Genomic DNA, 57,671 nt, shown 5'->3' with positions numbered 1-57,671 from the left:
TGCGCCGGGACAACTGGGAGGTGATGGGCGAGCGGCTGAATCAAGAGGAGTCGCTGCTGGTACGGCTGGATTTCGAGCAAGCGAGCCCGTCGCGTTGGGAATTGCCCAACCTGTCCCAGTCAAGTTCGGTGGCGGAAAAGGCGTCAGTGATTGGGTGCCAGTGGGGCAGGGGACGCTGGCCCGGAAAGCAAGCCATCGAGTTTCAAAACGTGAACGATCGGGTGCGGCTGGACGTGCCGGGCGAATACGATTCTCTGACCCTTTCGGCTTGGGTGCGGGTGCAGGGATTGGATCGCGAATTGAATTCCCTTTTCATGAGCGACGGCTTCGTGGAAGAGTCGATCCACTGGTTGCTTCGCGACGACGGTGTGCTGGGGATGACCGTGGTCGGGGACCAGCCGGGAGACTACCAGATCGTTGCCAGCCCTCCGGTGGTCGAACTAAATGACATTGGAAGATGGATACATCTCGCAGTTGTCATTGATGGTCGCTCCCGTCGTGTTTCACATTTCGTGAATGGGCAGGAGGTCGATCGCGAAGCTTTGATGATCGAGCCGCCGTACCGCGTCGGTCCCTCGGAGCTGGGCAATTGGTCGGCTCGCGGGTTTCCCGAGGACGACCCGTTTATGATTCGCAACTTCAGCGGTTCGATGGACGAATTTTGCCTTTTCAGCCGAGCGCTCGCTCCGGAGGAAATCGAGAAACTTTACCAGGAAGGCCGACCGGACTTGGACCTTTTGGCCTTTCGAAGGTGACAGCTCTTGGCCTCCCTCTCGGGCGCGTGCGAGCTTCCCTCAACCCCTAAATTTCAACTCCCGCCAACATACCCCACTACGTTTCCTAAACCTCGAAAAGTACCCCATATGATGAAGAAGAGCCTGCCTATCCTGTGCTGTGTCGTTCTTGCTTCGACGGCGTTTGGCGCCAGCGAAGCTGCGCTTAACCCTAACCAAATCAGCCTCGATTCCACGGCTGCCCGCGAACGGCAGACCTTCGACTTTGGCTGGCGGTTCTCCCTCGGCGACGAGCCGAAGGCCAGTAGCCCTGGTTTTGACGACGAAAGCTGGCGTTTTCTGGACCTGCCGCACGATTGGAGCATCGAAGGTCCGTACGACAAAGACGCGCCGAGCGGCGGTTCGGGCGGCTATCTTCCCACGGGCATCGGCTGGTATCGCAAGACCTTTACCTTGCCGGAAGAGGCTCGCGGAAAGCAGGCCCGCATCCAATTCGACGGCGTCTACCAGAACAGCACGGTTTGGATCAATGGGCACGAGCTCGGCACGCGGCCCTTCGGCTACGCGACCTTTCATTACGACCTCACGCCGCACCTCAACTACGGTTCCACGCCCAATGTCATCGCCGTCCGGGTGGACAACTCCGATCAGCCGAATAGTCGCTGGTACTCGGGGTCTGGCATCTACCGTCATACTTGGCTGACCATCACCGACCCGCTGGCGGTCGCCCCATTCGGTGTTTACGTGACTACTCCTGAGGTTTCCGCCGAGGCGGCAACCGTTCACGTGCAGGCGAGCGTACGCAACGAACGCCCTGAGGGGACGCGCTTCACGTTGCATACTTCGCTTCTGGATTCGCGTGGCGAGGCGCTCGCCCAGAACGTGGAGGAGGTATCCGCTCCTTCCGAGATCGCTGCGGGAGGGGAGCTTGAACTGGCCGCGACTTTGCACGTTCCTACGCCGCGTCTTTGGTCTCCGGATACGCCGGAGCTTTATCGGGCGAGGACTGAGCTGCGGGTCGATGACGTGGTGGTCGATTCGGTGGAAACGACCTTTGGCATCCGTGAGCTCGTCTACGACGTGGATCGCGGCCTGCTGATCAACGGCGAGCAGGCCAAGCTCCGCGGCATGTGCCTGCACGAGGATGGAGGGGCAGTTGGCACAGCGGTACCCGAAGCGGTACTCGAGCGTCGTTTGCGACTGCTGATGGAGATGGGCTGCAACGCGGTGCGGGCGAGTCACAATCCCATGGCTCCCGAGTTCTACGAACTTTGCGACCGGCTAGGGATGCTTGTGATGGACGAAGTGTTCGACGAATGGACGGTGCGGAAGCCGCAAATCAAGTTTGGCTACTCCGACATCTTCGAGGAATGGTTCGAACGCGATGTAGTTGATTTTGTCCGACGCGACCGCAACCACCCGTCCATCGTGATGTGGAGCGCCGGCAACGAGATCGGCGAGCAACGCTCCGAGGTCGGAATCGAGGTACTCGGAAAGCTCATAGAAATCTTCCATCGCGAGGATCCTACGCGTCCCGTCACGGCGGGCTTGGACAATGTCTTCAATGGTGATGGCCGGGCTCCGGAGGCATTCACCGAATTGCTCGACGTGGTTGGATACAACTACCCCGATCGTTGGGGGGACCGCCGCGAGCTTTTGCATTCCGATGACCGCCGCGATTTTCCGGAACGCAAATTCGTCCATACCGAGAGTACGACCGCTCGCGGCACTCGCGGCGAATACACCTTTGGTCCGCTGCTGGGCGGAGGGTTTTCGTTCGCGGAAAGACGGGTGCTGCCGGGCAAGGGACCGGAGGCCGCGCTCTACCTCGACGATACGGTGCAGGCCGAACGGATCTGGAGATTCGTTTCGCTCAACGACTACGTGATCGGCGACTTCGGCTGGACGGGAATCGACTACCTGGGCGAGGCACGCTGGCCACGAAAAGGGGCCAGCCCGGGACCGCTCGATACTTGCGGCTTCAAGAAGGACCAGTTCTATTTCTATCAGAGCATCTGGACCAGCGATCCCATGGTGCATCTGTTGCCGCACTGGAATTGGCCGGATCGCGTTGGCGAGATCGTACCGGTCGTGGCCTACACGAATTGCGCGGTGGTTGAACTGTTTCTCAATGGACGGAGCCTTGGCCCGAAGTCGCACGAGTTTCCCGCCCAAGGGACTGAAGGCGGCTGGGCCAGCTATGCCAAGACCGTGATTCGCCCCACCACGGGCGACATGAAGCTCGTTTGGGACGTGCCCTACGAACCCGGCGAATTGAAGGCCGTCGGCTACGACCGCGACGGAAACGTGGTTGTGACGGAATTCGTGCGGACGGCTGGCGACCCGGTCAAACTGGAGGTGACCATCGACCGCGCGTCGATAGCCGCCGACGCCCGAGACGTTGCCCACGTCACTGTACGGGCCCTCGACGCGAACGGCGTCTTCGTTCCGCTTGCCGACAATCAGCTGACCTTCGAGCTATCCGGCTCGGCGAAACTGATTGGCGTAGACAATGGCGATCTCGCGAATCACGACAACTATCAGAGCAACAAGCGACCCCTCTACTATGGAATGGCCCTTGCCTTGTTGCAATCCACGCTCGAACCCGGCGAAGCGCGACTCGTGGTGAGCAGTCCCGGCCTGCCGGATGCATCGGTCAGCCTAGCAATCGGCGACTAACCTAAACTTTTAAGTATCTAAAAACAGACTACATGCAAATGAGAACGATGATTCGCAGCTATCCAAGCGTTAGGTCCGTCATTACGGCTTCGGCTGTATTTGCCGCAACCGTGGCGAGTGCCTTTGCGGGCTCGCCCCAAGAGTTTAACCACGATCCCGATCTCGCCGCCCTCGGTGTGAGCGCTGCGGAGATCGAGCAAACGGACGCGCTGCTGCAGTCCTTTGTCGACGACCAGAAGCTCAACAGCGTAGTGGGCTTCGTGGCGAAGGATGGCGACGTGCTTTATAAGAAGGCCTTCGGCTTGAAGGATGTGGAAAACAAGGTTCCTGCTGAAGAGGACGACTACTACGTTCTCATGTCGCAGACCAAGGCGGTCACGACGGTGGCGTTTATGACCTTGGTGGAGCAAGGGCTTGTCTCGATCCACGATCCCGTGTCGAAATTCTTTCCCGAGATCCCGGACGAGGTGGTGACGGAGGTTCATGAGGATGGGACCTACGAGACGCGGCCAGTGAAAACGCCCATGACCTTCGTGCATCTGATGACGCACACCTCGGGCTTGGGCGCGGGCAAGGTGCGAGATATTCGCATGGCAGAACGCAAGGGCGACGATGCTCCGGCTGGCTTTGGTGGTAGGATGCCTGACAAGGTGCCTAGCGGCCAGCACAGCGGGGGAGGCAATCCGGAAGCGAAGTATCTCGAAGAAGAAATGATCGCCCTGGCCAAGTACCCGCTCGGGTTCGATCCGGGCTCGAAGTGGAACTACCACGTGAGTTCGAATATGCTGGGCTACCTTGTGGAACGCATATCCGGAAAATCGCTACAGGAGTACGTGAGGGAGACAATCCTCGAGCCCTTGGGCATGGACGATACGGATTGGTACTACGAGCCGGAGGCCTTGGATCGTTTTGTGAAAGCCTACCGCTCCGTGGACGGAAAGCTGGAGCCCGGCACCAATATGTACAGCGAAGGCACGGTTAGCGAACAGCAGACCTATGCGGAGGGAGCGATTGGCTTGAATGGTCCCATCGAGGACTATGCGAAATTCTGCCAGATGTTGCTCAACAAGGGGATCTTCAACGGAAACCGTATCCTGAAACCGGAGACGGTGGAGCTGATGACCATGATCGATCGTTTGCCGGAGAATAGCGGCGCGGAGGAAGGCTTTCAATTCGGACTTGGGTTCGAGATACACGAGGAGAAAAAGCCTGCTCCTGCCGTTTCGGACTCCGCATTCGCCTGGGGCGGCATGCTGGGCACGGCTTACACCATCGATCCGGAGAACGATATGGTGACGTTGTTTTATACCAACATGTTCGGTCTTGAGCCGCTGTATCCAAAATTCATTGCCCAAGCCTACGAGCTAGCGGGAGTGTCGGAATCCGGAGAAACGGTTGCAGAGGTTGTGCTGGAGGAGGGCGGACGTGGCCCGCATCCTGCGATCGTTACGGAGGACGCGTCCTTGCCGGGGATGACGATCTACCGGCCGAAGGACTTGTCGGCTTTCGGAGATTCCGAAAGGCTTCCCATCCTGCTTTGGGGAAATGGGGCCTGCGTGAACACGACGCAGGAGCATAAGCTCTTTCTTAACGAGATCGCTTCGCACGGGTACCTTGTACTGGGGATTGGCTTGCTGGACCGGCTGGATCTGCGCGACGATCTCGCCAACCAGAAGACGCAATCGAGCCAGCTCCTCGAGGCCCTTGATTGGATTCTCGAAGAAAACGAAACCCAAGGCAGTGTGTTTTACGGCAAAGTCGATCCGGAGCTGGTGGCGTCCATGGGCATGTCCTGCGGCGGCTTGCAGGCGATCGAAATTTCCGGCGATCCGCGTATCCGGACTACGGTGGTTTGCAACAGTGGCGTGCTGAAGGATCCATCTCCCATGCGCGGAATGCCTGATCTGAAGAAGGACGCCTTGGAGAGCTTTCACGGTCCGGTTCTCTACCTGATGGGCGGTCCGAGCGACATCGCCTACAACAACGCCATGGACGATTTCGCCCGTGTGCAGCACGTACCGATTGTCATGACCAACTTGGACGTCGGCCACGGCGGCACCTACGCCCAGCCCCACGGAGGCGAGTATTCACCTGTGGCGCTTGCTTGGCTCGATTGGCAGCTCAAGGGCGAGAAGGCCGCGTCTAAAATGTTTCTCGGAAAGAACAGCCAGCTGGCTCGCGACCCTGACTGGAGCGTCGAAGTGAAGAATTTCGATTAGACTCTTTTCGTATCTGAACCCCAAGTACAGGAACCACCCCATGCGCTACCTCATCATAGGACTTTTGCTTTTCGCCTCCACTATCCTGAAGGCGGGAGCCCCGCCGATCCCGGGGGATTGGACGAGCGGCTACGCTTACGCGAACGGAATTCGTATCCACTACTACCGGGCAGTGCCGGAAACGGAAAAGCCGGTCATCGTCATGGTGCACGGGGTGACGGACAATGGCGTGTGCTGGTCGACGCTCACGTGGAAGCTGCAGGAGGATTACGATATCTACATGTTGGATACGCGCGGGCACGGCCTTTCGGATCCTTTCACGCCCAGCGACGACGGCGACACCTTGATCAAGGACGTGGTGGAGTTCGTGCGGGTAATGGACATCGAAAAGCCGATTCTCATGGGGCATTCCATGGGAGCGGCCACGGTGATGCGCATTGGGGCCGAGTACCCGGATCTGGCTCGGGCAGTGGTCATGCTCGACCCGTTTGTGGGTCGTCGGGGACCGCCTCCGGGAAGCCGCGATGAAGATGGCGAGGCCCCGGCCCGTCGTCCTGGCCCGCCGGCTCGCGAGCCGAATCCGGAGACCTTGTCGTTCAGCATGCACAACTCGCCGGAGTATCTCGTTGCCCAGAACAACTACAGCTACGACGCCCTCGTGGCGAAGGCCCGCCGCGACAATCCGCGCTGGAATCTAGCGGATTGTCAGTATTGGGCGCTCTCTAAAAAGCAGTACCACGGCGCCTACAGCGATCAGGCGTGGCAGGCGATGTCCGGAAGCATGCGGACCGAAGACGCCTTGGCTGCGATCCCAGTTCCGACCCTGATCTTGAAGGCCGATGCGTCCCCTGAACAGCGCCAGGCGCACCAAGAGGCTGCTAAGGTGATGCAGAACGGGAAGCTCGTGCACATCGACGACTCGGGTCACAACCTGCATCACGACCAGCTCGCGAAAACCACGGAGGTGATGGTGGACTTTTTCTCCGAGCTGAAGGACTAATTGTAGACTATGAAACTAACCTACTTAATCGCACCCGGACTTATGCTGGCATCCCTCGCCGCAGCGGAGCCAGTCCATGAAATGACCGTCGATACCGGCGCGTCGAACGGCCACATCAGCCGCCATATCTACGGACACTTCGCCGAGCATCTCGGCCGGGGCATCTACGACGGATTTTGGAAGAAGGATGACAACGGCGACTACATTGTGCGCGACGACGTGGTGGCAGCCATGAAGGAGCTGGGCGTGCCGAACCTACGCTGGCCGGGCGGCTGCTTCGCCGACTACTACTTCTGGCAGCACGGCATCGGTCCGAAGGAGGATCGTCCCACAGTGGTCAACAACCTCTGGGGCGGCGTGACGGAGGACAACTCCGTGGGCACTCACGAGTTTCTGGCGCTCTGCGAAGAGTTGGAAGCCGATCCGATCGTGGTGGGCAACGTGGGCAGCGGCACCGTCGAGGACATGGCCAATTGGTGGCAATACATCAATCACCCCGGCGAGAGTCCCATGGCCAAGCTGCGCCGGGAGAACGGTCGCGAAGAGCCATGGAACGTCAGCTTCTGGGGCGTGGGTAACGAAAGCTGGGGCTGCGGCGGACACATGCGTCCCGAGTACTACGCGGACTTGTATCGCCGTTTCTCCACCTTCTTGCACGGCTACGGAGACGTGAAGCCGTTCCGCATCGCCACCGGACCTTCCGGAAACGACTACCACTGGACGGAGGTTGTCATGGAGCTCGCGGGCGACCGCATCGACGGTCTCGACCTGCACAACTACACGCTCGACGGCACTTGGGCCAAGAAGGGCGAAGCGATCGATTTCGACGAGAGCGGCTGGTTTCGCATGATGAAGCGGGCCATGGATATGGACGAACTTATTACCAACCATTCCGCGATCATGGACGAATACGATCCGGAAAAACGCGTTTGGTTGATCGTGGGCGAGTGGGGCACCTGGCACGAACAGGAGGAAGGCTCGACTCCCGGGTTCCTGTATCAGCAGAACTCGCTGCGCGACGCCTTGATCGCCTCGACTATCCTCGACATCTTCCACCAGCATCTGGATCGCGTGAAGATGGCCAACATCGCCCAGACCATAAACGTGCTGCAGGCCATGATCCTCACCGATGGGGAGCGAATGCTCAAGACGCCGACGTACCACGTATTCGATCTCTACAAGCCGCACCGCGAAGCGACCGCGCTGGCATTCGAGCTGGACCGCGGCGAGTACGAGCGGGACGGCGAATCCATTCCAGCGATCAGCGCCACGGTTTCCCGAAACGATGCTGACCGTATCCACGTGAGCCTGACAAACATCGATCCGAACGAAGCCCGAACGGTTGAGCTGAGTTTCAGCGAACTCGATGGCATGTCAGTCAAGTCGGCTCGCATCCTGACCGCAGAGGAAATGAATGCCCACAACACCTTCGACGCTCCCGACGCCTTGGTTCCTGTCGTGTTCGACGGCGCCAAGGTTTCCAACGGCAAGCTTGTTGTTTCACTGCCGGCGAAGTCCCTCGTGACGATCGCTATTGATTAAAAGGAAATGTATTCAACCGCTGAGGACGCGGAGATCGCTGAGATTCTATATTGGGTTCAATTCTCTGCGTTCTCCGCGAACTCTGCGGTTTATAAAAATCTCCGACCTCAACCCCTGTTGACTTATGCTCCTTAACCGAATTCCCCATTTCTGCCTGCTGCTCGCTTGCGCTTGTGGTGCTTCTCTATCTGCCCAGGGCGATCTCGTGGTGCAAACTGCGGCTGGACTGGTCGAAGGTGTGCAGGAAGATGACCTTCGCGTCTTTCGCGGCGTTCCCTTTGCCGCTCCACCGGTAGGCGAGCTTCGTTGGAAGGCCCCGCAACCCCTCGAACCGTGGGAAGGTGTGCGGCCGGCTAAGGAGTTCGCCAACGATCCGTATCAAGGCGACGGATCGGGTAATGTGGGCGAAGACTGTTTGTATTTGAATATCTGGACACCTGCCGAAACCGCAGAGGAAAAGGTTCCAGTGCTGGTTTGGATTTACGGGGGCGGTTTCTCTTTTGGCTCCACGTCCATCCCGGTGCACAACGGCGAACACCTCGCTCGCAAGGGTGTGGTGTTGGTCAGCATCAACTACCGCGTAGGACCGCTGGGCTTCCTGGCCCATCCGGAGCTAAGCGCGGAGTCGCCGCGTGACGTTTCGGGAAACTATGGCTTGCTGGACCAAATTGCCGGCTTGCAGTGGATACAGGAAAATATTTCGGCTTTCGGTGGCGATCCTGACCAAGTGACGATTTTCGGCGAGTCCGCGGGCGGCATTGCGGTGAGCATGCTCTGCGCGTCGCCGGAAGCGAAAGGACTGTTTCACGGGGCGATCTCGCAAAGCGGCGGCTCCTTCGGGCCGACCCGGCCCACAACGTATCCGGGAGAAAACATGAAGACCTTGGCCCAAGCGGAAACGGCGGGTGTTGCCTTCATGAAACGAGCGGGTGCGGAATCGTTGGCCGAGCTGCGCGAGCTCGATCCCAGTGCCATGCCTCCCGGTTTCGGAAGCGGGGCGGCCTGGCCGATCGTCGATGGCTGGGTCATTCCGGATGATCAGCATGTACTGTATGAGAATGGAGAATACAACGATGTCCCGGTGCTTGTTGGCTACAATTCCGACGAAGGGCTAAGCTTCCCGTCGGGTAGGACGGCGGAGGAGCATATCGCCAACGTGGAGAAACGCTATGGACCGTTCGCGGATCGATTGCTGGAAGCGTACCCGATCGATGGTGACAGAATCGGGCACGCGGCCCGCGGCCTGATGCGCGATGCTGCGTTCGGTTGGCAAACCTGGAGCTGGGCGAAACTGCAGGCCGAGACTGGCGAGGCTCCGGTCTATTTCTACTATTTCGACCAACATCCGCCGCGAGATGGAGAGTCGCCGGAAGCCGATCATGGAGCTCCTCACGGTCTGGATGTGCCTTACGTTTTCCAAACCTTGAACCGCGAAGACGAAAGCCTCACCGAAGACGATTGGGAGCTGTCGGATACGATGGCGACCTACTGGACGAATTTCGCCAAGCGCGGCGATCCCAATGGCTCAGCGGTGCCCCAGTGGCCGCAGTTCACTGAAGAGCAGGAGAAGGTCATGGTATTGAAAGAGTCGTTACAGGTTGGTCCGGTGCCCGATGCCGATGCCCTCGAGGTGTTGGACGACTATTTCGAATGGCGTCGCACTGAGGAAGGCAAATCGTGGGCCAAGTAGAAAGGCGGAATAGACGCGTATGATTCGAATCTTCTTTTTTTGCTTACTCGTTTCCTTCGTCGCCGTGAGCGACAACTTGCGAGCTGAGGATGATCGGGATAGAGGAGGGGACTTTGAAACGGAATTCGTCTACGAGGCGCATGTCACGATCGGCGAGATCGTGGAGGTGGGCGAGACGTCCAAAAGCATCCGTCGTTACATCCCGATAACAGGAGGCCGCTTCGAGGGACCGCGACTGAAGGGGACGGTCCTTCCCGGCGGCGCGGATTGGCAGACGGAGCGGACAGATGGGGGGATCGAACTGGATGCCTTGTATTCGATGCGTTGCGACGATGGAACGGTGATCATTGTTCGAAATCAAGGGATCATCTCGCCAGGTGGATCGTATCTGAAGACCACCCCGACGTTTACCGTCCCCGACGGACCGCACGACTGGCTCGACGACTTTTTGTATTTTGGAACCGTAAGCGGTAGCGAAGAACCGGATACAGTGGTGATTCGTGTGTATCGCGTAAAATAAACCTCGTTCAGACAAGCGAAAATCTCACATGAACTACCCCAAAGCCTTTCTCAGTCTCCTAGCAGGAACGCTCGTATGTTGCGGCATGCAGCGTTCGTTGTTTGCCGAAACGAAGATTTCCAAGCCCGGCGTTTACCAAGGCTACAGCGAGGCGATCTATGCGGACGATTTTGATCTCAGCTCGCGCTACATCGAGATGAGGGATGGCGTAAAGATAGCCATCGATATCTATCGTCCCAAAGATAAGGAGACGGGCGAGGTCGTAGAAACGCCCTTGCCGGTCGTCTGGATGCACACGCCTTACAATCGCAGATACAATGGGAGCAAGGACAAGCTGACCGTCGAAGACTACGCGGGCAGCGCTATCGAGCTAGTAAAATATGGATACGTAGTGGCTACGGCTGACTTTCGGGGGCTGCATGCTTCCTTTGGGCACAACGAAGGCTACAACCGCGGCGAGTGGGTGGGTCCCGCCCGCTACGACGCCTACGACATTACGGAATGGCTCGCTGACCAGCCATGGAGCAACGGGAACATCGGCATGTGGGGCTGCTCCGCCACAGGCGGCAGCCAGATGCAGGCTGCGACCACTGCGCCGCCGAGTTTGAAGGCCATGTTTCCCATGAGTTTCGAGTTCGATGTCTACGACTTTCGAGGCGCGGGCGGTATCGTGGCTCCGAGCCGTTGGACGCCGAAGCCGGGAGATCCTCCGCCGCATGAGGTTCGCGACAGATTGGCGGCTCCGGTGGACGAGGACGTCGACGGTTCGCTTCTCGAGGCTGCCAAGGCCGAGCACGAGGGCACGATCGAAACCGTCGGACACATTCCCTTCCGCGACGGCTATTCGCCAAACCTCACGGACGACAGCGCCAAGCAGTGGTGGATCAAGAGCAGTCCCGCAAACTACTTGGACGAGATCAACGATTCCGGGATCGCCATGTACATGGCCGTCAACTGGGACGAAGGCTACACCAAGCCGGGACCGTTTTTCGCGATCAACAATTTCAAGGTTCCCTCCAAGTTCATTGTAGGCCCTGGAGTCCATTGCGATTGGTGTCCGGCGAAAGAGATGACAGGGCTCGATATACTGACCGAGGAGCTCCGTTTCTTCGACTATTGGCTGAAGGGGATCGATAACGGCATCATGGACGAAGATCCCGTATACTATTTCACATATAACGCTCCGGAAGGGGAGGAGTGGCAATCGGCCAAGGCGTGGCCGTTGCCGAATGAAAAGCGCGTCGATTTCTATCTCGGGGAGGGCTCGCTCAGCCGCTCGCAGAAAACGGAGGGCGAAGGTAAGGACGAAACGGTAGTGATTTATGAATACAGTCGCGGAGAGATTCCGCTGGGTTCCTTGATCTACGAAACCGAGTCTTTGCAGGAAGCCGTGCAGGTGACCGGACACCCAACGGTGAATCTGTGGGTGTCATCGACGGCGACGGATGGGGATTTCGTGGCTACGCTGCGAGACGTCGCTCCGGACGGTTCCGTAACGTCCTACAACACGATGGGCCAACTGCGAGCATCGATGCGCAAGCTGGCGGAGCCGCCCTATGATCGGCTGGGATTGCCGTATCACCGTTCCTTCGAATCAGACGTTCAGCCATTGATTCCAGGCGAACCGGTTGAACTTTCGTTCGACATCTTGCCTATCTCGATAACTTTCAAAGAGGGCCACAAAATCCAGCTTGTGGTCAGCTTCGTGACCCGAGGCACCCCTGAACTCGACCCCGCGCCCGTCGTCACTCTCTATCGCGATTCAAATCACCCCTCTTATTTGACGCTGCCAATCGTCGAATAGTGTCATTGCCAAGCCGATACGGAAAACTGTCATCATGAACCACACCCTACAATCACTGCGAACGTTTTTATCCCGCATTTCTATGGCGGCCTTGCTGGCCGCGCCTTCCAGCCTTCTTGGTGCCGGCGCTTCCGACTACGCGATCGGCGCCGACGTGTCGTTTCTTGCGTCGGCGGAAGAGAGAGGAACGGTTTTCAAGGATGATGGAGTCGCCAAGCCGGGCCTTGAGATTCTGAAGGACAACGGCTACAACTGGATACGCCTGCGGCTGTTTCACACTCCGTCCAACTCCGAACGCTTCCCGTTGCCCAACGATCTTGAATACACCATCGAGCTCGCGAAAAAGGCCCACGATCTCGGGTTCAAGTTCCTGCTGGACTTCCATTACTCGGACACGTGGGCGGATCCTTCGAAGCAGTTTCTGCCAAAGGCATGGGAGAACCTCACGCACGAAGAGTTAGTCGAAGCGGTGTTCGCCTACACGCGTGATACGATCGTTGCCTTCCGCGAAGCGGGCGTAATGCCCGACATGGTGCAGAACGGAAATGAAATCACCAATGGCATGCTCTGGCCACATGGCAAGTTGCCGGAAAACGAGGACAATTTCGCGGAGCTCGTCCAGGCAGGAATAAACGGCGTTGATGCGGGCCGGGGGAACTTGCCTCGTCCGAAGATTATGGTGCAAGTCGAGTCGAGTGGCAACAAGGCGAAGACCAAGCGTTTCTTCGACGCCCTTTTCGCGCGTGGGGTTGACTGCGACGTGCTCGGCCAATCGTACTATCCTTGGTGGCACGGATCACCGCTCGACCTGCGCGAGACGCTCAACTTCATGGCTCTCGAGTACGGCAAGGAAGTCATGGTGGTCGAAGCGGCCTATTGCTGGCGTCCGACCGAATATAAGGAGCATCCCGGACCGTTTCCCGAAACGCCAGAAGGCCAACGCGAGTACCTCGAGACCGTGCACGAGATTCTGCTCGATGTGCCCAATGGACTTGGAACCGGCATTTTCTGGTGGGAGCCCATGGTCCACATCCGCCCAGGCAGTACCGGCGGCATCGGCAGCCGTGGCATGTTCGACGACGAAGGAAACGCATTGCCGGTGATGGACGTATTCATTAAGTGGTCACGTGGAAAGGTGCCGCAAGATACCGAAGGCGGTGATTGATTTATCGATTTGTTCGACAAACAAAAGTCGGCGTCGTAGGCGAAATTCGTCAACTTTTCGTCTCGCGAAGATCTGGCAGCGAGTAGGTCTGGAATGCGAAGATCATAAACGGTTTGACAGAAGGAGCCGGGAGTGGGATGGGGTCGATCGCTCGGCTCTCATTCGAGGGCTTTTCCGAATGTGATTTTGAGATACGCGTATATGGCTCGTTCCCTGAAGTCTCGTTTGCTGTATCCAGTCGATAAGACGCTGTATCGACTTTCAGCTGCGCTTGCGCTGAGCGTGGCGGCGGTCCTCTTGAGTGGATGCGGCGACGCAGGAGAGAGCTCTGGGGAGTCGGAGCGTGTTGCCGATTCCGTATTGGGACTTGGATACCTGAATTGGAGAACCATCGGCGATCCAGTGGAAGGGTTTCCGTGGGTGACGGATATTGCGATCGTTGATTTGGATAGCGACGGTCTTGTCGATGTCGTTTTCACGGAGGGGCGGTTGAACAAGGTTGCTTGGATTCGCCAGGTGACGCCGGGAGTTTTCGCGGAGTTCGTCATAGCGGAAGGAATCGCGGGAGCCGCTCACGTGGAGGCTTGCGATCTGGATCGGGACGGAGATTTGGACCTTCTGGTTGCGAGCATGGGCATCGTGACGCCCAACGACCAGAAGATCGGCTCGGTGATCGTGCTGGAAAACGACGGCAACCAAAGCTTCAGCGAGCGCGTTCTGGTCGAGGGAATCGATCGAGTCACCGATGTGCAAGCGGGGGATCTCGATGGAGATGGCGATCTCGATCTCTCGGTCGGAGCGTTTGGCTATTTCGAGGGAGAGGTCTTCTGGATGGAAAACTCGGGAAACTGGGAGTTCGAAAGCCACAATCTTTTGAGTCTGTCGGGAGCCATTCATACGCCGGTGGCGGATGTGGATGCCGATGGTGATCTAGACATCATCGCCCTGGTTTCCCAGGACTGGGAGGAGATCTACTTGTTCGAGAACCGAGGCGATGGCAGCTTTCAGGCGAGAGTGCTGCATGGGTCAACCAACAAGGATTACGGAAGTAGCGGTATTCAGTTAGTGGATATGGACCAGGATGGTGACGTGGATATCGCGTACACGAACGGGGACGGATTTGACTACGCCACTCCTGGGGCGAGGCGCTGGCATGGTGTCCAATGGCTGGAGAATGATGGCGCAGGAGACTTCACCTTTCATCGTATAGGCGATCTGTCCGGAGCCTATGCCCCGTCAGTGACGGATATCGACGGGGACGGAGATTTGGACTTCCTCGCTACGAGCGCTTTCAACGATTGGTCGGACTCCTCCGCAGTTTCGTTGGCCTGTTACGAGAACCTCGGTTCAGGTCGCTTCGAAAAGCGCATCTTGGCCCACGCTCCGACCCATTTGATCACCTTGGAAGCAGGCGACCTCGATGGAGACGGTCGCGACGAGCTGGTGAGCGGAGGATTCTATTTTTACCCTCCTATGGAGCACGTCAGCCGAGTGAGCGTTTGGGATCGGGACTAGAAAGTCCCTCTAGGCTGTCTCTCATTTGACGGCGCTTTTGGTTGTTCTTCACGGAAATCGAGAGGGGTATTGAACGTTTTCTGAATTTGCTTGATTTCGTGAAAGTAAAATAGTTTTACTAAAAATCTAACAGATCACTGATGCGCGTTCGACTTTCGCACCAGTGTCTTTCTTCTCCGAGCCGATCGAACCTAACCGCTCGCAGAGCGCCCCAGCATAAGAAAACTACCCTAATCACCCCCAAGGCGACGAACGCTGTCTGGATTTCGATATCCTCGCAAGGCGCTCGTTGACGCCTGTTATTAAACAATCTAACTAGATATGAAACTGATTGATAAACACCCCCACATATCGCGATCGCTTGCCCGAAGGGCGGCTATCGCTGCCCTCGTATCGGTCGTGCCACTCTCAACAGGTTGGACGCAAACCGATGACGAGGAAGAGGAAATCTTCACGCTGTCTCCTTTCGAGGTGAGCGCGGACGAGGACCAAGGCTACCGTGCTAACAGCACTCTGGCAGGCAGCCGTATCAACACCCAGCTGAAGGACGTCGCCGCTTCGATCAGCGTAGTGACGGAGGACTTCATCGAGGACGTTGGCGCTGCCGACTTGAACGACATTCTCGTTTATACTTCGAACACGGAAAGCACGCTTAACTACACCAACGCGGGCGGAAACGGGACGCAGGACTTCGTATCTGACAATCCGAACATCCAGAACCGTGTGCGTGGATTGGGGAACGCCGAATTGACGCGCGATTTCTTCCGCTCGATCGGCGGCAGCGTCGGCATCGACGCCTACAATCTCGAGCGTGTGACCGTCAATCGCGGCCCGAACTCCATCCTCTATGGTATGGCTGACCCAGCTGGTGTCGTGAACTACATGACCAAGAGCGCAGTGGTAGCTGAAGACAGCAGCGAGCTGTCGCTCCGAGTCGGATCGAATTCGGATTTCCGGTCCACCGCGGACTTCAATCGGGTGCTGATCGAGGACAAGTTGGCGGTGCGCGTCCTTGGACTCTGGGCCGATCGCGGCTATCAGCAGCAGCCTGCCTACTACCACGACAATCGGCTGAACCTGGCGACCACTTACAAGCCTTTCGAGAACGCCACCTTCAAGCTGAACTACGAAGTGGTGCGTCAAGAGCAGAACAATCCGAACTCCATCACGCCGATCGACTACGTGTCGGAGTGGGTCGAGCAGGGAAGGCCGGCTTGGAACGCGGCGGAGCAGCTGTACAGCGAGGCTCCCGAGTATCTCACCCGCCCGCAGAACGTGGGCGCCGTAGCGATCACCGACTACGATGGAAACACGGTTCAGTTCCTCACAGGAGGCAATGACCGCTGGTTCACCGGAGTCGTGCAGCAGCGAGGCGACGCGGACAACTACACCTCGGTGGCGTTCTCCGACAACAAGATCGCTCCCTTCCACGACATGAACCTCAACCCAAGCTTGCGCAACCACGACTTCGAGGCCCTGTCGCTCAGCTGGGACCAGAAGCTCGCGGAAAACCTGTATCTGAATATCGGATACCTCAGCGAGGACTACGAGGAGGACACCCAGCGCTTCACTTGGGGCTTCCAGATCTGGGTGGATAACAATTCGCACTTCATGGACGGCACTCCGAATCCGCACTTCGGCGAGACCTACGTTCCTCAGAGAACGCTCGACAGCAAATCGATCCGCAACGCCGACAACGAGATGCTGCGCGGCACGCTGACCTACGAGCTGGACTTCCGGGATCGCAACAAGTGGCTCGGTCGCCACAACTTCACGGCGTTGGCGGAGCGCCAGGAGACGGGAAACACCAATACGGTTTTCAACGAAATCCGTTCCGAGCTGGTAGACTACCTTCCCACGAATAACCGGGTAAACGAGGACTTGTGGCAGATGACCCGCATCCGCTACCTCGGCGGCACTGCTGACTCTCAAGCCACCATCGCTCCGGGCGTTCCGGACCTGACGCCATCAGGCGTGCCCAATCTCTATTGGGATGCGGACGCTGGCGCCTGGGCGACGGATAGCTACAGCTCGATGTTCACGCCAAAGCGTCGCGATGTTCAGGCTGAAACCGTCGATTCGACTGGTTTCATCTGGCAGAGCTACTGGCTCGACGGGAGAGTAGTCGGCACTGCAGGCTGGCGCGACGACACTCAGGAGAAGGCTACGAATTCCTACACGGCGCTCGGTGATGACGGATTGCTGATTCTCGGCGACTCCGCGGGAGAGCCGGCTGAATCTGGCGGTTCTACCACTACCATGGGGGTCGTCGTTCACCCGCTGGATTGGTTGAGTCTGCACTACAACGAGTCGGAAAACTTCCGTCCCGCTGCCACTCAGGTCAACATGTTCGGCGAATCCGTGCCGCCTCCGACAGGCGAGGGCGTGGACTTCGGCTTCGGGCTCAACCTGCTCGAGGGCAAGATGAACCTGCGCGTCAACTGGTACGAGGTCGAGCAGAGCAACAATCGTCTGCCTTGGGGGCCTCAGATGCGCCTCGCCCAGTGGGAGCTGCTCTTCATCGACCGCGTCGTGATGCCTGACGTGGCCGCGCTTGAGGGTGTGCCTTATACGCCGGTTTCGCCTCTCGAAGTGGGTGACATCAATATCGTATCCACGTCCGAAATGACTTCCGAAGGCATGGAGATCGAGATGATCTACAACCCGACAGAAAACTGGCGCTTCATGGCCAACGTTTCTCAGCAGGATGCCGTTTCCTCCGCTATCGCTCCGGCCGTTACGCGGTTCCTCGAAGAGGCTCTTCCGTATTGGCAAAACCTCGACGGCGGTTCCGTCTGGAACAGCGAATTCACCTACTCGACATGGGGCTTCGAGGGCAATCCGTCAGAGTTCTACGACGCTTTCCCAGCCTTCTCTGCTGCGACCTACCGGGCAGCGGAGGGTACCACCAATCCCCAGCTTCGTGAATGGCGCGCCAACGCCATCACTAACTACACCTTCACCGATGGCGCTATGAAGGGCTGGAACGTTGGCGGAGCGCTGCGTTGGCAGGACGATGCGGCGATCGGTTTCCCGACCATCAACAATGAAGCGGGTGACGTGATCGGGTTGGAGCTCGACAGTCCCTATATGGACGAAGCCACTCTCGACGTCGATTTCTGGATCGGATTCGACAAGAAGATCATGGGCGACCGTGTGGACATGAACATTCAGTTGAACGTGCGCAACCTCACTCGCAACGAAGGGTTCCAGGCGATCAACGCTAACTCGGACGGCGAGGAGACTGGCTTCCGTATCGAGTTTGGTCCCACCTGGACCATGCAAACGACGTTCAGCTTCTAACTCTGTTTTATCTTTGCGGTAGGCTGCCCAGGCATAGGGGCTTGGGCAGCCTTTGTCTTTTCGCAAAACGAGGGTCTCCTCGCGAGAGGCGAGGTTAGCTAATTTGTAGTCCTTCGCCTTTTTTCACACATGACGTTTTGATAGCCTGCGAATCCCCGATGCTGCATTCAAAATCTAAACCACTCCTTTTCGTTTCCCTCGCGATCGCTGTCGCGCTGGCGGTTGGTCTATTTTGGGGCGATGCCGATGGCAGGTCAATTCGTTCGGCGCTACCGGAGCGTCCGGACACCGAGGGCTTTCCGGCGGCATTGGATCAGCGCTTGGACCGGGTCGAGAGTCGACTCATCTGGCCGTGGAACGACCACGCTCAGTCGGTGCTCGAGCTGTCGGGCCTGTATCATATAAATGGATTCAACGAGGAAGCGTTGAGGTGCTACGAGCTCGCCTTGAGTTTTGAAGAGGTCGAAGAGGATCTCCTGCTTTATCGTCGGTCGGATCTGGCGAGTCAGATGGGCAACCTCGGTCTGGCGCGGACGTCCTTGCAGCAGTGTTTGGAGAAGTCGCCTTACTATCTGCCGGCCCGACTCAGATTGGCTGAACTTGAATACAAGTCGGGAGACGCCGATCAGGCCTTGGACCGATATCGTAGCATTCTCGATACGCACGAAACGCAGCCGCATGCTTTGCTGGCTATCGCTCGGGACCAGTTGCGAGAAAACCGTATCCACGAATCGATTGTTACTTTGAAGAAACTGGTGTTAGCGAATCCTGACTTTTCGGACGGGTTCTCGCTGCTTAGCCAGGCTCTGGATAGAGCGGGGCAAGATCAGCTCGCTGCGGAAATCCGCGAAAACGCTCCTCGTCGAAAACCGTCGCCTCTAGCGGATCCGTGGCTCGATTCGCTGATGGACGATTGCTACGACAGCCAGCGGCTCAGTTTCGTGTTCGAGAACCACCTCAAGGCCGGCGATCTCGATCGCGCTTTAGAATTGGTGGACCGCATGGAAGCGATCCGCCCGAACGACCCTCAAGCGTACCAACAAAGAGGATACGCGTTCTACCAGGTGGGCCGCTACGAGGATGCGGCAGACGCTTACGAGCAAGCCCTAGCGTTTGGTGGAGATCCTTCCACCGTTCGCTATTTTCTCGCTGATGCCCTTGCGAGAGGGGGATTGAACGGGCGTGCGGAGTCTGTGGTGAGCGAAGAAATCGCGCGGACTGGAGGAGATGCAGACCTCCTAGTCTTGATGGCGTCTCTCGCCGAAAGAAGGGACAGCGGTGAACAAATCGGCTGGCTAGAGAAAGCCTTGGCGAAGGATCCCTATCACATTGAAGGAAATCGCCAGGTTTCCCGGCTCTATTGGAGTTTGGGAAAGCGAAAGGAATCGATTCAGGCCCTTGAGCAGCTGCGTCAACTGCTGCCGCAAGACCTTGCTTCGCGAGTCATGATCGGCCGATATGCTCTCGAGGTCAATCAACCGAAGGATGCCATCGATCCGCTGCAGGAGGCGGTGGAAATCGACCCGGAGAATCAGGATGCCAGCGCCTTGCTCGCTTTGGCTTACTTGCGTTCAGGAAACGAGCAAGCTCGCGCGGGCGCCTTCGAAGCTGCCATCCGATTCTACGATCGAGCTATCGATGTATCGGCAGATGGCGAGGAAGCTTACCTGAATAAGGTTCAGCTTTGCCTGAAACTCGAGCGTTACGATCTGGCGGAAGCCACTGTATCGAACCTGATCGAGCGGCGACCTAACGACCCGGTTTTGTATGTAAGCCTTGGGGACGTGAGAATGGCCTCCGGAGATTTGGAAGGCGCGAGGGCTAGCTGGAAAGAGGCTTTGCAACGTAGCGAGGGGAACCGCGAATTGCTCAGGGTTATCGAACAGAGGCTCAGAGAAAACGGCTAAATGAAGGCGAGCCTTTCAACTTTGATTCGGACGTTTCTTGGCGTCGGAATGTTGGTGTATTCGTTGGATGGATTCGCCCGGTTTACCAACGTGAGCGATAGCGTGGGAATCGACTATCTGCACGCAGCTAAGGAGGAAGTGCCGAGCAACCAGGAGTTGGGTCTTGATCGAGTGACCCACACGCCGGTTTCAAACCATGCTGGCGCTGCCGCGTTCGACGCCGACGGCGATGGGTGGACGGACTTCGTGGCGGGGCGATACAACAAGCCCCCAGTGTTGTTCATGAACCAGCGGGATGGAACCTTTGCCGAAGAAGGATCCGCACGAGGTCTGTCGGTGGCGCTGGACAGCGGCGCCTTCGCCGCGGGGGACTTCGATGGAGATGGAGATACGGATCTGTTCGTGGTGCCGCACCGGGGCGAGCGCTACTATCTTTTCATCAACGATGGGGCGGGCTTTTTCACCGAGGAAGCCACGCAGCGGGGCGCAGCAGTTCCGACGAGCGAGCTTCCGCACGAAGGGCACAGCGTCGGTTTGGTCGATTTCGATTTGGATGGATACTTGGACGTTTACGTGAGCGAGTGGGGACCGGATGCAGGAGTGGAGCCGGAGCTGCACTCCGTATTGTTGAGAAACGAGGGGGCGGAAAATCCAGGACATTTCGAGAACGTGACCGTTGCCGCCGGACTGGTGCAACCGGAATCAGGCGTGGAGCGTCAGCATGGTTTTTCCACTGGTTGGGCCGACTTTGACGAGGATGGCTGGCCGGACTTGGCTTTGATGGCGGATTTCGGAGGGAGCCGCTTCTACTGGAACCGCGGGGATGGAAGCTTCGCTGAGGGCACCGACACGGCTGGAGTTGGCTTGGACGAGTTCGGCATGGGGATCGCGATCGCGGACTACGACCTGGATGGCGACTTGGACTACTACGCCACGTCGATCTTCGACCAGAAGCTCTACGGGGAAACCGGAACCAATACCGGAAACAAGTTGTATCAGAATTCTGGATCTAGACGCTTTTTCGAAGTCGCGAAGGCCGCCGGAGTGGATCGCGTCGGATGGTCGTGGGGGGCTGCATTTTTCGAATATGACAACGATGGAGATCCGGATCTGTTCGTCACAAACGGCATGGATTCGGCGGAATGGGAGGTCTTCTTTTATCAGGACGCTCTCGTCGATCCCACCACTGTCTTTCAAAACGACGGCGCGGGACGGTTTAACGATATCACCGCCGCGTCGGGAGTCGGGGACAGGGGATATGGCAAAGCCGTGGTGGTGCTCGACTATGACAATGACGGTGACGAGGACGTGATCGTCACCCAAACCTTCGGCAAACCGATCATCTATCGCAGCAATGCATCCGAAAACGGAAAGAAGTGGATACGCTTCCGCTTTCAGGGCGATCAGTCGAATCGCGACGGAATCGGGGCGGTAGTGCGAGTGACCGATGGAGAAAGAACGCAGACGGGTCTCTACAATCCGAGCAACGCCTACATGGGGCAACGCGAAGGCGTATTGCATTTCGGACTTGGCGATGCCGGCGAGTCGGTAGATTCGATCCAGGTGGTTTGGCCGAGCGGCATTAGACAGGATATTGAGAACCTGAATACGAACGAAGTTCACGTGATTGTGGAGCCGGATGTCGAGCTGCTTGCTCCCATCATCGAAACACAGCCCATTGGCGGGACCTTCGAGGTGGGTGAGCGCTTGGAGCTTTCGCTAGAGGTTTTGGGCGGGACTGGCGTGACGGTAAGTTGGGAGAAGGATGGCGAATCTATCTTCGGGGCCGATCGCCAAGATTTTGAGATAAAGCGCTTGCAGCCTTACGATGCCGGTGTCTATCGGGCTCGGGTCAAAAACGCGGCGGGAGAAACCCTGACCAAGGAAGTGATAGTCGAAGTGACGGTCGATCTGCAGGATCACTCCGTCGCTCGTTGGTGGAACGAGTTCCTGTTGGACGCGATTCGTAAGGACTTTCCCGCCCCCACCATCCATGGGCGTAATTTGTATCACCTATCCGCTACCATGTGGGATGTCTATTGGGCATACGAAGAGGACGGCTGGGAACGTGCGCAAGCTGTCTTTCATCAAGAGGCGCTTTCCGAAGCGGACTGGTTCGGCGATCGAATCGCCGCCCAGCGCGAGGCGATTAGTTACGCGTGCTACCGTGTATTGAAAAGACGGTACCAGAACAGCGTGAGTAGCGAACGGATACGGTACAACATCGACTGGCTGATGGAGCGCTTCGGATACGACCCGTCCATTGAGACGACGGTAGGAAACGCTCCTGCGGCGGTGGGAAACCGGATTGCGGATTCCATCCTCCAGCAGACGCTAGACGACGGCTCGAATGAAGCGAATGGTTACGCGGATACGAGCGGCTACGCTGAGGCAAACGAGCCGATGGTATTCAAATTGCCCGGCGCAAATATCGACGATCCGAACCGCTGGCAGCCGTTGGCCTTCGATTTCCGGGTCACGCAAAATGGCATCCCTAGCGAAGAGAAGGTCCAGAGCTTCGTGGGGGTCAACTGGCGAGAGGTGGACACCTTCGCGATCGAGAAGGATAGCGGCATTACCATCGCTTGGGATCCAGGCCCTCCGCCGTTGTTTGGCACGGAAACGCATGACGCGTTTGTCGATGCGGCGGTGGAGGTTATTCGCTATTCCTCCCTGCTGGATCCCGCTTCCAGCGAGATGATCGATATCTCGCCTGGAGGGCTTTTGAACAATCCTTTGGGAACGAATGACGGCGAGGGGCGTAGTGTAAATCCGGTTACGGGCCGGCCGTACGAGCCAAATCTGGTCAGGCACGCCGACTATGGTCGGATCCTGGCGGAGTTCTGGGCCGATGGACCGGCCTCGGAAACGCCGCCCGGCCACTGGAACACGCTTTTGAACGAAGTGAGCGAACACCCCTCATTCGAGCGAAATTACATGGGGCTCGGAGAGGAGATGGACGAGCTCGAATGGAACATCCAATCCTACCTCGCTTTGAACGGAGCGATGCACGACGCCGCGGTGGCGGCTTGGACCCTCAAGCGGCAGTACGACTATTCGCGGCCCATCTCGATGATCCGTTGTTTGGCAGGTTTCGGTCAGTCGAGCGACCCTGACGGACCGAGCTACCATCCAGACGGATTGCCGCTGATAGACGATTTAATCGAAGTGGTTACACAGGAGAGCTCGGCGCAGGGAGAACGTCACGAACACTTGGCGGCGGAGGTAGGTAAAATTGCAATACGAGCCTGGGCGGGAGAACCCGCGGACCACCACTCGCAGGTAGGCGGGGTCGATTGGATCCTCGCGGAAAACTGGATGCCGTATCAGCGTAGCACGTTTGTTACGCCGGCGTTCGCAGCTTACGTTTCCGGTCATAGCACCTTTAGTCGGGCTGGCGCGGAGGTCATGTCGCTATTGACGGGGTCGCCATTTTTCCCTGGCGGCATAGGGCAGTACACTTTTCCCAAAGGCGATTTTCTCGAATTCGAGTACGGCCCCAGCGAGGATGTCGTCTTGCAGTGGGCCACCTATTTCGACGCGGCGGATCAAGCCGGGCTTTCTCGCTTGTACGGTGGCATTCACGTTCGAGCCGATGATTTCATCGGGCGAACCTTGGGCGCTCGAATTGGAGTGGAAGCGTTTTTGAAAGCGCATTCTTTGCGGACAGGTGGAAGCGAAACGGGCGCCTTGGCTCGCTCGCTGATCGGCATGTCCACAGTCGCGGGAACGGATGGACGTTTCGTCGCTCTGGAATTCGTAGACGGAATCTCGAGGCCTATTGCGAGAGCTAAGAGTGTTGCCTCGGCGGAAGCTGAAGATCGAGAAGGGCTGTATTTCATTTTCAACGACAGCGGTTCAGGAGAAGGGACGGATTCCTACCAAATCCTCGCTCGCGCGGACGGGCTTACGGATATACTCATCTCTGGGCCGGTTGGTCGGAGCGAAGGCGTGTCCGTGCGCTTTGAAGTCGAAGGCGGAGAGAATCGTTTGATCGCGATTCGGGCATGGTCGAGCGAGGACTCGGTGTCGACATCGACCATCTCTCTTTGGCAGTCAGGGTCGGAATCGGAGACGTTGCTGGCCTCGAACAGCTCGAGAATTCAGGGCGATGTCGACTCGATCGTAGAAGTGTTGGCGTTGCGAGATGGAATGAGCCCGAGCGAGGCGGCGGAGTTTACCGCAGCCCTCGTCACTCCGATCGGTCCCGGCAACTATCGCGTCGAAGTCACGGGCGAAGGAGCAGCCGACGTCGCTCGCCTCGAAATCGAAGAAGTGAAATGGTAGCAAAGCGAATAAAGTATTGTTTTAACAATGGTGAAATAGTTCAATCGCCTACGAAACATTCGAACATGCTGCAGCCGGATTCCTCTCAGCTTTTCCATATTTGACCCGAACATCCCAATACCTCTGATCTCCATGCTAGAATCCGACACACCTTCGAATACGGGTCCCAAAGGCCCAATGCCACGAGGCGAGGGCGAAGACCGGGCCACAAAGGAGGAGGACAAGGTCAGCCTGGGCGAGAAAACCGCTTTGGGGTCGGGCTATTTGTCATTGTTTTTTGGAAACATGGCTGTGAACAGCCTCGCCATGCCGGTCTACAATATGACGCTGCATGTGAGTCCGATCCTCCTGGGCACGGCGCTGTCGATTCCAAGGCTTTGGGATGCCATCACGGATCCAGCGGTTGGATACATCTCCGACAACTTGCACACGCGTTGGGGCCGACGCCGCCCGCTCATCGTGCTCGGGGCGATCCTGCAAGCGATCGCTTTTGGCATGATTTGGATGGTGCCGATGGATTGGGGCGAGAAGGCGATGGCTGGGTATCTCCTTGGATCGCTGCTGTTCTTCTATACCTGCTACACCATTTTTGGGGTGCCGTTGACCAGCTTGACCTTTGAAATGACGCCTGACTACAAGGAGCGCACACGAGTGACCTCCTTTTGCGGGTTCTTCCATAAGATCGGCGAACTCGGCTATTCGTGGCTGTTCCCTCTGGCGACGTTGTCGGTTTTCGGGAGCGTCATGTATGGCGTTCGATTCGTGGGCTGGGCGGTGGCGATTCTGCTGTTGGGCTTGGTCGGGATCTTGCCGGGCATCTTCGTCAAGGAGCGCTATTACAAAGTCTCTAAGAAGCAGAAGAAGGTGAAGTTCTGGTCGAGCGCTGCGGAGTCGCTCAGGAACAAGGCCTTTGCGGTGTTGGTCGCTTTGACCATCTGCCAGATCGTGGCCGGCATGTTCGCATCGAGCACGGACTACTACTTGATCGTGTATTACATGTTCGACGGCGACATCGCGGAAGGGTCGCACTGGAAAGCGGTGCTTTCGACTGGATACGCGATCGTGGGAATCGTATCCATTTATCCGATAAACTGGCTTTCGAATCGCTATGGCAAGAAGACCGCGCTGAACGTGATCTTTGCCATGGTCTTGCTCGGGTCGATCGGGAAGTGGGTGCTGTATACGCCAGGCAATCCTTGGAAGATTTTGATCGACCCTTTGTTGTGCGGACCTATTTGGACAGCCATCGCAGTGCTGCTTCCTTCCATGGTAGCTGATATCTGCGATGACGACGAGTTGAAGCACGGACAGCGACGCGAGGGCATGTTTGGCTCGGTGTTCCTTTGGATACAGAAAGTTGGCTACTCGCTCTCCATCTTTGGCATGACGATCGCCTTGCAGGTTTCGGGCTTCGATGCGGAGCTCGGGGGGGACCAATCCTCCGAGAGCATTCTCACCTTGCGACTATTCCTCGCGGTTTCCACTGCCTTGTGGGCAATCCTTGCCATCGTCATTCTTATTTTCTATCCCATAACACGCCAGCGAGCATACGAGACAAGGGACGCTCTTGAGGAGCGTAGGGGAACAGTTTAGCACCGTAATGAAAAAAGCAAAAACAGTGAAAACGAACGATAGCGGTACGGCGAAGAAAATAACGATCTACGATTTGGCGAAGTACACTGGGTTTTCACCCGGTACTGTGAGTCGGGTGCTGAACAACCGAGACCGCGTCAAGAGCGAGACGCGTGAAACGATTCTGAAGGCGGCCAAGGAGCTGGATCTAAAGCCTCAGGCATCGGTTCGTTCGCGGCAGATCGCGATCCTGACGGATCCTCGGTTTTCCGACCGGGTGGAAGGCTACGCGGCAACCTTGTCCGCTCACCTGTCCTTTGCTTTGTCGCGAAAGAAAATGGGTATCGTGCTGCCTACCGATCCATTTGAAGAGCTACCTGGGCTGTTCCTGGATGGCATCGTCGTCGTCACCTATGATACGAAGCTGCTCGAGTTTCTAAAGGAATTCGAAAAACGGATACCCATCGTATATATGGACAAGTTCGAGGTGTCGGAACGGCAGTACTGCATCTTTTCCGATCACTACAACTCCGGCTATCTGGCAGCGAAGTATTTCATCGAGCATGGAAAGAAAAAGCTGGCCTGCTTCGGAGGAGAAGGGCCTGGATTCGAACAGCGACTCCTGGGATACCGCAAGGCGATAGAGGAGGCGGGGCTAGAATACGAGAATCGCATGATGGCGTCCGCAAGCTCGGGCCGGGATTCGGCAGCGGTGACTCGTATCGTCAGAGGTGGCGCGGATTGTATTTACGTTCCGGGTACAAGTCTGCAGGCGATGGAGTGCATCCATCTGCTCACTTACGTGATGGGGCTTCGCGTGCCTGAGGACATAGCGGTCATTGGCGGCGAGAACGAAGGGATTTCAGAGCTCATCAATCCGCCGTTGACGGCGATAGAGGAGCCTTTGGGGGAAATGGCGGAAACGGCGGCTGAGATGCTGGATAATCTAACTTCGGGAAAGAAGGTCAGCCAGCGAGCGGTCAAGATGCCAGTGCGGTTGATCGAGAGAAATTCCGTATAGGGCGGGTAGCATTGGCTTACCAATCAAGTCGCAGACCGAAAAGGATGGCATATTTCAGAGAGCGCTTAGTCGACGGGTGGTCGTTTCGAATCTTGGACCAAGAGGACGGGCCGTTTCCTGTCTTTTTGCCGCACAGTCCTTTTGTAGCAGACTTGGATGGCTGTGGGCATTGGCAGGGGCTTTGCGAATATACGAGAACGTTGAAGGTCGGGATCGTTGAGCCGGACACGCGGTACGTGCTCTACTTTGGCGCGGCGATGCATACGGCTGAGATTGCCATCGATGGTGAATGCGCTGGGTCTCATTCAGGTGGATACCTGCCATTCGAGATCGACGTGACACGCTGGCTGGCCGACGGTCGCGAGCACATATTGACAGCTGTGCTCGACAATCGCGACGATGGAGATGTGCCTCCAGGAAAGCCCGTCGACGAGCTCGACTTCTGCTTCTATGGCGGATTGTACCGCCATGTCGAATTGCGAGCTTATCCGTCGCTTCACATTTCGGACCCGATTTCAGCAGGAGTCGTCGGAAGCGGAGGGGTGTTCGTTCGTACTGGAAATTTGGATGCGAAAGAGGCGACCTTATTAATCTCCGCCCACGTGGTGAACGATTCGAATTCGGATAGAGCGTTCGTCTTGCGCTACGCCATAGAAAATGAGCAGCGAGAACTTGTCGTTTCCGGAGAAATAGAATCAGGAGAGGTACCCGCGGGGAAGGACCAGGAGTATTCCTTTTCCGCCAAGGTCTCCGATCCTGTCGTTTGGGATCTCGCGTCACCGCATTTATACACTATCGCAGTGGAGCTAGTATCGCCTAACGGTAGTCTTATCCACCGGGTGCAAGAGCGTTTTGGCATTCGTCATATCGCGGTATCTCGCAGCGGAGGTCTGCAGCTGAACGGGAAACGTATTCGTCCTCGGGGTACGAACCGTCATCAGGACTATCCAAGGATCGGATACGCTCTTTCGGACGCGGCCCAGTATCGCGACGCGAAACGAATCAAGGAGGCAGGCTTCGACTATGTTCGGCTTTCCCACTACCCGCAGTCGCCGGCGTTTTTGGATGCTTGCGACGAGTTGGGGATCTTGGTGATGAACTGCATTCCAGGCTGGCAGTTTATTGGAGGAGACGCTTTCCGAGAGGCGTGTTACCAAAACGCCAGAGAGCTGGTGCGCCGGGATCGAAATCATCCGTGCGTCATTTTCTGGGAGCTTTCGTTGAACGAGACAGAAATGGATGAGGCGTTCATGACTGAGATGATGCGCATTGGCCACGAGGAGTACCCCGGGGACCAGATGCTTGTTTGCGGTTGGATTGATCGATTCGATGTATTCATCCACTCCCGACAGCATGGGAAAATTCATACGTGGAAGAACGAGGACAAGGCCCTCGTTATCGCCGAGTATGGCGATTGGGAGTTCTACGCTTCGAACGAAGGTTTCGATCAGAAAACTGGAGCTGGGCTATTGGCGGATTGGAGCAACAGCCGAGCCTTTCGTCGCGAAGGCGAGCGCCGCCTGCGCCGGCAGGCCCATAACCACATCGTCGCGTTGAACGACACCCTGTCTTCCCCCGCGGTCACCGACGGCCTTTGGTCGATGTTCGACTACCCGCGTGGATACAGTCCCACTCGGGCCGCGTGCGGGGTCATGGACATTCACCGATTGCCGAAATACTCGTATTTCTTCTTTAAAAGCCAGCGCGCTCCCAGCGAAGGAAGCGAGAGGTGGAGCGGTGGACCTATGGTGTACATCGCGTCGCGTTGGGTGGAAAATTCGATCCTCGACGTGCTTGTGTTCAGCAATTGCGAGGAGGTCGCGTTGAAGCTCAACGATGAAGAGTTTGGTCCTCTTGAACCTTCGCGTACCTCAAACAACCAGCGACTTCCGTTTCCACCTTTTCTCTTTCAACTCGAGAAATTCGAAAGAGGCGCTCTGGAAGCGGTTGGTTTCATCGGAGGCGTTGAGGTCGCCAATCATCAACTGGCGACTCCAGGGGCGCCTTCGCGATTGACGCTGCAGATCGCCGACGAGGGAATCCAGGGCGAAGAGAGCGAAACGGATGTGCTTTTCGCTCACGCTCGCGTAGTCGATGAAGACGGAAACATCTGTAAGACGGCGATGGATACGGTCGCATTCGAATGCGGGTCGGGAGTCGAGATCGTCGGGCCGAAGGACGTGCCCTGCGAATCCGGCGTGGCATCGGTAGTGCTCGTTCGCCATCCGGGATGCAAGTCGTTCTCCCTATCCGTTAGCAGCGTGGGGCTCGCAGGGGCGAAGTCTGTTTACCCAGAGAGCGAATCGGTTATTCCGCTTGGGCAATCAATGATCTCCAGTGATTTCGCAGCTAGGTCTAGGAAGGAGAGCCCGCTCCGGTAGCGGAAATTGGGTACGACTAGCTGACGCTCGAAGCTTAGGTTCGCTATATATGAGGCGACACGGCTGGACCATTTGCAGACTCTGTTCTCGCAGCCAGTTCGGATGGATAGTAGCGATACAAGGCTATGCACACCATGGCGATGATGGCGTAGGGGATCGAGAACGCGAGAAAGAGAGCGTTGTCCAGTCCGCGATGCTCGGATAAGGAGCCGATTGCTGTCGAAATGCCGGCTAGGCTCAGGCCTTGGCATAAAGACGCCATAATGGCGAAACTTGCGCTTCGTAGGTGAAAAGGCACTACGTTGGCCAGCATCGGTAGAACGCATCCCGTGAAGCCGACGGGAAAAACCGTGCTGACCAGAAGCGATAGCGTCCAAAGGACGCTGGTATGCTGCCAGTCGGGAAGAAACAGGATCACGTTGAGACTGGCGAAGATCGCGGCGTAAGCCTGCAGGAGAACGATTCGTCCCTTGCTTGGGCTGACACGTTCGAGTAGGTCGCCCAATACGCCTCCCAGCAGGGCCCCGAAGAACATGCAAATCTTCATCGCTCCCACAAGGGCGCTCGCTGAGGCCAAGGTCTGGCCCCGTAGCTCAACGAGGAAGGTCGGCATGAATACAGGCATCAACATGCCGGTGGCTAATATGTGAATCAGTGTGAAAAGAATGAATACTGGCTTCTTGGTGACGGATTTGAATGCGTTCCATTCGAATTTCGGTTCGTTGCAATCTCGATTGGAACTTTCTACTCTCGATCGGAGCCGTTTGCCCAGCGCTAGGGTAATGGCGATCTTTACGGTTCCGAAAGCCATCAAGGCGTAGCGCCAGCCTTCTTCGAAACTGCCAAACCATCCAACCGCCAGGATGAAGCCCCCTCCAAGCAATCCCCGTACCGCTCGCATGGAGCCGAACGCCTTGCCTCTGTCGCTGGAGGGAAACACCGTGGACGCGATGGTGTAGGTTATGGGTTCCGCAGCCACGGTGCAGAGTATGCTGAGACTGTACAGAATCAGAAGCTGATCGAAACTGGCGACGAATCCGGTGCTGAATACGAGAACGCCGTTTATCGCCAGGGATGCGATCAGCATGCGCTTATGGCCGAAGCGGTCGGCGAGCATTCCCCATAGAGGGCCGAACGCTGCCCGCGACAGCAGATAGATCGTCGCGAAGGTTCCCAGTTGCTGGTGCGACAGGTCGAACTCCTGCTTGAGCATGGGAAAGAGAATCGTCGCGACGCTTATCTGGATCGAGGCAAGCGGGTAGACCAGAGAGATCAGGAAGATCGCTTCCCACCGGCGGGCTCGTGAGGGTGGCGTTTCTGAAAGCACTCGAATTAGGCTTGGGAAGGGCGCAGTTTGTGGGAAGCGGACCGACGCTCAAGCTTCGCTTTGCTGCAACGGCTCGAATTTCGCCAAAGCTCAATTGGCATTCGCAAAAAGACACGCGTTTGGGATCGATCTTAACCGGCGAGGGATTCTCCATAGAGTTTTTAACCCGTTTCTCTATCTATCTCCTCTCGTTCGGCCAACTGACCCCTTTCTTCGCAATGTGTAACATTACCGGGCTATTACCTGAGAAATCCCCCCGTAAGCGCTCGGTAGCCGAGTGCCCGCCGTGCTCAGTCAGCTCGTCAACTCCTAGGGGTCTAGACCGCCGAGTGATCAATCGTTTCCTTTAAGTTATAATGAACAGAAAAGTTAGAAATCGTCTCGTCACCCGCCTGGGCCGTTGGGGAACCTACTTGAGCGTCGCGACTGCGATCGCCGCAAGCGCCCATGGAGCGGAGCGTTCGGGAGGCGGCGCGTATATCGATTTCAACAAGAATGGGCAGATGGAGGTGTACGAGGATTCCTCGCGTCCTGAAGAAGCCCGCATCGACGACCTGATCTCACGCATGAATTTGCGCGAAAAGGTCGCCCAGATGACCACGCTCTATGGCTTCTCGCGAATCCTTAAGGACGAGGTGCCGACCGAGAAATGGATGGACCGCATGTGGATCGACGGGATAGGAAACATCGACGAGCAGATCAATGGAAACGAGGGCTGGACCCAAAACCTTCCGGATCCGGAAAACGATCTGCCCTGGTCGCGACATGCCGCGGCGTTGCGCGAGATCCAGCGCTGGTTTATCGAAAACACTCGCTTGGGCATTCCGGTAGATTTCACCAACGAAGGCATACGCGGGGTGATGCACTCCAAGACCACCAGCTTCCCGGCCGAGCTGGGCGTGGCCAGCACCTGGAACACGAACTTGGTGCGCGAGATCGGTCGCGTGACGGGCCGCGAAGCGAAGGCGCTCGGCTATACGAACGTGTATTCACCAGTCTTGGACGTCTCGCGCGATCCGCGCTGGGGACGCATCATCGAAAGCTATGGCGAAGATCCTTTTCTCGTGGGCGAGCTCGGCTTGCAGCAAGTATTGGGAATCCAAGAACAGGGAGTGGCCTCGACTTTGAAGCACTTCGCGGTCTACGGCGTACCGAAGGGCGGGCGAGACGGACATGCTCGCACGGATCCGCATGTGACCTGGAGCGAGGTGAACAACATCTATCTCGCTCCCTTCAAAAAGGCCATCGTACAGGGAGGGGCGATTGGCGTGATGTCGTCGTACAACGACTACGACGGCGTTCCCGTGCAGGCGAGCAAGCTGTTTTTGCAGGATATCCTGAGGGAGGAATGGGGCTTCGAAGGTTACGTCGTTTCCGATAGCGGGGCAGTGGAGTTTTTGTACGAAAAGCACCGCGTCGCCCCGACGCCGAAGGAGGCCATACGCATGTCGGTGGAAGCGGGCCTGAATATTCGAACGCACTTCACTCAGCCGGAAGACTATGCGAACCCGCTGCTGGAGCTGGTCGAAAGCGGTAGGATATCTATGGATACCATCGATTCGCGAGTGGCCGACATCTTGCGAGTGAAGTTTCGGCTGGGCCTCTTCGACGATCCGTATCGAACTGAGGATATCGACACCGACGCGGTCGTTCGATCGGAGGAGAATATGAAGGTCGCCCATCAGGCGTCGCGCGAATCCATCATCCTTCTGAAAAACGAGGGCGACCTGCTGCCGCTGGAGGGCGACTACGACAAAGTCCTGGTAACCGGCCCTATGGCGGACGACCAACGAGCTTGGTGGAGTCGTTACGGTTCGCAACGGATCGACTATGTGACGCCGCTCGAGGGACTTCGAAACTATCTGGATGGCAAGAGCGAGGTCATCCACGTCAAAGGCGTCGAGGCGGCGGATGAAAATTGGCCGCTGAGCGATGTCTACAAGGAGCCGGCTTCGGAAGAGGTACTTGCCGGAATCGAGGAAGCGGTGGCTGCCGCCCGGGATGTGGACTTGATCATCGCCTGCGTTGGCGAAACGGACGCTCAGTGTCGGGAATCGCAGAGTCGCATTAGCCTCGATTTGCCTGGCTACCAGAACGAGCTCCTGCAGGCCCTCAAGGAGACCGGCAAGCCCGTGGTGCTGGTCTTCTCGAACGGCCGACCACTCAGCGCGCAGTACGCAGTGCGCAATTTCCCAGCGATCGTGGAGATGTGGTTTCCTGGCGAGGATGGCGGCGATGCGTTGGCGGATGTATTGTTTGGCGAATACAACCCCGCCGGACGTTTGCCGGTCACCGTCGCCCAATCCGTGGGGCAGTTGCCTTACAACTTCCCCACCAAGCCGGGTGCTCAGGACGTGGACTATGGGCAGATTAGCGGTTCGCTGTTCCCCTTTGGACATGGCTTGAGCTATACCGACTTCGAGTATCGCGACTTGTCGTTGAGCAATGTCGAGGCGGCGGTCGGAGACGACATCGAAGTCGAGCTGACGATTCGCAACACGGGTGATCGCGACGGCGACGAAGTGGCTCAGCTGTATCTGAGAGACGACTACAGCAGCGCAACCACCTACGAGCGACGACTGGTGGGCTTCAAGCGCGTGCATATCAAGAAAGGCCAAAGCGTTCGCGTTTCGTTCACCCTCTCTAGGGAACACCTCGAGTTTTATATCACTGGCAAAGGTTGGGTCGTGGAGCCGGGGGGCTTCACGCTATACGCGGGAGCTTCTTCGGGAGACCTACGTCTAAGAGAGCGCTTCTCGATTGTGGACGAGGAAGGGACCGTTCCCGAGGAAGGCGAGATCAAGGAGAACTGGGTAGACCCTATCTAAAGTCAGTTCCTCGCTGAACATTTTTCCTGAGTCGATCGCCCTCTAGGTTATGGAATTCGGAAACGCTGAAAGCCGGCAGGCTACGCTAATGAAGAGTCTTTTTTGTGTGTTTGGTATAAGTACGAAAGAACGTCCCTGGGGACGTTTTGATCGGGGTAGTGGTCGTATGGGTAACGGCCACTACCTTTGTCGTGCCTCTCTCTGTCTCTTTGTCTTCCTTTGTGTTGGAGCTCTCGAGGGCGCCGACCAGAGGCTCGCTCTCAACTTCAACGCCGACTGGCGAATGGGCGTGGGCGAACACCAAGGGGCGGAACAGGTGGACTTCGACGACTCGCAATTCGAGGCCGTGACCTTGCCGCGAGCGTGGAATGAAGACGACGCCTTTCACCTCGATATCCATAATCACAGGACAGGTGTGGCCTGGTATCGCAAGGACTTCGTGCTGCCCGAGCGGATGAAGGAGGGCAAGGTGTACATCGAGTTCGAAGGCGCCCGGCAATTGGCGGAGGTCTGGGTCAATGGAGAGCGTGTCGGAGCCAATGAGAATGGAGTGATGGCGTTCGGTTTTGATCTAACCCGTTTCGTGCGACCCGCTCCAGAAAAGAACGTCATCGCGGTCCGTACCGACAACGCTTGGGACTACAAGGAGTTTGTTTCCGGTCAAGGCTTTCAGTGGGCCGACCAGAATTTCAACGCCAACTATGGTGGATTGGTTAAGAACGTGAAGCTGCACCTGACGGGAATCCTGCACCAGACCTTGCCTCTGTATTCAAGTCTTGGGTATACGGGCGTGTATGTCTATCCAAGCGACATCGACCTAGAAAACAAAACGGCGATGGTGAACGTGGAGTCCGAAGTCGTTTTCGAGCCGCGACGCGACCAGCCATTCGAATTTGAAATCGAAATTCGAGATCGCGAAGGTAAAACCATCTCCCTCTTCTCGGGAGGCGAATTCGTGGCTCCGCAGCGCGGACGCATCGTCGCCAAAGCATGCAAGGAAGTCGAAGGCCTCGAGTTCTGGAGCTGGGGTTATGGTTATTTGTACGAGGTGATCACTCGTCTGAAGGTGGACGATGTCGTCGTGGATGAAGTGAGCACCACTACCGGTTTCCGCAAGCTGGAGTTTCGAGATGGAATCGTTTGGCTCAACGGACGGGCTCTTCATATTAAGGGCTACGCCCAGCGCACTTCCAACGAGTGGCCAGCTCTCGGCTTGTCCGTGCCTCCTTGGTTGAGCGACTATTCCAATGGCCTTATGGTCGACAACGGCGCCAACATGGTGCGGTGGATGCACGTCACTCCTTGGAAGCAAGACGTCGAATCCTGCGATCGGGTCGGACTTCTGCAGATGCTGCCAGCGGGCGACTCCGAACGGGATGCTGTCGGTAGAAAGTGGCTACAACGCGTCGAGCTCATGCGAGACGCCGTAGTCTACAATCGAAACAACCCAAGTGTAGCAGTCTACGAAGGCGGCAACAAAGGAATCAGCGAGGAGCATATGCGCGAGCTCAAGGCGATTCGCGACCAGTTCGACCCGCATGGCATGCGGGCCATGGGCAGCCGCGAGATGCTTGGTTCGAAGGAGGCGGAGTACGGAGGCGAGATGCTTTACATCAACAAGAGCGCCGATATTCCGCTTTGGCAAAACGAGTACTCGCGTGACGAAGGCTTGAGAAAGTACTGGGATGAGTATTCCCCGCCGTATCATAAAGATGGTGACGGGCCTGACTATCGAGGTCGCCCAGCCCGTTCGTACAATCGCAACCAGGATTCCCATGCCATCGAGAACGTGGTGCGTTGGCATGAGTTTTGGAGGGAACGTCCGGGCACGGGACGTCGTGTGAACGCGGGCGGATTGAATATCATATTTTCGGATACGAACACGCACTACCGCGGGGCGGAAAACTATCGCCGCAGTGGCGAAGTCGATCCTATGCGCATTCCCAAGGATGGTTTCTTCGCCCACCAGGTCATGTGGAGCGGGTGGGTTGATCCGGCCAAGCCCGACGCCTATATCCTCGGGCATTGGAACTATCAGGAAGGCACGGTGAAGGATGTCTACGTCGTCTCCAATACCGATGCGGTGGAGCTGCTCGTGAACGGCAAATCGCTCGGCATGGGCGAGCAAAGTCACCGGTTTCTCTTTACTTTCAGGGACGTTGCTTGGGAGCACGGAACCATCGAAGCGGTGGGCAGGAATGCTGTTGGCGAGACGGTTTGCAGCGCCAGCCACCAGACCGTGGGCGAGCCTGCGGCCTTGCAGCTAACGCTGATCGGGCCGGACGGCGAGCTCCGTGCGGACGGAGCGGATGTATTTCTCGCTCAAGTAGAAGTCGTCGATCGTGACGGCCGCCGCAACCCCATCGCCCTAAACGAGGTCGAGTTCGAGTTGGAAGGGCCAGCGGAATGGCGAGGTGGCATCGCCCAGGGGCCGGACAACTATATCTTATCTAAAACGCTCCCCGTCGAGGGAGGCGTGAATCGCGTGCTGGTTCGCAGCGCCACGGAGGCAGGTACCATCACGCTCACCGCACGATCGGAAGGCTTGAAGTCGGCGACACTCGAGGTGAAGTCGCATGCGTTCCCCACGAACGACGGGTGGAGCCGTGCGTTTCCGGGAGAAGCCCTGAAGGGCGATCTTGCTCGCGGGCCGACACCACATGGTTCGTCGATCACGTGGACGCGTCGTCCGGTAGCGGTTTCAACTGCCGAGTCGAATAGCGATCTCGATCCGAAGCTTGCCTATGACGACAACGAAGCGACCGCATGGATCGGCAAGAAGCCCATCACTTTCGAGCTCGCGAGAGAAGCGACCTTGAACGAGATCACCATGAAGGTGGGAGGCTTCCGAGCCCGCAGCTATCCGATCCGAATTCTGGTCGGCGAGAAGGAAGTCTTTTTCGGGGCGACGTCGCGAAGTCTTGGATACATAACGCTTCGATTGAAGGAAACGACTGGTCGCTACGTGACTATCGTGCCGCTCGAAGGAGGCGAGGCGATGGACGCGTTTGGCGAGCTCACCGAGCTAGTCGATCAGGGCAACGCCCGGACCGGCGAGGAAGACGTAGGCGAGAGCGAGCTGTCCATCGTGGAGATCGAGTTTTACGAGGAGCTGCGGTAGACGAAATACGGGTGGAACGCGACCTCCGGGCGCGTTCTCGCTCGGGCATGGCGGTGAGTCGCTCGGCTTTGCGAAGCGCGTGCCCGGGGGTCCCGCGCCACCTTTTACGAATTCTCGCTTTGATTCGCGCTCTTGCGGAACTCGGTAGGCGTCATGCCAACTTCGCGCGTGAAGGAGCGAATGAAGTGGTGTCTACCGGAGAAGCCGCATTCGTAGGCGACCGTGTCGACTTTTTGGTCGGTGTTTAACAGCAAGTGCTTGGCGAAGTCCGTTCGCAGGCGGGCGATCTCTGAAGACATGGTGAAGCCGAGCCGATCTCGGAATGAGATCTGAAGGCTTCTTGGGGAGATGCCCACCATCTCGGCGATGTCCTTCACCTTGAGGCGTTCCCGGTAGCGTTCTCGGATGATCGCTAGCGTCCTGCGGGTTAGCTCATCTTCGACGGCTATAGTGTCGGTGGATTTGCGTTCGGTGACGCCATCCGTTCCGATGGCGTATTCTGTTTCTGGAGGCGCTTCTCCGCGCATGAGTCGATCGAGGATCACCGCGGCTTGGTAGCCTTGCTCTTCGAATCTGCAGCGTACGCTGGAAAGCGGGATCTCGGTGTGCTCGCAGAAGGCTTTGGAATCGTCCGCACCAACGATGGCGATTTCGTGGGGAATCGTGTAACCTGCTTCGATGCAGACCGTCATGGCGTCGTGGGCATTGAAATCGTTTGCCGCCATCAGCCCGATCGGTTTCGGCAGCTGGCTTAGTTGATTCTTTAGCTCGGAGCAGGAGACTTCGTAAAAGCGTAGGTCCGACTCGAGGACGATCTTTTTGAAGCCTTCGAGTCGTTCGCGCTCCAAGGCGTTGTCAGCGCATTTCACATACGCGAGATTTCGAAACTCACGCGAGATAAGATGGCGAGCGCCTTCTTCGCCTACTTTGCGGTGGTCGTTGACTACTCTTGCGCCGCTACCGTAGTCGCCAAATTTCTGCAATCCAACGCATGGTAAGCCCGAATCGTGAATGAGGGAGACGAGGTTTTTAAGAGGGCGGGTGAACCCGGGGTTTGCGATGATGCCGTCGCCTCGCCACGGCGTGATGAATTGGTCTGTATGGGTCCAACGCATACGACTATCCAAGATCCAATTGTTTTCTGTCGCAAACCTCGCCACGCCATCGAAAACCCGCTCCTCCCACCAGTACATCGCGAGGAGGACACGTTTCCGTTTCGAGGCGTTGTTGAGTTTGATCGGCATAGGTTTCGAGTAGTCAGTAAACTAGGAGCAGAGAAACGGTTTTAGGATAGCCCGGGTTAGACGATTAGGCGGGCTTGCTGAATGGCTCGCCGCTAGCGGATCGATGGGTTTGGCGGTAGCCTCGAGGCGACGATCCCATGATTCGCGAGAAGCTGCGGCTGAAGTAGTAGGGATCGTTGAAGCCGCATTCGCTGGCGATATCAGAGATCGGGTTCGACGTGGTCGCCAGCAGGTCCGCGGCATGTTGGATACGCTGACGGATCAGGAAATCGATCGGGGGAAATCCCGTCAGGCGACGAAAGATCGCTGTGTAATGCGTTACGGATACACCGGCGCTCGCCGCAAGCTCGGCAAGGTTGTGCGACTGCATCCAGTGTTTGCGGACAAGCTCGATCGAGGCGCTCACACGCTCTTGAGCGGAAAGGGCGGTGCTGCTCTGAGCGCGACGACGGGATATGGAGGTCAGACAAGTCCTCAAGGCTGCCGCCGCGTCGAGCAGTTCGGGCAAGCCGTAGCCAGCAGCAAGCGAAGAGTGAATTCGATCCAAACCAAGGGAATCCAGCCGATCGGCGGACGTATGGCAACTCGCTAATGGGGTTCGTCGGCCGGTGGCGTGTTCCAGCCAGGCGTCCGCCTCCTTCCCAGTGAAGTGCACCCAGGCGATCGACCAAGGGTCATTTTGGGTGGCGCCGTAGAGATGCTCGTGCTTTGCTCGCAGTCCCACGATATCGCCGCGGGCGAGTTGCTGGCGTCGCCCGCCAGCTTCCGCCCAGCCTGAGCCTCGCAGGCAGACGATCAGAACATGGTCTGAGCAGCCCTCGGGACGACTGATGAAATGTCCTTCCGCCCGAGGAAAGAAGCCCGCGTGCGTCACGTGCAGTCCCGCCAGCAGCGGGTGCGTGGCCATGCGCTGCTGTTGGGCTTCCGGAACCATCAGATGGACCTGGCCCGAGAATCCGTCCTGTCGCCGCGCGATCTCAGTCATAGTGTAAGATCGTGCAGGTTTTCCAGAATTCCGTCCATTGTCAATCTTCCGAAGTTCGGGTAATATCGTCGCTGTTCCCCGCTTCACCGTACCCCGATAAATCTCTAAGGAGTAACCGCCCATGCCCTGCGACTATCGTTCACCGACGTCTCAATCCGTATCCGTAAGCCAAGAAACGGCAGAGTTTCCGACCTATCTGCCGAAGACGCCGGACCGCCATCCGCAGTTTCTGGAAAAGCGCGTTTACCAAGGCTCGAGCGGGCGCGTGTATCCGCTGCCGGTTTGCGATGCCATCGAGTCGGAGGTTCAGCCGAAATCATGGGAGGTAGTGTATATAGAAAACGAATACTTGAAGGTGACGATCCTGCCCGAGCTGGGTGGTCGTATCCACCGAATCTGGGACAAGATTCGCGAGCATGACCTGATCTACTATCAGCCCATGATTAAACCAGCGCTCGTCGGCCTAGCTGGACCTTGGGTAAGCGGCGGCATCGAATTCAACTGGCCGCAGCACCACCGTCCCTCGACCACTTTGCCGACCTTTGTAGATATCGAAGAAGAAGAGGATGGCTCGGCGACGGTTTGGCTTTCGGAGCACGATCCCATGGCTCGGATGAAGGGCATGCATGGAGTTCGGCTGCAGCCGGGCATTGCTCGGGTGGAACTGCGAGCGCGTGCCTATAACCGCACGGACGATGTGCAGACCTTTCTTTGGTGGGCCAATGCCGGGCTGGAGGCTCATGAGCAATATCAGTCATTTTTCCCTCCTGACGTGAGCTATGTGGCCGACCATGCAAAGCGGGCTATGAGCACCTTTCCTTTGTGTGACGGCTCGTATTATGGCGTCGACTATGCGGAACGCGCTAAAAACGGTGTGCCCGCTCACGAAACGCCTCGCAAGTATTTCCCTCCCAAGGACAGCGAAGGAAATACGCCCGCTCCCAACGACCTTTCCTGGTATGCCAATATTCCGGTGCCGACCTCCTACATGTGCATGGGGTCGACAGGCGATTTTTGTGGCGGCTACGACCATCGCGCCGGTATCGGCATCGTACACATCGCGGACCACCACATCGCCCCTGGCAAGAAGCAGTGGACCTGGGGAAATCAAGAATTTGGATACGCCTGGGACCGCAATCTCACGGACGCTCGCGACGACGGGAGTCACCCGCCTTACATCGAACTGATGGCGGGCGTGTTCACCGACAACCAGCCGGATTTTTCCTTCCTCCAGCCGGGCGAGACTAAGAAGTGGAGCCAGTTCTGGTATCCGATCTATGACATTGGCGTGCCGCGTCAGGCCAACGAAGAGGCGGCGGTCGATTTGCGCCTGCCCGAGAAAGGCCGCCGCGCGGAGGCTCGGATTTCCGTGACACGTTCTTTGCCCTCCGCTCTGGTGCAAATCGTGGCAGCGGATGGTCGTCTGTTGGCAGAGGAAACGGTCGAGCTGCTTCCGTGCCATGCGGGAATCGTGCAGCTTAACCTTGCCAAGGGTTGCGATTTGACGGATTTGCAGCTTGTGGTGCGAGATGGCGATGGAGCGGAGATTATCCGCTACCGGCCGCAGAAAACGGTTCGCGAGGAACCGCCCGCCCCGGCTGAGGCTCCGCCAGCGCCGGAGCAGGTGGCAAGCTCGGACGAGCTGTACTTGATTGGCCTCCACTTGGAGCAATACCGCCATGCTACACGTTGTCCGACGCTGTACTGGCGGGAGGCGCTGCGTCGCGATCCAGGAGACAGCCGCTGCAATCTTGCATTGGGACGTTGGCGACTGCGCAGAGGAGAGTTCGCCCTCGCTGAAGACCACTTTCGGGCCAGCTTGGCTCGGCTCGTTTCGCGCAATCCGAATCCCGCAGACGGCGAAGCCTACTACCAGCTCGGACGCTGCTTGCGGTTTCTCGATCGCGATGAGGAGGCCTATGCCGCGTTCGCCAAGGCGTCCTGGAATCAAGCCTGGGAGGGCGCGTCCCAACTGGCGATGGCCGAGATCGAAATCGGTCGAGCACGCTGGGCGGAAGCGGACGTCAACCTCACCCGTGCCCGTCGCCTCGATGAAGACAATCTTCGCGTCCGCAACCTGCAGGCGATCGTTTACGCCCGCTGCGGTCTTGAGAACTGGTCGGCGTCGACCTTGGAGGAGATTCTCGAAACCGATCTGCAAGACGTCTGGGCGGCTTGGTTGCGGGATGAAGAGATTCCGGACGACAATCAGCTGCGACTCGACGTGGCGCACGACTTCGCTCGAGCAAGCCTTTGGCTGGAAGCGTTAGAGGCGCTGGAAACAGCTACTCCTGATCCAGAAGGCGGCTCCGTACCGATTGTTGAATACACGCGGGCCTGGCTGAATGAGAAGTTGGGCCGATCCGCAGAGGCGACTCGCTGCCGCAAGGCGGCCCGAGAGGCGAGCGCCGAAAGGTGTTTCCCCGCGCGCTTGGAAGAGCAAACCGTGCTGCGAGCTGCGATCGAGGCCGACAACAAGGACAATCGAGCCCATGCGCTGCTCGGGTTCTGGCTTTACGACCGACGCCGACATGAGGAGGCGATCGAGCATTGGGAAGCATCGGTGAGTATCCATAAAGAGGATGCAGTCGTTTGGCGATGCTTGGGGATCGCTTACTTCAATATCCGCAAACAGCCCGACGAAGCTCAACGGGCTTACGATCAGGCAATCCAATGCGCACCGTCAGACGCACGGCTCCATTACGAGCGCGACCAGTTGTGGAAGCGGCTCGGACACAGTCCGGAAAAACGTCTCCAGGCTTTGAACAAGGTGAAGGAATGCGTTGGCCAACGGGATGACCTCGTCGTGGAGGTGGCCGCTTTACTCAACCAGACGGGACTCCCCGAGGAAGCGCTGGAACTGCTTCAATCGCGAGTGTTCCAGCCGTGGGAAGGGGGCGAAGGGCTCGTTTCTCGCGAATACATGCGAGCTCGCATTCTTCTCGGAAGGAAAAATTTGAAGCGCGGCGACGCTCTCGCGGCCAAAGAGCATTTCGCTGCAGCCTTGGAGATTCCGAGGAACCTTGGCGAGGCCCGACATCTTCTGGTCAATCCTAGCGAGGCCCACTGGTGGCTGGGCGAAGCCCATGCCAAACTTGGGGACGACGCAGCGGCCAGAACCCATTGGCAGGCCGCTGCAGGTTTCAAAGGCGACTTCCAAGGCATGAGCGTGCGTCGTTACTCCGAGACTACATACTTCACCGCTCGAGCCAAGGAACGCCTTGGCCAGACCGAGGAGGCGCGCGAGTTGCTCAATTCGCTGCTGGAGTACGCTCAGGAGCTCGCTGAAACGCCGGCCTCGATCGACTATTTCGCCACCTCTCTGCCGACGATGCTGCTATTCGACGAGGACCTTGACCAGAGCCAGCGCTTCACCGCTCGACTTCTGGAGGCCCAGGCTCGGTTCGGTCTTGGTCAGAAGAAAGAAGCGGCCGAGTTGCTGGATACGCTTTTGGAAGAAAACCCCAGCTCCGCTGCGGCCGCTGATCTCAAAGCTTCCATTGATCAGGTTTAAACCGTCTCTCAACTCCAAAACTGAGCTCATGACTAAAATGCGGTTTCTAGCCGCTCCCATCGTTCTGACTTGTTTATCTATGATGTCCACCGCTCTCGGTTCTGCCGATTCCATCTCGCTCGCCGGTTCCTGGCGCCTGCAACTCGACCGCGACAACGCGGGCGTCGAACAACGCTGGTTTGCCCAAAAGCTCTCTGAAAAAATCGAGCTGCCAGGGTCTCTGCCGGGGCAGGGTATTGGCGATCCCATTACGGTTGAGACGCCCTGGGTAGGCAGCGTTTTCGATCCGTCGTGGTATACAGAGGACAAATACGCTCCGTATCGCGAGCCGGACAACCTAAAGGTGCCGTTTTGGCTGCAGCCGGAAACCTACTATTCCGGAGTTGCTTGGTATCAGCGAGAAGTGGAGATCCCTTCGGACTGGCGAGGCAAACGAGTGACGCTGAGCCTTGAGCGTCCTCACTGGAAGACCACCGTTTGGCTGGATGACGTTTTGCTCGGTTCCAATGACGCGCTCTCAGTCGCCCATGTTTACGAGCTGGGAGCGTCCGTGTCTCCGGGACGGCATGTACTCACCATTCGCGTGGACAACTCGGTGCAATTTGAGATCGGCGAGAACTCGCACTCCATCTCCGATCATACCCAAGGCAACTGGAACGGGATTGTAGGTGAGCTGACCTTACAAGCAAGCTCTCCGGTATGGGTGGAAAACGTACAGGTGTTTCCGGATGTGTCAGCTGGAAACCTTTCGGTGAGCGGCGTGCTGCGAAACGTGACGGGAAAACCAGTCGCCGGTTCGGTGGAGCTGGCCGTGAATGAGAGAAACGACGGTAGGGATGCCGTTTCTTTTCACTTCGATGGCGACGCTCAAGCATTCGAAACGATGTTCTCACTCGGGCCAGATGTGCAAACCTGGGATGAATTCAATCCAGTGGTGCATCAGTTGAAGGTGGCGGTCGCTACGGAGACTACGGTCGCGGAGCAGACGATTTCTTTTGGTTTGCGGAAGATCGATGCTATTGGACGTCAACTGACGATAAACGGTCGCAAGCTTTTCCTACGCGGCACGCTGGACTGCGCCGTGTATCCGCGTACTGGGCACCCGCCGCTCGATGTGGATTCTTGGCGGAGGGTTTATAGGATTATCCAGTCGCATGGGCTCAACCATGTGCGCTTTCATTCCTGGTGCCCGCCCAGAGCCGCCTTCACTGCTGCGGACGAGCTGGGGGTCTACCTGCAGGTCGAAGCGGCAACCTGGCCTAATCAAGGAGCGACCGTCGGCGACGGCAAGCCAGCTGACGCATGGATCGAAGCGGAGACGCAGCGCATCCTGCAGGCCTACGGCAACCATCCTTCCTTCGTGCTGATGGCGGCCGGCAATGAACCAGCCGGAGACAATAGCGACGCATGGTTAGACGACTGGGTGAAACGTCGTAAGACGGCGGACCCACGCCGACTCTATACCTGCACGGCGGCTTGGCCAGAGGTACCGCAAAACGATTTTCATATCCGCTCCGAACCGCGTATCCAGCAGTGGGAAGAGGGCCTGAAATCGCGCATCAACGCCAAGCCTCCGGAAACCCGCACCGACTATCGCGATATCATCGGAGAGCGCACGGTGCCGGTGGTGAGTCATGAAATCGGCCAATGGTGCGTGTATCCGAACTTTGGGGAGATGGATAAGTACACCGGTTACTTGAAGCCGAAGAATTTCGAGATCTTTCAGGAAACGCTAGCGGAGGCTGGCATGGCCGAGCAAGCTCACGATTTCCTGATCGCCTCCGGAAAACTGCAGACGCTCTGCTACAAGGAAGACATCGAATCGGCCTTGCGGACACCGGAAATGGGAGGTTTTCAGCTTCTGGGTCTGAGCGACTTTTCCGGGCAGGGTACCGCTCTGGTTGGCGTGCTGGACGCCTTCTGGGAGGAAAAAGGCTATGTTTCCCCTGCGGAGTTCCGACGTTTCTGCGCCCCAACGGTTCCGCTGGCTCGCTTCGATCGACGTGTCTTCACTGCGGACGAAACTTTGATCGCCGAGGTTGAGGTAGCCCATTTCGGGCCCCAGCCATTGAACGCCGCGGAAGCGACCTGGCGCCTGATCGATGAACAGGATGGCGTTGCGGAGGAGGGGGCGTTCGCTCCGACTGACATTGCCGTTGGCCACGGGAATGCCTTGGGTCGAGTCGAATTGCCTTTGGGAGACATGGTCGCTCCTGCCCGTTACCGATTTGAAGTCAGCGTGCCAACGAGCGAGGGCAGGGCAGTGAACGACTGGGGGATTTGGGTGTATCCAAGCGAAAAAGACGTTTCTGTCGAAGCTCCGAAGGGTGTGCTGATAGTTGACGCTTTAGATGCCGCAGCAAAGGAACGCCTCGAGGCCGGCGGCGTCGTGGTGCTGACCCTGCCGCCTGATCACGTGGCTCCCGATCCCGAGAATGGGCCCATCGCTCTGGGGTTCTCCAGCATCTTCTGGAACACGGCTTGGACTAATGGGCAGGCGCCGCACACCTTGGGCATCTTGTGCGACCCGGATCATCCGGCCTTCGCTGATTTCCCGACGGATTCCCACAGCGATTGGCAATGGTGGTATGCGGTGAGCAAAGCTGCTCCCATGATTCTCGACGATTTGCCGCTGCCGATTCAGCCGATCGTGCAGGTGGTCGACGACTGGGTGACCAACCGCAAACTCGCTTTGGTTTGGGAAGCCCGCGTTGGAACAGGGCGGCTGTTAGTGACAAGCATCGACTTTTCAGGTGAGCTCGATCCGGTGCGTCGACAGTTGGTGGCAAGTTTACTCAACTACGCGCAGAGTGACGCGTTCTCGCCCCAGCACACTGTTACGCCCGAAGCGGTACGAGCTTTGATCGCGTCAGAAACGAAAGCCCCCTAGGCATGACCCTTAGCGTATTCGATTTGGTTTTCTTCGCGGCGTTTTTCGTCGTCGTCATCGGCTTTTCCGTGTGGAAGAGCCGCGGTGGCAGCGATAGCAGCGACTATTTCCTCGGAGGACGCAGTTTGCCATGGTGGCTGATTGGCATCTCGATCGTGGCTGCCAACATCTCCACCGAACAAATGGTGGGCATGGCCGGGCAGGGCGCCGGCGATGTGGGCATCGCGGTGAGCCTTTGGCAGTTGGCCGGCTCGATTGGCGTAGTTGTATTTGCGTTTACACTACTTCCGCGATTGTTGAAGTCTGGCATCTACACGATCCCCGAGTTTCTGGAGTATCGCTACAACAGCTTGGCCCGAGCCATCATGGCGTTGATCACCGTGATCATCTACATCGGGGTGCTGCTCACCGCGGTGCTCTACTCGGGCGGCTTGACGATGCAAACGGTGTTGGGCGTCCCGTTGACGCAAGGCGTCTGGGTGCTCGGTGTGGTGGCGGCCTTGTACACGGTTTGGGGCGGCTTGAAGGCGGTGGCCTGGGCGGATTTGTTCCAGGGACTTGCCTTGTTGTTGGGCGGTCTACTTGTATTTGGTTTAGGACTACACGCGGTCGGTGGCTGGGAGTCGTTTGCGGAGGCCAACGAGGAACGGCTGCACATGATTCTGCCTTCCGATCATCCGGTGTTGCCCTGGACGGGAGCGTTCGCTGGCATGTGGATCGTTTTGCTCTACTACTGCGGGCTCAACCAGTTCATCGTGCAACGCACCTTGGCCGCCCGTACGTTGAGGGATGGGCAAGCGGGGGTGATCTTCGCTGGGGCGCTCTGGCTGCTGGTACCGTTTGCCATCGTATTGCCAGGAACCATGGCCTCGCAGCTCTTTCCGGAGGTCGAAGAGACGCCGGACCGGGCGTTTCCGTACATGGTGACGAATCTCATCCCTGCAGGCTTGCGTGGCTTTGTGCTGGCGGCGATTGCGGGGGCTATCGTGAGTTCGCTGGGCTCGATGCTGAATTCCGCGTCCACGATCTTCACCATGGATATCTACCGTCGCCTGTTTCGACCCAACGCCAGCCAAACGAGCCTGGTGCTGGTCGGGCGTTTGGTGACGGCGGCTAGCGTAGCCTTGGCCTGCTTTTTGGCGCCGCAATTGGCGGATCCGCGCTTCGGCGGTGTTTTTCAGTTTATCCAACAATTCCAAGGCTATATCTGGCCCGGAGTGGTGGCAGCTTTCGCTTTTGGCTTGCTGGTGCCCACGGCGCCGCCTGCGGCGGGGGTGTTCGCTCTGTTGGCCGGCCCGGCATTGTACGGGCTGTTTCAGGCCTTCGCCCCGGATATTCATTTCCTGCTTCAGGTCGCTCTGACCTTTCAACTCGTAGTGTTTGCCATGGGCTTCATCACCTTCGTTTGGCCACTGGAAAAACCGCGCGCGCTACCCGTGCGGGAGGATCTCGATGTGACGAGCTCGCCCAAACTCAAGCTCGCGGGCGGTGCGGTAGTCGTTGCAACTGTACTGATAATATGGATATTTCGATGAAAAAACTAATCTGTCTCGCCTCGCTAACCCTTTTCATGGCTTCACCTGAATTGAACGCTCAACGCACGTATTCGCTCGACCTTGACCAGCCGCTGCCGCCCGTGCGGCGTGGACACCTCGATCTGGGAGGGGAAAGCGTAACGGGAGAGCGCGTGTCGGTGAATAATCAATACATCGAGCTTAACGGAGAACCCTGGATTCCGGTAGTTGGCGAGATCCACTTCGCCCGCTATCCGGCGGAATACTGGAGCGAAGCCATCCGCAAGATGAAGGCTGGCGGCATCAACCTGATCGCGACCTACGTTTTCTGGAATATGCACGAGCGGGTGGAGGGCGAGTTCGACTGGGAGGGCGACCGCAACCTGCGTCGGTTTCTAGAGCTTTGCGAAGCGAATGACGTGCGAGCCATCGTTCGCATGGGGCCCTTCTGCCACGGCGAGGTACGCAATGGCGGCATCCCGGACTGGATCTACGGACGCCCGGTGGAAATACGTTCGAACGATCCCGGCTATCTTTTCTACGCGGATCGTCTTTATGGTCAAATCGCTCAGCAATTGGACGGACTGCTGTTCAAGGACGGCGGCCCAGTTGTTGGTGTGCAGTTGGAAAACGAATACCAGCACAGCGCCGCTCCGTGGGAATGGACCTATCCTGGCGCTCCCAGAGAGTTTACGGTGGCGGACCGCGATGTCGATGTGACGCATTATCAAATCACCGCGGGAGGGCCTGAGAACAAGTTTGCCGACGCAGGACGCGATCATATGGCGACGCTCAAGAAAATCGCTCGTTCGCATGGCATCGACGTGCCGATCTATACCGCGACGGGATGGGGCAACGCGGCGATCGTGGAAGAGGGAAGCATCCCAGTGACGGCCGGCTATGCCTATCCCTTTTGGGCGCCGCCCGAGCCATCTGACTTTTACTTGTTCAAAGACATTCGCTTGAACCCCGATTACCCTCCGATCAGCTACGATGCGGATTTGTATCCATCGATCCCTGCCGAATTGGGAGCGGGGATCTCGCTGACCTACAAGCGCCGGACTACGGTGCTGCCATCAAGCTTGGCGCCGTTGATTGTGCGGACTCTAGGCAGCGGAGCTAACGGAATCGGCTACTACATGTACCATGGCGGTTCGAACCCGGTGATCGACGGGCACTTCTTCAACGAGCAGTCCGGCGGACTGCCACGCATCAACTACGACTATCAAGCCCCCATCGGTGAATACGGCGAGATGCGCCTGCACCATCGGGAGCTGAAGCTGCTCCACCTGCTTCTGGACAACTGGGGCGACCAGCTGGCGCCGATGCCGTCGATTCTTCCGGAAACGAATGCGGATATCGAACCGAGCGATGTGGATACGCTGCGTTGGGCGGCCCGCACGGATGGGAAAAGCGGTTTCGTATTCTTGCACAATTTCCAGGATCATGTGGAAAATCATGATCTAACCGGCCTGCGTTTAGAGCTGGAAGGAGGTGACGATGAAGTAATTTCGTTCCCGCATGAGGGAACGTTCACTCTGAGCAAAGACGCGAGCGGCGTACTGCCTTTCAACCTCGGGCTTGACGAGCTGAAGCTGCGCACTGCCACTGTGCAGCCGCTGACCGTTTTGCAAAATGGCGACGAGACGCATTCGGTATTCATGACCGTCGAAGGCATGCAGCCCGAGCTAGTGTTCGAAGGCGATCAGGCTGTCCAAACCGAGCATGGCAGCAAAGCGCGAAAACGCGATGGTGTGACCGTGGTGACCGGGGGAGACAGCGAGCCGTTTCACTTCCGGTCAGGCAAACAGCATTTTCTGGTGATACCGCGGGAACTGGCGCTCACACTGGCGCACGCCGACGAGAGCAAGCTGGTCTTTGCCGACGCGGATGGATTCCCAGCTCCGGAGGGACTGGAGCTTCGCACGGTAGGGAAAACGTCGATACGCGTTCAGGTCTACCCGACGACTGCTGTCTCGCAGCTACGGTCGAGCCGGGGAACGGTGGAAGCCCAGTCCGCTCAGAAAAGCGGCTTTGCCGCCTGGCAAGTGAACTTCGAAGCGATAGAACCACCCATCAAAGTGCGCCGCATCGGCGAACGCCGCTTGGCGCTTTCCGTATCCGAAGAGGGGTTACAGACGGACGACGTATGGTTACGGATCCCATATGTCGGCGACCGCGTGGCGGCTTTCATCGGAGGCGAGTTGGTGGCGGACCACTTCTACTTCGGCCAGCCGTGGGACATCGGGCTGCGCAAGTTTGCGGACCGTCTGTCTGGTGAAGAAATGATTTTCGTGTTCCACCCAGTTCATCCCGACGTGACCTACCTGCAGGATTTGCCGGAAGCGGTGCAGGCGGAACTCGCGGAGCGTAGCAAGCCCTTGCTGCGAATCGAGAACCCGACTGCCCAAACCGAGTACCGCACCCGCTTGACCTTCAGTCAGTAGCAACGAACGATCCTTTGGGGCCGCCGCGCTTTTTACTCGTGTTCGAAACACGTTTTAAGACGTGTAGTGAAGCGGGACCTCCGGGCCCGCGCTGTTTGGTGAGGAACAGCTTCAGTAGCTCTGCCGATAGGTCAGCTGCCCAGTCCTTCTTCCGTCCTCGATCCCTGCGACCTGACAGGCACTGGACGAGCCCTCCTTTATGGTGTTCAAGCGCATTCATGAGCGTGCCCGGAGGTCCCGCTCCACCTTCAGAGGGGGGTGCGCCTGATTCATCTTGCCCGGAACGAAGGAAGCGATTTTGCTCGGTCTACCTTGTTTAAACAGTTTTATAGAATGAAACACAGTTTTGATCAGCTGGCGAGCGAGGGAAGGGGCAAGGATGTGTGATTGGGCTCGTCTCTTTCCTGGTCTTTGGCGCCAAGGTTGTTTAGCCGGGGGTTGCCTAGGAATAACGACGGCTGGACTAGCTTTGGAAACGGATGGATTCGTAGCAGTTCCCTTCGACGCACGAAGCGATTCGGTGGAGTCGAAAACCTTGTTTTCTGAACTGTCGCCCGAGCAAACCGGTATCGTCGCCCCGAATGCCTACGACGATCCGGAGATGTGGCGTTCTCGCTACAAGGAGTTTACTCAGGGACCGCTCGGTACGGGTGTGGCGCTGGGCGACTACGATGCCGACGGATTGTTGGACGTTTTTATCGTATGCAAAACCGGGCCGAACCGCCTGTTTCGCAATCTCGGAGACTGGCGATTCGAAGACGTCACCGATGAAGCTGGCGTGGCCGGGCCCGGGGATGCCTGGAAGACTGGCGTCTGCTTCGTGGATGTGAACAACGATGGCTGGCTCGACCTCTATGTCTGTCGCGTTGCAGCGCCGAACCTCTTGTATCTAAATCAAGGAGACGGGCGGTTTGTGGAAGACGCGAAAGGGGCGGGCCTCGGCCTGGTTGATGCGAGCGGCATGGCTGCGTTTGCCGACTATGACCGCGATGGTTGGCTTGATGTTTATATCGTCACCAACTTGGTAGACGTCGCCAGCGAGCCCGATGGTCAGCCTGACTACCTGTATCGCAATCGCGGAGACGGAACGTTTGAAGAGGTTACGGAAATAGCTGGCATGAGCGGAAAAGCCGCGGGGCATGCTGCCGTTTGGTGGGATCATGACAACGATGGTTGGCCGGATTTGTATGTGACGAACGACTACGGCTGGCCGGACCAGCTCTGGCGCAATCAGGGAGACGGGACCTTTCGAGATGTATTGAGCGAAGTCATGCCGCACATTCCATGGTATTCCATGGGAGCTGACTTGGGTGACGTGAACAACGATGGGCTGCTCGATTTTCTCGTCGCCGACATGATGCCACGCGACCGCGAATGGGATCAACGCACTCTGATCGCCCCGCGTTCCCGCATGGTGGATCCGGTCGATCCCAACGTGGCCCCTCAGTACATGCGCAACACCTTGTTCATCAATACGGACACCGGCCGCTTCTTGGACGCTGCTTGGTTGTCGGGCCTGGCGGCTACGGATTGGACATGGTCGGCGCTTTTCGAGGATCTCGACGAAGACGGTCTGCTCGATCTGCATGTAACCAACGGCACCATACGAACCTTTTGGGACTTCGACATGCGACGCGCCAGCCGGGTGGATGGCGCCATGATCGTCAGACGGCGTTTGATGGCGTCGCCGGTGCAGAAGGAGCGCAATCTCGCCTTTCGCAACGTTGGCGATCTGCGCTTCGAAGAGACCGGCGCGGCTTGGGGATTGGATCGAAAGGACGCTAGTTTCGGGGCCGCGTTCGGGGATCTCGATGGCGATGGCGATCTCGACCTCGTGCACAGCAACTTCGAAGGCAACCCGTCCGTCTATCGCAACAACGGGACCGAAGGCAATCGAGTGATTATCGACCTAAAAGGCTCCGCTTCGAATCGATTTGGAGTCGGCGCGACGATCCGGCTCGAGTCTTCTAAGGGGACGCAGGTTCGCCAAATCGCATCGGCGCGGGGTTACGCTTCCTCCGGCGAAACGGCAGCTCATTTCGGTTTGGGAGCAGACGAGCTCATCGCTCGATTGCAGATCGACTGGCCGAGTGGACAATCTCAGGTATTCGAAAATCTGGCTCCTAACCAACGCTATACCATCGAGGAGCCGGAGGGGGCATCTCGTCCGGTGCCGCCGTGGAAAGCTCAACCGCCTCGAACCCAGTTCGTCGAAGTGAGCCAGGCCTTGAAGCTGGATGTTTCGCAGCAGGAGCAAGACATTGACGAGCTCGCGACTCAGAGGCTGTTGTCGATGCGGCAGAATTCGCTCGGTCCTGGCATGGCGATCGGTGATCTCAATGGCGATAGAATCGATGACTTGGTCATTGGAGGAACCTCGACCGAAGGCGCGACTGTACTGCTCTCGCAGTCGGGCGGACGTTACGTGGAAACTCCGCTGCGATCGATTCATTCCCGGGCCGCGGTAGCAGATGCAGCGCCGCTGCTGCTGGATGCGGATGGCGATGGCGATCTGGACTTGATGCTGGCAAAAGGCGGTGTGGCGGAACCGGCCGGCTCCAACGCCTATCAACCGGAGCTCTGGCTCAACTCCGCCGGCAAAGGCTCGTTCAGACGGGCCGTGGATGGCTGGGCGCCTGTGTATCCAGAAAGCGCGGGACCCGTCGTGGCGGCGGACTACAATCGCGATGGTTTGCTCGACGTGTTCATTGGCGGTCGGGTGGTGCCGGGTGCGTATCCAAAGATTCCGCGCAGCGCCTTGTGGGAAAACAAAAGAGGACGCTTCGTGGACCGCGCGAACGCTATCGCGCCCGGATTGGAACGCGCCGGCTTGGTTCAGGGCGCCTTGTGGAGCGACGTAGACGGCGACGGATGGATTGACTTGCTGGTGGCAACCACCTGGGGCACCGTGCGATGCTGGCGAAACCTTGCCGGTCTGCGGTTCGAGGAAGTCACGGCTGAGCTGGGCTTCGATAAGAGGACGGGCTGGTGGACTTCGATCGCCGCGGGCGACTTCAATAGCGACGGACGACTCGATTACGCGGTTGGTAACCTCGGATTGAATACGCCTTATCAAGCCAGTCCTGAAGAGCCTCTAGTGGCGTTTTCGGGCGTTTTCGACGATACGGGTGAGCAGCATTTCATCGAGGCGGTGTGGGACGATGGCGAACTGTATCCGCGACGAAACCGGATCATCATGTCCATGGCTATGCCGTGGATTTTTGATAAAACCGATACTTTCAAAGCCTACGCTGAGGCGGCGTTGGACGAGCTCTTGCCGGAGGACGCTCTGGAGCAAGCCAGGCGTTTGCAAGCAGTCGAGCTGCGAAGCGGAGTCTTTCTCAGTGGCGACGCCGGTCTATTCGAATTTCATCCGCTGCCTACGCTTGCCCAGCTGGCTCCGGTCCATGGATTGATAGTCGGGGATTTCAATGCCGATGGACGCGACGATATCTGCCTGACGCAGAATACGTATGCCCCGATCCCGGAAAACGGTCGCTTTTCCGGTGGGCTGGGCGCCTTGCTGTATGGCGACGGCAAAGGTGGCTTCGATGCGGCACCGTACAAGAAAAGCGGATACGTGGTGCCGGGCGACGCCCGAGCTCTCGCTCCGATTGATCTGGATCGGGACGGTTGGCCAGAGCTGTTCGCAACGCGACACCAAGACGCTTCGCTGCTCTTCGGAAATACCGGAGTACAAGGGCGCGTTCCCATGTGTGTCACTCTCAAGGGACCACCCGGAAATCCCACCGCGGTCGGGGCGATCGTCATTCTCGAGCTGCAAAACGGAGAACGCTCGTTTCGCGAGGTACATGCTGGCGGTGGATACATGAGTCAGGGATCGGGCGCCTGCTATTTCGCTAGTTCGTCTGACAATCCTCCGAAACGAATCATCGTGCGCTGGCCCTCTGGCGAAGTCCGTTCTATCGACAACCCGCCTCTAGGCGGAATCATCTCGCTGTCCGCCCGCTAGGGAAACTCCATGATTCTTTTGTATCATTGAAGTCATCCTCCAACCTGTGAACGGCTGATTCGCGACCATTCCTAGAACCGAAACTCGAACCCACAACTTCATACTTCACATATATAACATGAAAAATTGGATACACTCTTTGTTTGGACTTACCTGTTTGCTGGCGCTGCCGTTTGCTGTAGCGCAGCAAAACGGCGACGCAGCGAAAGTGATGCATATGCCGGACATGCCCTTGCATGATCCCTTCATCGTGGCCTACGAGCCGACGCAGACCTACTACCTCTACACCCGCAACGAGCCTCAGCTCACTGGCGTGGATAAGCTCGGCACCATGGCCTATACTTCGAAGGATCTGAAAAACTGGTACTCGCCGAAAGTGGTATTCACGGTGCCGGAGGAATCTTTTGCCCAAGAAGGAAACTGGGCTCCGGAGGTGCATGAATACAAAGGAAAATTCTATCTCTTCGTGACGCTGCACGACAGCGACGCCTACCTGAAGCGTCCACCGGAGGCCTGGCGCGATACTTACGTGCGCGGCACCATCACCGCAGTTTCGGATACGCCGGACGGACCCTTCGAAATGCTCAACAAGGACGGCCCGGTGGCGCCAAAGGAACTGATGACCCTCGACGGCACATTGTACGTCGACCAGGAGGAGCAGCCTTGGATGGTCTACGCTCACGAGTGGCTGCAGCGTATCGACGGCACCATCGAAGCGGTGAAGGTGTCAGACGATCTTTCGCGGGCGATTGACGATCCTATCCACCTTTTCAAGGCCTCGGACGCGCCGTGGCTCAATCAGTCGATCGAAGTCTCCGACGCGGGACTTTCCTATGTGACGGATGGGCCGCAGTTCTATCGCACCAAGGACGACGTGCTGCTGATGCTTTGGTCGAGCTACGAGTCAGGCAAGTACGTGCAGACCATCGCTCGCTCGGAGTCCGGCACCTTGATGGGGCCGTGGGAGCAGCTCGATCCGCTGGTCAAGCGCGACTCGGGGCACGGCATGTTGTTTCACACCTTTGAAGGCGATTTGATGATGGTGGTGCACCGTCCCTTCTACAACGCCCGCGGCAAGCTCTTCGACATGGCCGACCGGGGCGACCACTTGGAAATCCTCCGCCAACGCGTCGACTTAGACGGCGATCCGGAATACGAAAATTTGCAGAGGGCCCTGGGCTTGGAGGAGTAGGTAGCTGATCGAGTTGGCCATCCTCCCAACGCGCCTCAGGGCGTGTTTCCAAGGAGGCTCTTTGCTGATTCGAAGCCGAGGCGAACCAGCGCTGAGCTTTCGAACGCGACATACCTAGGGAAGCCTACCGTGGATAGATGATTTTTCTCGGTTTTTTTATCGTAGATGGTGGTTTTTTCGATACTTCGGCGCATTGGAATTAGGAACGCGTCGACGTTGCTTTATCCCAAGGGTCGTCGCTCCAACTTACTACCTCAAAGCCTAATACCACATGACTGTATTCTCGGACGATCCATCGTTATCCGCGAAGCCTTGTCGGCGTTTCACGCCCGCAGTGATTGCCTTCGCGTCTTTGTTTTCACCCCTAACGTTCGCTCAGGAGGATTCCAGCGACGATGATATTTTCGAGCTGGACGAATTCATCGTCCGGCCCGTTCAGGCCAGCTTGGTCGAGGCGCAGGAGGTTAAAAAATCCGCCGCGCCCTTCGTCGACGCTATCGTCGCCCAAGATATCGGCAAACTGCCGGACAACACCGTAGCCGACGCTTTGCAGCGCGTGCCCGGCATTCAGGTGACTCGCGGCTCCGGCGAGGTCACGAGTGTCTTGATCCGTGGTTTGCCGAATCTTGCAACGACCCTGAACGGAGAGGAGATCTTCACCGGAACGGGTCGCGGCGTGACTTTGAGCGACCTGCCGGCCGACTTGATTTCCTCGGTCAATGTTTACAAATCGCGCACGGCCGATCAGGTGGAAGGCGGTATCGCCGGATTGATCGACGTACGCTTGCGCAACCCGTTCGATTTCGACGGCAGCAAGACCGCCGGCACGCTTCGCTTGATCCACGGCGAAGACTCCGGGGACACCAGCTGGGTGGGAAGCTTGATGAACAGCAACCGCTGGGAACTCGACGGCGGAGGCCAGCTCGGCGTGCTGGTCGCAGCTTCACGTCAGGACATCAAGTATCAGGACCAGACGATCTACAATTTCGAGTGGGGCAACCGCCCGGCCACGAACAGTGACGGCGATCCGTTAGTCTATCCCTTCAACTCCGGGCCCATCGTGCACCGTGGCGACCGGCAGCGAAACGCGTTTAATCTGAATATCCAATACGCTCCGAAGGAGAATGTGGAGTTTTACACCAACTGGCTCTACACCGGCTACCGAAACCAGTATCAAAACTACTTTTTCGTGGGTCTGCCATTCACGGGAGCGGTCGATTCCTTCGAGCCGTATCCAGGAACGGATGACGTGCCTGCCGTGCTGGAGACCAGCAATCACTTCCTGATTACCAGCACCCAGGCCTACGACGACAAGACCGATGGCTACAACGGCGTTTTCGGCGTGCGTACTACCAATGGCGATACTACCTTCTCGAGTGAGTTCATCTACAACTACAACAAGTTCACCAATCAGAATCTCATCATGGATATCGCCAAGGGCGGTATTCCGGAGGTACGGATGACGTTTCACCCGAACTTCGACGCAAGCTACCCGGGCTCCGACATTTCGGATCCAGCTGGCTACGGTCTCTGGGGCTTGTTCGACAACAACGGCTTCGCGGAAGGGGAATCGACGGTCTGGCGAGCGGATGTGACGCGCTTGTTCGGCACTCAGTTCTTCAACAAGCTTTCCGCAGGGGTGCGTTGGAGCGAGCGTGAGGTGGGCTCTCGCCAGTCGGATCGTGCGGACGTGGCGCCAGCGGACGGTCGCGGTGTGACAGCGGTGTCTTCCATCGACGGCCTCGGAGCGACGTCGCCAGACAATAGCTCTGGCCTCGATATTTCTCTCGAAAACTGGTATACGCCGAGCGCGGACTTCCTGTACAATAACGCCGACCAAGTTCGCAGCCTCTTTGGCCTGCCTCCGGGCCTAGCTCCGTTCAATCCAGCGGTCGCATTCGACGATACGGAAACGACCTACGCAGCGTATGTGCAAGCCGGATACGGTATGGATTTGGGTGAAATGCCGCTCGATGGTCAGATTGGCGTTCGCGTAGTGAAGACCGAGCTCAGTCTTCGCGGCTACGACGATGGCGTGCCGATTGACAGTTCCTCAGACGAAACTGAGGTGCTGCCGGTGCTCAACGGCAAGCTACAGCTCACGCCTACGACCTATCTGCGCGGCTCGTTTGGTCGCTCGATCACCCGTCCGGAGTTTTCGGATCTCAATCCAGTAGTGAATCTCAGCGGCCCGACGACTACCGGCGGGGGTACCGGCACTGGTAGCGGTGGCAACCCTAACCTCGGAAACGTGGAGTCCGACAACTACGATTTGAGCTTGGAACGCTACTACTCAGATAACAGCTTCTTCTCGATTGCAGGTTTCCATCGCGAGATCTCCGGTTACGTGTTTACGGATACGGAGGTCGAGACCGTCGACGGGGAGCAATACGCCGTGACTCGACCCCGCAACACCGGTAGCGGCAGCTTATCCGGCGTCGAATTCGGCGTGCAGCACTTCTTCGAAGCCGTAGATGGGCTCGGCATACAAGCGAACTATACCATCATCGACGGGGAGACATACGATCCGGTTGCTGATGAAACATTGGATCTCGCCAACGTATCCGAAAACTCGTACAACTTGATCCTCGTCTTCGAGCGCAACAAATTCTCGACCCGATTGGCCTATAACTGGCGCGACGCATACATCGAGGATTTCAATAACGTTGACGCGCCGGGAGGACCCGGGGGAACGGTTGTCGTAGATGCCACGGATCGCTTCGACTTTTCAGCGAGCTACGCGTTCAACGAGAACATGACGCTATCCTTGGACGTGACGAACCTCTTCAAGGAAGGTCGTCAAGACTACTTCGACGCCGTTGGTTCGCCGTACCCGAGAGACGCTCGAATGTACGATAGAACGGTTGAGCTAGGCTTCCGTTTCCGTTTCTAACGGTACCCAGTTTATTTATACGCAAAGGCGACCGCTGTATCGGTCGCCTTTTTCGTTCTAGGAGGAAGAGCGGGTAGGGCGGACTGGCCCAGTCCGCCGCTGGGCGCCGATGGAGCGGTAGGGTTTTTCGAATCCTGCAGCGCGGCGGTCTGGGCCAGACCGCCCTACCTTGGTCGTTCGGATGGATAGCGTTCGCTTGCTTCACTTGTATAAAGCTCACGAATACGGGTGCTTGATGCCGGACGGGTTTATCGTCCTTCTTCAGGCGTCACCAGCTCGCCGACGGTTGGCCAGCCGTCGTCGGTCCAGGCGATCTTGTTGATGCGGAGCTTCGCTATGGCGCGCTCGTGGGAGGCGTCGTAGGCGTGATAGACGAGGTAGTCGGTGCCGTCGAAGGTGTAGGC

At 57.6% G+C, this 57,671-nt stretch carries 28 protein-coding genes (1 of these 28 running past the window's edge); 25 read left to right on the top strand and 3 right to left on the bottom strand.

Annotated elements, in window-relative coordinates; translation table 11 throughout:
- The 16 genes from QEH54_RS18595 to QEH54_RS18520 all read left to right on the top strand — a co-directional run.
- Positions 1–755, top strand: partial view of a LamG domain-containing protein gene (locus QEH54_RS18595; RefSeq protein ID WP_309020211.1) — the end only. Its footprint begins 895 nt before the window's first position; the window shows 755 of its 1,650 coding nt (coding positions 896–1,650); the start codon falls outside the window, past its left edge; its stop codon occupies positions 753–755.
- A 108-nt stretch (positions 756–863) separates the two neighbouring features.
- A complete protein-coding gene (locus QEH54_RS18590) occupies positions 864–3,413 on the top strand; it encodes a glycoside hydrolase family 2 TIM barrel-domain containing protein (protein WP_309020210.1) in 2,550 nt (849 codons plus the stop codon).
- A gap of 38 nt (positions 3,414–3,451) precedes the next feature.
- The gene (locus QEH54_RS18585) at positions 3,452–5,632 is read left to right on the top strand and encodes a serine hydrolase (RefSeq protein ID WP_309020209.1); all 2,181 of its coding nucleotides are present in this window, start codon (positions 3,452–3,454) and stop codon (positions 5,630–5,632) included.
- A gap of 40 nt (positions 5,633–5,672) precedes the next feature.
- Positions 5,673–6,632 (top strand): alpha/beta hydrolase, encoded by a 960-nt coding sequence (locus QEH54_RS18580; protein WP_309020208.1) that lies wholly within the window; start codon positions 5,673–5,675, stop codon positions 6,630–6,632.
- An 81-nt stretch (positions 6,633–6,713) separates the two neighbouring features.
- Positions 6,714–8,174 (top strand): alpha-L-arabinofuranosidase C-terminal domain-containing protein, encoded by a 1,461-nt coding sequence (locus QEH54_RS18575; RefSeq protein ID WP_345785679.1) that lies wholly within the window; start codon positions 6,714–6,716, stop codon positions 8,172–8,174.
- Positions 8,175–8,298: 124 nt separating this feature from the next.
- Positions 8,299–9,864, top strand: a complete 1,566-nt coding sequence (locus QEH54_RS18570; protein ID WP_309020206.1) for a carboxylesterase family protein — start codon at positions 8,299–8,301, stop codon at positions 9,862–9,864.
- Between the two features lie 64 nt (positions 9,865–9,928).
- Positions 9,929–10,384, top strand: coding sequence for a DUF3237 family protein (locus QEH54_RS18565; protein WP_309020205.1), 456 nt, complete (start codon positions 9,929–9,931; stop codon positions 10,382–10,384).
- Between the two features lie 28 nt (positions 10,385–10,412).
- Positions 10,413–12,188 (top strand): CocE/NonD family hydrolase, encoded by a 1,776-nt coding sequence (locus QEH54_RS18560; protein WP_309020204.1) that lies wholly within the window; start codon positions 10,413–10,415, stop codon positions 12,186–12,188.
- Between the two features lie 34 nt (positions 12,189–12,222).
- Entirely contained in the window at positions 12,223–13,353 is a 1,131-nt protein-coding gene (locus QEH54_RS18555) for a glycosyl hydrolase 53 family protein (protein WP_309020203.1), read from the top strand.
- Between the two features lie 201 nt (positions 13,354–13,554).
- Positions 13,555–14,868, top strand: a complete 1,314-nt coding sequence (locus QEH54_RS18550) for a VCBS repeat-containing protein (RefSeq protein WP_309020202.1) — start codon at positions 13,555–13,557, stop codon at positions 14,866–14,868.
- 321 nt (positions 14,869–15,189) lie between these two features.
- The gene (locus QEH54_RS18545) at positions 15,190–18,171 is read left to right on the top strand and encodes a TonB-dependent receptor (RefSeq protein ID WP_309020201.1); all 2,982 of its coding nucleotides are present in this window, start codon (positions 15,190–15,192) and stop codon (positions 18,169–18,171) included.
- A gap of 158 nt (positions 18,172–18,329) precedes the next feature.
- Positions 18,330–20,078, top strand: coding sequence for a tetratricopeptide repeat protein (locus tag QEH54_RS18540; protein ID WP_309020200.1), 1,749 nt, complete (start codon positions 18,330–18,332; stop codon positions 20,076–20,078).
- Positions 20,079–24,365, top strand: coding sequence for an FG-GAP-like repeat-containing protein (locus tag QEH54_RS18535; protein WP_309020199.1), 4,287 nt, complete (start codon positions 20,079–20,081; stop codon positions 24,363–24,365).
- 132 nt (positions 24,366–24,497) lie between these two features.
- Positions 24,498–25,958, top strand: a complete 1,461-nt coding sequence (locus QEH54_RS18530; RefSeq protein WP_309020198.1) for an MFS transporter — start codon at positions 24,498–24,500, stop codon at positions 25,956–25,958.
- A gap of 7 nt (positions 25,959–25,965) precedes the next feature.
- Positions 25,966–26,958: a LacI family DNA-binding transcriptional regulator gene (locus QEH54_RS18525; RefSeq protein ID WP_309020197.1), complete on the top strand. Its 993-nt coding sequence runs from the start codon at positions 25,966–25,968 to the stop codon at positions 26,956–26,958.
- A 44-nt stretch (positions 26,959–27,002) separates the two neighbouring features.
- Positions 27,003–29,339, top strand: a complete 2,337-nt coding sequence (locus QEH54_RS18520; protein ID WP_309020196.1) for a glycoside hydrolase family 2 TIM barrel-domain containing protein — start codon at positions 27,003–27,005, stop codon at positions 29,337–29,339.
- A gap of 43 nt (positions 29,340–29,382) precedes the next feature.
- Here the strand turns inward: QEH54_RS18520 and QEH54_RS18515 are convergent, their stop codons facing one another.
- Complete coding sequence (locus QEH54_RS18515) at positions 29,383–30,666, bottom strand: MFS transporter (protein ID WP_309020195.1); 1,284 nt, start codon at positions 30,664–30,666, stop codon at positions 29,383–29,385.
- 356 nt (positions 30,667–31,022) lie between these two features.
- Between QEH54_RS18515 and QEH54_RS18510 the strand changes: the two genes are divergently transcribed.
- Positions 31,023–33,494 carry a glycoside hydrolase family 3 N-terminal domain-containing protein gene (locus QEH54_RS18510; RefSeq protein ID WP_309020194.1) on the top strand — a complete coding sequence of 824 codons (2,472 nt, stop codon included), beginning with the start codon at positions 31,023–31,025 and terminating at the stop codon, positions 33,492–33,494.
- A 166-nt stretch (positions 33,495–33,660) separates the two neighbouring features.
- Positions 33,661–36,615, top strand: a complete 2,955-nt coding sequence (locus QEH54_RS18505; protein WP_309020193.1) for a sugar-binding domain-containing protein — start codon at positions 33,661–33,663, stop codon at positions 36,613–36,615.
- A 104-nt stretch (positions 36,616–36,719) separates the two neighbouring features.
- Here the strand turns inward: QEH54_RS18505 and QEH54_RS18500 are convergent, their stop codons facing one another.
- Both QEH54_RS18500 and QEH54_RS18495 read right to left on the bottom strand, forming a co-directional pair.
- Positions 36,720–37,859: a substrate-binding domain-containing protein gene (locus QEH54_RS18500; protein WP_309020192.1), complete on the bottom strand. Its 1,140-nt coding sequence runs from the start codon at positions 37,857–37,859 to the stop codon at positions 36,720–36,722.
- A 64-nt stretch (positions 37,860–37,923) separates the two neighbouring features.
- Complete coding sequence (locus tag QEH54_RS18495) at positions 37,924–38,844, bottom strand: AraC family transcriptional regulator (protein ID WP_309020191.1); 921 nt, start codon at positions 38,842–38,844, stop codon at positions 37,924–37,926.
- A 121-nt stretch (positions 38,845–38,965) separates the two neighbouring features.
- Between QEH54_RS18495 and QEH54_RS18490 the strand changes: the two genes are divergently transcribed.
- The 7 genes from QEH54_RS18490 (at position 38,966) to QEH54_RS18460 (ending at position 57,267) form a co-directional block, all read left to right on the top strand.
- Positions 38,966–42,358, top strand: coding sequence for a DUF5107 domain-containing protein (locus QEH54_RS18490; protein WP_309020190.1), 3,393 nt, complete (start codon positions 38,966–38,968; stop codon positions 42,356–42,358).
- A gap of 28 nt (positions 42,359–42,386) precedes the next feature.
- A complete protein-coding gene (locus QEH54_RS18485; protein WP_309020189.1) occupies positions 42,387–45,248 on the top strand; it encodes a sugar-binding domain-containing protein in 2,862 nt (953 codons plus the stop codon).
- Positions 45,249–45,250: 2 nt separating this feature from the next.
- Positions 45,251–46,783 carry a sodium/solute symporter gene (locus tag QEH54_RS18480; protein WP_309020188.1) on the top strand — a complete coding sequence of 511 codons (1,533 nt, stop codon included), beginning with the start codon at positions 45,251–45,253 and terminating at the stop codon, positions 46,781–46,783.
- Positions 46,780–49,209, top strand: coding sequence for a beta-galactosidase (locus QEH54_RS18475; protein WP_309020187.1), 2,430 nt, complete (start codon positions 46,780–46,782; stop codon positions 49,207–49,209). The genes QEH54_RS18480 and QEH54_RS18475 overlap by 4 nt, the downstream gene beginning before the upstream one ends.
- Positions 49,210–49,678: 469 nt before the next feature.
- A complete protein-coding gene (locus QEH54_RS18470) occupies positions 49,679–53,182 on the top strand; it encodes an FG-GAP-like repeat-containing protein (protein WP_309020186.1) in 3,504 nt (1,167 codons plus the stop codon).
- A 118-nt stretch (positions 53,183–53,300) separates the two neighbouring features.
- Positions 53,301–54,374, top strand: coding sequence for a glycoside hydrolase family 43 protein (locus tag QEH54_RS18465; RefSeq protein WP_309020185.1), 1,074 nt, complete (start codon positions 53,301–53,303; stop codon positions 54,372–54,374).
- Between the two features lie 271 nt (positions 54,375–54,645).
- Positions 54,646–57,267 carry a TonB-dependent receptor gene (locus QEH54_RS18460; protein WP_309020184.1) on the top strand — a complete coding sequence of 874 codons (2,622 nt, stop codon included), beginning with the start codon at positions 54,646–54,648 and terminating at the stop codon, positions 57,265–57,267.
- The last annotated feature ends 404 nt before the right edge of the window (positions 57,268–57,671 follow it).

It is taken from the genome of Pelagicoccus sp. SDUM812003, assembly GCF_031127815.1.
In the GTDB taxonomy this organism is placed as follows: Bacteria; Verrucomicrobiota; Verrucomicrobiia; order Opitutales; family Opitutaceae; genus Pelagicoccus.
Note: the sequence above shows the minus strand (reverse complement) of the source record. Positions and strands in the feature narration are given on the sequence as shown.

Excerpts from the sequence above, each read along its gene's own strand:
- QEH54_RS18480 (WP_309020188.1), top strand. The coding sequence starts at position 45,251 with ATGACCCTTAGCGTATTCGATTTGGTTTTCTTCGCGGCGTTTTTCGTC.
- QEH54_RS18560 (WP_309020204.1), top strand. The coding sequence starts at position 10,413 with ATGAACTACCCCAAAGCCTTTCTCAGTCTCCTAGCAGGAACGCTCGTA.
- QEH54_RS18500 (WP_309020192.1), bottom strand. The coding sequence starts at position 37,859 with ATGCCGATCAAACTCAACAACGCCTCGAAACGGAAACGTGTCCTCCTC.
- QEH54_RS18580 (WP_309020208.1), top strand. The coding sequence starts at position 5,673 with ATGCGCTACCTCATCATAGGACTTTTGCTTTTCGCCTCCACTATCCTG.
- QEH54_RS18575 (WP_345785679.1), top strand. The coding sequence starts at position 6,714 with ATGACCGTCGATACCGGCGCGTCGAACGGCCACATCAGCCGCCATATC.
- QEH54_RS18545 (WP_309020201.1), top strand. The coding sequence starts at position 15,190 with ATGAAACTGATTGATAAACACCCCCACATATCGCGATCGCTTGCCCGA.
- QEH54_RS18460 (WP_309020184.1), top strand. The coding sequence starts at position 54,646 with ATGACTGTATTCTCGGACGATCCATCGTTATCCGCGAAGCCTTGTCGG.
- QEH54_RS18495 (WP_309020191.1), bottom strand. The coding sequence starts at position 38,844 with ATGACTGAGATCGCGCGGCGACAGGACGGATTCTCGGGCCAGGTCCAT.
- QEH54_RS18505 (WP_309020193.1), top strand. The coding sequence starts at position 33,661 with ATGGGTAACGGCCACTACCTTTGTCGTGCCTCTCTCTGTCTCTTTGTC.
- QEH54_RS18485 (WP_309020189.1), top strand. The coding sequence starts at position 42,387 with ATGACTAAAATGCGGTTTCTAGCCGCTCCCATCGTTCTGACTTGTTTA.
- QEH54_RS18535 (WP_309020199.1), top strand. The coding sequence starts at position 20,079 with ATGAAGGCGAGCCTTTCAACTTTGATTCGGACGTTTCTTGGCGTCGGA.
- QEH54_RS18590 (WP_309020210.1), top strand. The coding sequence starts at position 864 with ATGATGAAGAAGAGCCTGCCTATCCTGTGCTGTGTCGTTCTTGCTTCG.
- QEH54_RS18530 (WP_309020198.1), top strand. The coding sequence starts at position 24,498 with ATGCTAGAATCCGACACACCTTCGAATACGGGTCCCAAAGGCCCAATG.
- QEH54_RS18475 (WP_309020187.1), top strand. The coding sequence starts at position 46,780 with ATGAAAAAACTAATCTGTCTCGCCTCGCTAACCCTTTTCATGGCTTCA.
- QEH54_RS18550 (WP_309020202.1), top strand. The coding sequence starts at position 13,555 with ATGGCTCGTTCCCTGAAGTCTCGTTTGCTGTATCCAGTCGATAAGACG.
- QEH54_RS18510 (WP_309020194.1), top strand. The coding sequence starts at position 31,023 with ATGAACAGAAAAGTTAGAAATCGTCTCGTCACCCGCCTGGGCCGTTGG.
- QEH54_RS18540 (WP_309020200.1), top strand. The coding sequence starts at position 18,330 with ATGCTGCATTCAAAATCTAAACCACTCCTTTTCGTTTCCCTCGCGATC.
- QEH54_RS18490 (WP_309020190.1), top strand. The coding sequence starts at position 38,966 with ATGCCCTGCGACTATCGTTCACCGACGTCTCAATCCGTATCCGTAAGC.
- QEH54_RS18465 (WP_309020185.1), top strand. The coding sequence starts at position 53,301 with ATGAAAAATTGGATACACTCTTTGTTTGGACTTACCTGTTTGCTGGCG.
- QEH54_RS18525 (WP_309020197.1), top strand. The coding sequence starts at position 25,966 with ATGAAAAAAGCAAAAACAGTGAAAACGAACGATAGCGGTACGGCGAAG.
- QEH54_RS18585 (WP_309020209.1), top strand. The coding sequence starts at position 3,452 with ATGAGAACGATGATTCGCAGCTATCCAAGCGTTAGGTCCGTCATTACG.
- QEH54_RS18555 (WP_309020203.1), top strand. The coding sequence starts at position 12,223 with ATGAACCACACCCTACAATCACTGCGAACGTTTTTATCCCGCATTTCT.
- QEH54_RS18570 (WP_309020206.1), top strand. The coding sequence starts at position 8,299 with ATGCTCCTTAACCGAATTCCCCATTTCTGCCTGCTGCTCGCTTGCGCT.
- QEH54_RS18520 (WP_309020196.1), top strand. The coding sequence starts at position 27,003 with ATGGCATATTTCAGAGAGCGCTTAGTCGACGGGTGGTCGTTTCGAATC.